This window comes from Paracoccus yibinensis, assembly GCF_030846195.1.
Lineage (GTDB): Bacteria > Pseudomonadota > Alphaproteobacteria > Rhodobacterales > Rhodobacteraceae > Paracoccus > Paracoccus yibinensis.
The window spans coordinates 503858-559777 of the sequence record NZ_JAVCWH010000002.1 but is presented as its reverse complement, the minus strand read 5'-3'; the positions used below and the strand labels follow the sequence as shown (position 1 = coordinate 559777).

Sequence of the window (55920 nt, the reverse complement as noted above, 5' to 3'; positions counted from 1 at the left end):
TCAGGCCCAGCATCGGCTTGGGCAGCGGAACGGGCGTGCCCTTGGCCTCAAGGTGGTGGCGAGGCGAATGGTGATGGCCGCAGGCGCAGGTCATGATGGTCCTTTCAGGGGATCAGAAGGGTCATTCCCACTCGATCGTGCCCGGCGGCTTCGAGGTGATGTCATAGGTGCAGCGGTTGATGCCCTTGACCTCGTTGATGATGCGGGTCGCCGTCTCGCCCAGGAAGTCGTGGGAGAAGGGGTAATAATCCGCCGTCATTCCATCGACCGAGGTGACCGCCCGCAGCGCGCAGGCATAGTCATAGGTCCGCCCGTCGCCCATCACGCCCACGGTGCGCACGGGCAGGATCGCCACGAAGGCCTGCCAGATCTCGTCGTAAAGGCCGTGGCGGCGGATCTGGTCGATGAAGACCGCATCCGCCTTGCGCAGGATGTCCAGCTTGTCGCGCGTGATCTCTCCGGGGCAGCGGATGGCGAGGCCGGGGCCGGGGAAGGGGTGGCGGCCGATGAACTTGTCGGGCAGGCCCAGTTCGCGGCCCAGGGCGCGGACCTCGTCCTTGAACAACTCGCGCAGCGGTTCGACCAGCTTGAGGCCCATCTTTTCCGGCAACCCGCCGACATTGTGGTGCGACTTGATCGTGACCGAAGGCCCGCCGCTGAAGCTGACGCTTTCGATCACGTCGGGGTAAAGCGTGCCCTGGGCCAGGAACTCGGCCCCCTCGATGCCCGATGCGTAGCGCTGGAACACGTCGATGAACAGCCGCCCGATGGTCTTGCGCTTGACCTCGGGGTCGCTGACCCCTTCCAGGGCGCCCAGGAACAGCTCGGATTCGTCGGCATGGATCAGCGGGATGTTGTAGTTGTCGCGGAACATCGTCACGACTTCCTCGGCCTCGTTCAGCCGCAGCAGGCCGTGGTCCACGAAGACGCAGGTCAGCTGGTCGCCGATCGCCTCGTGGATCAGGACGGCGGCGACGGAACTGTCGACGCCGCCGGACAAACCGCAGATGACCTTCCTGTCGCCAATCTGTTCGCGGATCTTGCGGATCGCCTCGTCCCGGTAACCGGCCATGGTCCAGTCGCCGGTGAAGCCCGCCATGCGGACGAAGTTTTCCAGCATGGTGCGGCCGCGCGGCGTGTGATGCACCTCGGGGTGGAACTGCACGCCATAGAAGCGGCGGCTTTCGTCCGCGATCATGGCGAAGGGCGCATTGGGCGAGACGCCGATGACCTCGAAGCCCGGCGCAAGCGCGGTCACGCGGTCGCCATGGCTCATCCAGACTTCCTCGCGTCCGGCATCGAAGAGGCCCGCGAAGATGCCGTCGCCCTTGTGGCCTTCCGCCGGGGCGATGAAGGCGCGCCCGTATTCGGCATGGTGCCCGCCTTCGACCGCGCCGCCCAGCTGCTCCATCATCACCTGCTGGCCATAGCAGATGCCGAAGATCGGTACGCCCATGTCGAACAGCGCCTGCGGGGCGCGGGGGCTGCCCGCACGGGTCACGCTGTCCGGCCCGCCGGACAGGATCACGGCCTGCGGGTTCAATCCGCGCAGGATGTCGTCGGTCAGCAGGTTATAGGGGTGGATTTCGCAAAAGACGTTCAGTTCCCGCAAACGCCGCGCAATCAGTTGCGTGACCTGGGATCCGAAGTCGATGATCAGAAGGCGTTGGTGCTGGGTCATGGATGCGCTTTAAGCGCGGCCTTGACGCCGTGCAAGGGATTTGCAGCCCGGAACTGCCGCCAGCAGGCCCGCGTTCCGCCAGACCGTTGAGAGAGGTTTTTCATGTCCGCCTTCCGCGCCCTTGCCGCACCGCTTGCTTTGTCGCTGCTGTCTGCCTGCGGGCAGGGGCCGGGCGTGGCGCTGCCCTGGCGCCAGGCGGAACCTCCGGCCGAGGAAGCCCTGGCCGCGTCCTGCACGGGCGATGCGGCGACCGCCGCCGCCCTGGACGGCGCCGTCAACGGCGCGCGTCAGGCCGAAGGCAAGACCTTGCTGGACAGCGCGCCTTTGCTGGCGCAGATCGCGCAAAGCCACGCCTGCGACATGGCCGCGCTTGGCCGCGTCGATGTGGAAGGCTCGAACGGGTCCAGTGTCGTGGACCGGGCGCGGGCGGTGGGATACCCGGTTTGCGGAGTGGTGCAACTTGTCAGCCGGGGCGGCAGTCCCGGGGATGCCCTTGACGCCTGGCTGTCCCAGGATGCGCAACGGACCGAGCTTCTGGGCCAGACCAGCCGGCAACTGGGCAGCGGTCATGCCGTCGGGGCGGATGGGCGGACCTATTACAGCGTGGTCCTGGGCGACAACTGCGGCTGAGATTGCTGCCGTGGCCGGGGGGCCGACTGCCCCCCATCGCCGTTCCGGCGATTCCCCCCGTGGATATTTGGACCAAGGCAAAGGGGCGCGTCCTGCGCCCCTCCCGGTGTCATCTTTCGGGCACAAGTCCCCTTGGCGCGAAGCGCAGCACCAGAAGCAGCACCAGGCCCATGGCGATGAAGCGCATGTGCGCGGCGCTGTTCAGCAGATGGGATTTGACGTCGCCATCGGGCAGGGGGCCGACCAGGGCGCCGATCAGGTTGGGACCCCAGACCTCGGCCTTGATCCACAGGAACCAGATCAGCACCGCGCCCAACACCGCCCCCCAGTTGTTGCCCGATCCGCCGACCACGACCATCACCCAGATCAGGAAGGTATAGCGCAGCGGGTTATAGCTGTTGGGCGCCATCAGCCCGTCCAGCGTGATCATCATCGCCCCTGCGACGCCGATCACCGCCGAACCCAGGATGAAGATCTGCAGGTGGCGCGCGGTGACGTCCTTGCCCATCGCCTCGGCCGCGGTCTCGTTGTCGCGGATGGCGCGCATCATCCGGCCCCAGGGCGATTTCAGCGCGAGTTCGGCCAGAAGGATGATCGCCAGCAGCACCACCAGGAACAGCGACATGTAGCACAGCTTGACCCAGATGCCCGAAGCCTCGGCCGCGTCGAAGCCCCAGCTTGCGGCGAAATCGACAAAGGCCGGGTTCTGTTGCAGGTCGATCTCGTACGGGACGGGCCGGGGGATCGAGGTAACGTTCATGACCCCGCGCGCCAGCCAGTTTTCGTTGCGCAGGACCGCCACGATGATCTCTCCGATGCCCAGCGTGGCAATGGCGAGATAGTCCGAGCGCAGACCGAGCGCGACCTTGCCCACGGCCCAGGCGGCGGCGGCGGCAAAGGCGCCGCCCACGATCCAGGACAGCAGGATCGGCAGGCCAAGGCCGCCGATATTGCCGGCACGGGCGCTGTTGTTGGCCTCGATGGCGGTCACGGCGGGGTCGAACAGCCAGCGATAGGCGACAAAGCCCGCCAGCAGCACAAGGGCGACGGTCCAGGCGCGGCCGGTGCGGGTATAGGCGATCTTCGCCAGGGCCAGCGTGCCCAGGCCCACCAGCAGCGCCAGGATCAGGCGCGGCCCCCCCGCGGCCCAGGCCCCCTCGACCGGGGGCAGCGAGACCAGCACCGGGGCCAGGCCGCCAAGCGCCAGGAAACCCACGACGCCTGCGTTGAACAGTCCGGCATAGCCCCATTGCATGTTCACGCCGAGCGCGGTGATCGCCGAGATCAGGCCCATGTTCAGGATCGCCAGCGACGTGTTCCACGACCCCGAGAACATGCCGTTCCTGACGGTGCCTTCCAGCACGAACAGAAGCGCGAGGACCGCGAAAAGGATGGGCGCGCGCCAGGGGCTGGCGGCTGCGGCTTGACGGTTGGATGACATGACGGACCCCCCTTACACCGACTTGCCGCGGAACAGCCCTGTCGGGCGGAACAGCAGGACCACGATCAGGATGACGAAGCTGACGGCGAACTTGTATTCGGTCCCCAGCAGTTGCAGCAGCCCATCCGGCTGCCAGCCGGGGGCCAGGTAGCCCGCGACCTTGACCCAAGGGTAGGTCACGGCAACCTCGGAAAAGGCGACCAGAAAGCCGCCCGCGATGGCGCCAAGGGGGCTGCCCAGCCCGCCCACGATGGCCGCGGCGAAGATCGGCAGCAGAAGCTGGAAATAGTTGAAGGGCCGGAAGGACTTGTCCAACCCATACAGCACCCCGGCAATGGTGATCAGCGCGGCGGCGATGATCCAGGTCATGCGCACAACGCGTTCCGGGTCGATGCCCGACAGCAGCGCCAGATCCTCATTGTCGGAATAGGCGCGCATGGCCTTGCCCTTCTTGGTGCGGTTCAGGAACCAGAACAGCGCCCCGCAGACGATCGCCGTCACCACCAGCGTCAGCACCTGCGTGGACCGCAGGGCCAGGCCTTCGGCCAATCCGGTCCATTCGCGGAAGTCGCGGACATTGATGATGAAGCGCGCTCCGTCGTCGAAACGCTGGTCGTCCACGCCGATGATCAGCCGCGTCAGCCCGTTCATGATGAACATCACGCCCACCGACGCCATGACGAAGATGATCGGCGCCGCCTTCTGCGCGCGATAGAAGCGATAGACCACGCGGTCCGTGCCCAGCACCAGAAGCGCGGTGGCCGCGATCCCCACGGGCAAGGCCAGCAGCGCGGTCGGCAGCACGCCCAGCGAGATGCCAAGCGACTGGAGGCCCCAAGTCGTCAGGATCGTGATGGCCGTTCCGAAGGCCATGGTGTCGCCATGGGCGAAGTTCGAGAACCGCAGGATGCCATAGATCAGCGTCACCCCAAGCGCGCCAAGCGCAAGCTGCGCGCCATAGGCGGCGGCGGGAATGAAGACGAAGTTCAGAAAGGCCACAAGGGCGTTGAGGATGTCCAAGGCTCAGCCCCCCAGGAAGGTGCGGCGCACCTCGTCGTTCTGCATCAGTTCATGGCCCGTGCCGGTATGGGCATTCGCGCCCTGGACGAGCACATAGGCCTTGTCGGCGATCATCATCGCCTGCTTGGCGTTCTGTTCGACCATCAGCACCGGAAGGCCGCCGCGCGCGATGGCGATGATGCGGTCGAACAATTCGTCCATGACGATGGGGCTGACGCCCGCGGTGGGTTCGTCCAGCATCAGGACGGACGGCTGCGTCATCAGCGCGCGGCCCACGGCCACCTGCTGGCGCTGCCCGCCCGACAGTTCGCCCGCGGCCTGGCGGCGCTTGGCGGCGACCGCGGGGAACAGGTCATAGACCTGTTCCATCGTGCGGCGGATGTCGTCGCTGCGGATGAAGGCCCCCATCTCCAGGTTCTCCTCGACCGTCATGGACGGGAAGATGTTGTTGACCTGCGGCACGAAGCCCATGCCCGCCTTGACGCGGTCCTGCGGGTTCAGCGCGGTGATGTCGCGCCCGTTCAGCCGGACGCTGCCCTTGCGCAGGTTCAGCATCCCGAAGATCGCCTTCATGGCGGTGGACTTGCCCGCGCCGTTGGGGCCGACGATGACGGCGATCTGGCCCCGTTCGACCGCGATGGTGCAGTCGTGCAGGATGTCGGCCCCCTTGCCATAGCCGCCGGTCATCCCTTCGCCGATCAGGAAAGGATCGCCCGCGTGGCCCGGCCCTGTCGGACCCGAGGGCCGCGTGCCGTCGATCACGCCCCTGCCGTGCATGTTCACAAGCGAGGCGTCGCGGTTGCCGCGATGGCCGAAGGCTGCGTCCAGATCGCTCATGCGCCCACCATGTCCTTGTTCTTCAGGCCCGTGCCCAGATAGGCCTCGATCACGGCCTCGTTCTGCATGATGTCCTGGGCGCTGCCACGGGCCAGCACCTTGCCCTCGGCCATGACGATCACCGGGTCGCACAGCTTGCCGATGAAATCCATGTCGTGCTCGATCACGCAGAAGGTATAGCCGCGTTCCTTGTTCAGCCGGATGATCGCGTCGGCGATGGTCATCAGAAGCGTGCGGTTCACGCCCGCGCCGACCTCGTCCAGGAAGACGACCTTGGCGTCCACCATCATGGTGCGGCCCAGTTCCAGAAGCTTCTTCTGCCCGCCCGACAGGTTCCCGGCCTTTTCATGGGTCAGGTGGCGGATGGTCAGGAAGTCCAGGACCTCGTCCGCCTTTCTGCGCAATTCGGCTTCCTCGCGCTCGATCCGGCCGCGCTGGAACCAGGTCTTCCAGATCGTCTCGCCCGACTGGGCGCCCGGCACCATCATCAGGTTCTCTCGCACCGTCATCGAGCTGAACTCGTGCGCAAGCTGGAATGTCCGCAGCAGCCCCTTGTGGAACAGCGCGTGCGGCGGCAGGCCGGTGATGTCCTCGCCATCCATGAAGACGCGGCCCGATGTCGGCGGCAGCACGCCCGCGATGACGTTGAACAGCGTGGACTTGCCCGCGCCGTTCGGTCCGATCAGCCCGGTGATCGAGCCGGTCTCGATGGTCAGGCTGGCGCCATCGACGGCGCGGAAGCCCCCGAAATGCCGGTGAAGGTCTTCGACCCTGATCATTCGTTTACCCCGTCTTCACGCCATTGGTGAAGTGTGACCGCATTTTGCGGCTTTTGTCATGAAAAATGGCCCGGCAACCGCATGGCTGCCGGGCCTTGGCATGGATTTCGCCTCAGCGATAGCCGATGACGGCCAATTCGCCGTTCTCGATGGCGACCTCGCGATAGACGCCGGCGGTTTCGCCCGCGCCCACCATCTCGATGGACGAGGCGCCGACATAGTCGATGTCGCCGCCGCCGTTCAGGATTTCCAAGCCCTTGGCCAGTTCGCCCGGCAGGATCTTTTCGCCCGGCTCGTTGGCGACATCCATCACGCTGTTCTTCCAGACGTTGGGATCGCTGGATTTGGCGGCGGCCATGGACAGCAGCATCAGCGCGGCGGCGTCATAAGCCTCGGCCGAATAGGCGCTGGTGCCGTCGAAGCCTGCGGCCTTGGCCATCTCCAGGAACTTCTCGCGGCCCTCGCCCTCGGCTGCGGGGTTCTGGCCGAAGCTGCCGTCGATTTCCGACCCGAAATTGTCCACCAGGGCCTGGCCGACCATGCCGTCGGGGAACACGAAGGTGTCGAAGGCGCCGGTATCCAGCGCCGCGCGCACGACGCCCGAACCGCCCTGATCGACATAGCCCGCGACGACAAGTGCGTCGCCGCCCGCCGCGGCAAGCGCCGCGACCTCGGCCGAATAGTCGGCCTTGCCGTCGTCATGGGCGCTGTTCACCGTCACGGTGCCGCCCTTTTCCTGGAAAGCCGCCGCGAAGGCGTCCGCCAGGCCCTTGCCGTAGTCGTTGTTGGTATAGGTGACGGCGGCGTTCTTGATGCCCTTTTCGATCATGATGTCGGCCATCACCTCGCCCTGGCGGGCGTCCGACGGCGACGTGCGGAAGAACAGGCCGTTATCCTCGATCGTGGACAGCGCGGGCGAGGTCGCGGACGGCGAGATCATCACGACGCCGTTCGGCACGGCCACGTTCTGCAGCGATGCGATCGCCTCGCCCGAGCACATGCCGCCGACGATTCCCTTGACCCCTTCGGCGGTGATCAGGCGTTCCACGGTGGCGGTGGCGGCTGCGGCGTCGATGCAGGTCGAATCGCCCTGCACGGGCACCACGGTCGATCCGTCCAGCAACAGGCCGCTGTCGCTGACCTCTTTCATGGCCAGTTCGGCGCCCGACGCCATGCCCGGTGCCATGGATTCCAGCGGCCCGGTGAAGCCCAGCGACATGCCAAGCTTGATCTCCTCGGCGCTTGCGGCGCCGGCCAGAAGGGCACCGGCGGCGGTGGCCAGAAGAAGTTTTTTCATTGATTGTCTCCCAGTTGGAACAATGTCCTGCGCCGCACGTTAGAAGCGCCCTGTTCAAAAGAAAAGCAGGATATTATCAACAATCCTTGCCTTTTCAGGCTGGTGACGCATGGTCAACGCCAGCCGAGCCGTTCCTGGGGGCGCCGGAAGACCAGCCCGGCAAGGGCCGCAAGCAGCCAACCCAGGACCAGACCGATTCCCGCAGCCCAGAAGCCCGCAACCGTCACGGGAACGGCCGGGCGGAAATCGCCCCAGGTGGCTGCCAGCGTTTCTCCGTCGCGCATCCAGTGGGGCAGCAGCATCCGTTCCAGCGGCCCGGCAAGGCGCAGCAGTTGCAGATCCGCGCGCGCCCGGTCCAGGCGGGCAAAGACATCGCGCATGTTCGCCCCATGGGCGTCGCGGAAGGCGCTGCCCGACAGGTCCGCCAGCGCCTGTTCCCGCGTCAGGCCCGCGCCGTCGGCGCTTGCGTCGAAGTCGGCGGCGACACGGGACAGGGCGTCGACCCGTCCGCCAAGACGCTGGACATACTGGTCCGAAAAGGCCGGGAACTGCGACAGGGCGACGGCGACGCAGACTGCCACCGCCAGCCGCAGGATGCCGATCACTTGTCCTGCACCTTCAGGCCCAGCACGGGGGCATAGACCTGTTCCAGACGGGCGATCGCCTCCTTGGGGGACATCTCCTCGGTTGCGCCGGTGCGGCGGTTGGTCAGTTCCACCTTGTTCGCCGCCAGCCCGCGCGGCCCGACGGTGATCCGCCAAGGCAGACCGATCAGGTCCATGGTGGCGAATTTCGCCCCTGCCCGGTCGTCGCGGTCGTCATAAAGCGGATCCAACCCCCGCGCCTGCAATTCCGCATAGATCGCGTCGCAGGCGCTGTCGGTGGAATTGTCGCCCTGTTTCAGGTTGACGATGCCGACATGGAACGGCGTCACCCCCTCGGGCCAGATGATGCCCTTGTCGTCGTGGTTTGCCTCGATGATGGCGCCCAGCAGGCGGGAAACCCCGATGCCATGGCTGCCCATTTCAACGGGCACGCGGTTGCCGTCAGGACCGACGACGGTGGCACCCATGGCCTCGGAATACTTGGTGCCGAAATAGAAGATCTGGCCCACCTCGATCCCGCGCGCGGTGCGGCGGCGTTCTTCCGGCACCTGGGCGAAGATCGCCTCGTCATGCGTCTCGTCGGTGCGGGCGTAACGGCTGGTGAACTCCTCCAGCACGGCCTGGCACTGTTCGACGCTGTCATAGTCGATCTGCCGGTCCCCGAAGGTCAGATCGGTGATCTCGCTATCATAAAAGACCTCGGATTCGCCGGTCTCGGCCAGGACCAGGAACTCGTGCGTATAGTCGCCGCCGATCGGCCCGCCGTCCGCGCGCATCGGGATCGCCTGCAGGCCCATGCGTTCATAGGTCCGCAGATAGCTGACCAGGTGCCGGTTATAGGCGTGCAGCGCGGCGTCCTTCGTCAGGTCGAAGTTGTATCCGTCCTTCATCAGGAATTCGCGCCCGCGCATCACGCCGAAGCGGGGACGGATCTCGTCGCGGAACTTCCACTGGACGTGATACAGCGTCAGCGGCAGATCCTTGTAGCTGTTCACATGGCTGCGGAAGATGTCGGTGATCATCTCCTCGTTCGTGGGGCCATACAGCAGGTCGCGCTTGTGGCGGTCCTTGATGCGCAGCATCTCCTCGCCGTAATCGTCGTAACGCCCGCTTTCGCGCCACAGGTCGGCCGGTTGCAGCGTCGGCATCAGCAGCGGGATATGGCCCGCGCGCTGCTGTTCCTCATGCACGATCTGCTCGATGCGCTTCAGAACCTTGAAGCCCAGCGGCAGCCAGGAATAGATGCCTGCCGCCTGCTGCTTGATCATTCCGGCGCGCAGCATCAGCCGGTGGCTGACGATCTGCGCCTCTTTCGGGTCTTCCTTCAGCACCGGCAGGAAATAGCGCGACAGACGCATGGGCAGGATCCTTTGAGCGAACACGGCGCAAAGCCCTAGCGGATCGGCCCTGCCTTGCCAAGAACCGCCCGCTTGCAACTGCCGCGCGTCGCGGTCACATTCCAGACCGACATTCGCATCAGGAACCGGCCATGCGCATACCGATACACAAGCAGCTGATGTGGTGGGGGGTAGCTGCGGTGACGCTGCTTCTGGCGATGTGGCTGCTGGGGCAGGCGATCCTGCCCTTCATCCTGGGCGCGGGCGTGGCCTATCTGCTGGACCCGGTGGCCGACCGGCTGGAACGCGCGGGCCTGTCGCGGGTGATGTCGGTGGTGGTCATTACCGTCGGTGCCGTCCTGGCCTTCGCGGCGGTCGTTCTGCTGATCGTGCCGGTCATGCTGCGCCAGGCGACATCGCTGATCGAGACCGCGCCAGAAATGATCGAACAGGGCCGCCTGTTCCTGTCCGCCCGCTTTCCCGAACTTCTGCCCGCGGACGGCAGCATCGGCACCGCGCTGACCGACCTGGGCGCGGCCATGGGCGAACAGATGGGCTCGGTGGCGTCACGGCTGCTCAGTTCGGTCGGCGGCATCATCAGCGCCATCGCGATCCTGGTGATCGTGCCGGTCGTGGCCTTCTACCTGCTGCTGGACTGGGATCATCTGGTGGACCGCGTGGACACGCTGCTGCCCCGCGAACATGCGCCCACGCTGCGCCGCATCGCGCGGGAAATAGACGAGGCGCTGTCGGGCTTTGTCCGGGGGCAGGGGCTGGTGATGCTGATCCTGGGCACCTGGTACGCCTTCGGGCTGATGATCGTGGGCCTGCCCTTCGGCTTCTTCATCGGCATCATGGCGGCGCTTCTGTCCTTCATCCCCTATGTCGGCGTGCTGATCGGCGGGGCAACGGCCATCGGGGTCGCGCTGTTCAGCTTCTGGGGCGATCCCCTGTGGATCGGGCTTGTGATCGCGATCTTCGCCATCGGCCAGGTGGTCGAGGGCAACTATCTTCAACCCAAGATCGTCGGCCACCATGTCGGGCTGCACCCGGTCTGGCTGCTTCTGGCCCTGTCGGTCTTCGGCGCGCTGTTCGGATTCGTCGGCATGGTGATGGCGGTGCCGCTGGCCGCCGCCCTGGGGGTGGTGGGGCGGTTCCTGACGCAGCGGTATCAGGACAGCGCGCTGTTCACCGGCCAGGCGCTGCCCCCTGATCCGGGCCAGCCCATGCTGGTCGAGATCGTGCCCCAGGGCACCGTCGCCAATTCCATCCGCGAGGCGCGCATCCGGGCCGACCAGAACCGCGCCCAGGGCCAGATCGAGATGATGCGCGAGGAAATCGCCCGCAGGCATACAGAAGCGGAATGATGCCCGCGGCTTCCCGGCAACTGACGCTGGACCTGACGACGCCGCCCGCCCATTCGCGCGCGGATTTCCTGCCTGCGCCTGCAAACCGCGACGCGCTGGCCGTCCTTGACGCGCCGCAGGACTGGCCGCAGGGGCGGATGCTGCTGATCGGCCCGGAAGGCGCGGGCAAGTCGCATCTTGCGGCCTTCTGGGCGGCCGAGAACGGCGCGCGACGCATGAAGGCGGCGGCGCTGCGGCCCGATGCCGCCGACGGGCTTGCCGCCGAGGGGGGCGCCCTGGTGATCGAGGACGCCGACCGCGCAGGCCGGGCGGCGGGGGCGGAACAGGCGCTGTTCCACCTGTGGAACCTGTGCGCGCCCCGCGACTGCCTGCTGCTGCTGACGGCGCGGACGCCGCCGCGCGACTGGGGCCTTGTGCTGCCAGACCTGCGGTCGCGGATGGACGCGATGCCGCAGGTGCGCCTGATGCCCCCGGACGAATCCCTGCTGGCCGCCGTGCTGGTCAAGCTGTTCGCCGACCGCCAGCAGGCCGTGCCCGCCGACCTGATCGACTGGCTGGTCCTGCACATGCCGCGCGACCTGGGCCTTGCCCGCCGGCTTGTCGCCGCGATGGACCGTGCCGCCATGGCGGACAAGCGGCCGATCACGCGGCGCATTGCAGCCGAGTTGCTGAACGGTCTATCCGCAGAGGATATGTGACTCTCCGCCCCCAAGGTCAGGACCATGACACAAGCAGATTTCCTTCGGACGCCCTTTCCCGAACCCCAGGACCTGCCTGACGGGGTCCCCCAGGACGGCGCGCGCTTCTTCAACCGCGAAATCAGCTGGCTGTCCTTCAACTGGCGCGTCCTGGACGAGGCGCGAAACCCCCGGGTTCCGCTTCTGGAACGGCTGCGCTTCGTGTCGATCAGCGCGACCAACCTGGACGAATTCTATACCGTTCGGGTCGCGGGCCTGCGCGAATTGGTGCGCGAAGGGAACGCCACGCCCTCCGACGACGGGCTGACGCCCGCCGAACAGCTTGCCATGATCAACACCGACGCGCGCCGTCTGATGGGTGCGCAGCAAGGCGTCTGGAACCGCCTGCGCCGAGAGATGGAAGAGGCGGGCATCGTCATCCTGTCGCGGTCCCGCCTGACCCGCGCCGAGGAGGAGTTCCTGCACGATTATTTCGAGCGCAAGGTCTTTCCGGTCCTGTCGCCGCTGGCCATCGACCCGGCGCATCCGTTTCCCTTCATCCCCAACGCCGGCTTCTCGCTGGCGCTGGAACTGGCGCGCGAAACCGACGGGCGGCAGATGCAGGCGCTGCTGCCGATCCCCGCGCAGCTTGCACGGTTCATCCCCCTGCCCGGAGGAGAGCGGTTCTTCAGGCTGGAGGATCTGCTGCTGATGCACCTGTCGTCGCTGTTCCCCGGCTATCGCGACACGGGCCATTGCGCCTTCCGCGTCTTGCGCGACAGCGACCTCGAGGTCGAGGAGGAGGCTGAGGATCTGGTGCGCGAGTTCGAGACCGCGTTGAAGCGCCGCCGCCGGGGCAGCGTCATCCGGTTGAAGATCACGCGCGGCGCCCCCGACCGCCTGCGCCGCCTGATCATGGAGGAACTGGAGGTCGGCCCCGACGAGGTGATCGAGGTCGAGGGGCTGCTGGGCGTGGCGGATCTGTCCGAACTGGTGCTGGATTCCCGGCGAGACCTTCTGTGGCCTGCCTTCACGCCGCGCGTTCCCGAACGGGTGCAGGACCACGACGGCGACATGTTCGCCGCCATCAAGCAGAAGGACATGCTTCTGCACCATCCTTATGAGACCTTCGACATGGTGGTGCGCTTCCTGGCGCAGGCGGCCCGCGATCCGAACGTGCTGGCGATCAAGCAGACGCTGTATCGCACCAGCCGCGACAGCCCGATCGTCGATGCGCTGTGCGAGGCCGCGGAATCCGGCAAGTCGGTCACGGCCCTGGTGGAACTGAAGGCCCGTTTCGACGAGGCTGCCAACATCCGCCAGTCCCGGCGGTTGGAACGGGCGGGCGCGCATGTCGTCTATGGCTTCATCAACTACAAGACCCATGCCAAGATCAGCACGGTCGTGCGGCGCGAAGGCGACAATCTGGTCACCTATACCCATTACGGGACCGGCAACTATCACCCCATCACGGCGCGCATCTATACCGACCTATCGCTGTTCACCTGCGACGCAGCCCTTGGCCGGGACGCGACCAAGGTCTTCAACTATCTGTCCGGCTATGTGCAGCCGGCCGGGCTGGAAAACATCTCCATCTCGCCCATCGACCTCAAGGACAAGCTTCTGTCGCTGATCTCGCGCGAGGCCGAGTTGGCCCGGCAAGGCCGCCCGGCGGCGATCTGGGCCAAGATGAACTCTCTGATCGAAAGGGATGTGATCGACGCGCTTTATGCGGCAAGCGCGGCGGGGGTGAAGATCAGCCTGGTCGTGCGCGGCATCTGCGGGTTGCGCCCCGGCATCCGGGGCCTGTCGGACAACATCCGCGTCAAGTCCATCGTGGGGCGATACCTGGAACATTCGCGCATCGTCTGCTTCGGCAATGGCCATGGGCTGCCGTCCAAGCGGGCGCGGGTCTTCATCAGTTCGGCCGACTGGATGGACCGCAACCTGAACCGCCGGGTCGAAACGCTGGTGGAATGCGTCAACGACACCGTCAAGGCGCAGATCGTCAGCCAGATCATGGCTGCGAACATGGCGGACGAGGCGCAAAGCTGGCTTTTGCAACCCGATGGCCGGTTTGTGCGATATCTTCCCGAAGGCCGGGACGACCTGTTCAACTGTCACCGCTTCTTCATGGATCACCCGTCCCTGTCCGGGCGGGGCACGGCAGGTGCCGGCGACGTTCCGGCACTGACCCATTCGAATGATTGACGTGCCGGGAAGGGCAAGTCATTAACGGCACGATGCGGGCCAAGCAGGAGACGCGGATGAACGGCGTGCGGACGACGACCGGCAAGAAGGTCGAGCCTTTCGGCAAGATGTTCGCGACCCTGCCCAAGCGGGCCTTGTCGCGGGTAGGCGTGGTCGATGTGGGATCGAACTCGATCCGCATGGTGGTCTTCGACGGCGCGGCCCGTTCGCCCGCCTATTTCTATAACGAAAAGGTCATGGCCGGGCTTGGCGCCAGGATGGCCCAGACCGGCCGCTTGAACCCCGAAGGCGTCGAACGCGGCTTTGCCGCCATGCAGCGTTTTGCGGCCCTGGCCAAGGGCATGGACATCGACCCGCTGACCTGCGTGGCCACCGCCGCCGTGCGCGAGGCCGCCGACGGTCCCGAATTCCAGGCCCGCGTCGAACGCGAGACCGGCATCAAGATGTATGTCATCGACGGCGAGGAGGAAGCCCGTCTTTCGGCCCAGGGCGTGCTGCTTGGCTGGCCCGACGCGCGCGGGCTGGTCTGCGACATCGGCGGCAACTCGATGGAACTGGCCGAGGTGGCGGACGGCCAGGTGGGCAAGCGCGTGTCGTCCCAGCTTGGCCCCTTCCGCCTGCAACAGGTGCCTGGCGGCAAGGACGGTCTGCGCAAGCACATCAGGAAGGTGGTGGCCGATCTGGCCCGGACGATGGGTACCCATCACGAACGCATCTATCTGGTCGGCGGCAGTTGGCGGGCCATCGCCCGGCTGGACATGGAACGCGTGGGCTATCCCATGACCGTCCTGCACGAATACCGCATGACGCCTCAGGCCGTGGCCGATACCGTCGCCTGGATTGCAGATAACGACCTGGCTGACCTCAAGGCGCGGACCGGGCTGTCATCGTCACGGATCGAACTGGTGCCGCTGGCCTCGCAGGTGCTGGCGCAACTGACTGAAATCTTCGCGCCGGCAGAGCTGGCCATATCCAGCTATGGCATCCGCGAAGGGCTGCTTTACGAACAGATGCCGGAAAACCTGCGCAAGCGCGACCCCCTGATCGAGGCCGCGCGCTTTACCGAACGCCAGATGGCGCGGATGCCGGGGTCGGGCAAGAAGCTGTATCACTTCCTGCAACCGCTGTTCCGCGACATGTCCCCCGAACGCGACCGCCTGATCCGCGCGGCCTGCCTGCTGCATGACACAAGCTGGCGCGCCCATCCCGATTATCGGGCCGAGGCCTGCTTCGACAACGTAACCCGCGCCAACATGGCCGCGCTGAGCCACCCCGAACGCGTCTTCCTGGGCCTGGCGCTGCTGCACCGCTACAAGAACAGCCGTGCCGGATCGCCGATGGCGCCGCTGTTCAAGCTGCTGTCCGAGGCCGAGATCCGAGATGCCGAGATCCTGGGCAAGGCCATGCGCTTTGGGGCGATGCTGGCGCTTGACGATCCGGCGGATGCGGGCAAGTTGATCCTGACGGAACAGGAACTGCGCCTGCACCTGACGTCCACCGGCCGCAAGCTGATGGGCGAGGTGGCCGAGGCACGGTTCCGGTCCCTGTGCAATGCACTTGGCCTGCTGCCCGTGATCGGTTAACGTTCCTGCCCCTCCCCTTGCCCTATCGGGCACGGTCCCGCGTCAGGGATCTGAGGCCTGCATAAGCGGGCTGTCCGACGTGAACCACAAGGTATTTGGCCTTCTGCCGCAGCCATTGCCCAGGCGTCACCTTCAGCCTGGCATCATATGCCGCTTTCGGGCGCAGATGCGGCTGCAATGCCAGAATTGGCGGAAGCACGCTTTCCAGATGGTCCTGGAACGGCAGCTTCAAGGTCTTCGGCCAGTAGTGGAAGACAATGTCCCATGCGGAAAAGATCGTGGTTGTCCGTTCGGCAGCCATGCCAACCGCAAGCTGTTCGCAGGTATGGACCCGGGTTTGGGTCCAGAGATGGTCGCAAAGGCGAAGGCTTTCACGAAGGACGTCGATATCACTATGGTGAAAGCCAGTAATGCCCGAATTCCACATCTTGCTGTGATTGTGCAGAACCGCCTTTGTGCCGTCGCTCCATGTGAACGGATGGTTGTGAATGCCGTCCCGTATCTTCCGGGTGATCCGGTTCGAGGCCAGGCGAAGATTTTTCTCTGCAACATGCAGGCAGCTGCGCCCGGGGCCGATGCGATCGAACAGCAGCATGGGCGAACGCTGGAAGCAGGTATCCGTGTCGACGAATGCCAGCTTGCCCCTGTATCGTTCAAGCGCCTCGATGATGACCATCAGCTTGCGACGGTGTTTGTAACTGCTCCCCTCAAGCCAGGCATCCAACTTGACCTTGTCGATCCGCATTACGGTTACTCCCGCAAGGGCTGCGAAAGCTTCGGGGTGATCGGTATAGACCACATAGCGGACACGGCCGGTGCCGAAAGGTTCGAAATGGGCGGCCGTGAGCAGAGAAAAGACGGCTTCGTTGATATGCTGACCCTTGCCATAGGCCAGGTACAGCAGCGTTCCCGCATATCGAGAATCGGCTTCTTCAATGCTCAAGCCTGTCTCGACACTCAATTCCTGCAAAGCCATCTTTCAACAACTCCGAAACAATAACTTCAACTGGCGACATGGGATGTTGCGGCCTGAATTACGCCGCAAGTCGGTTGGATGCGAGGTTGCTCAATTAGGCACGACCGAAATCCAACCAGTCAAGTGAGGAATGCAGAAATTCGTGCAGAGATAATAAAAATATAATTAAAACAACGGACTGTTGAAAAATTATTTACAATCTTCCTTAATAAATTTCAACCGGAAGATTATCAGGGCTTTAGGAATGTTTCTCTAACTGAGAACAGTCCTTGTTCTGGTGCTGTGAACAACACCCTTAGGGCACATGGAGCAGCCATCGCCCAAGGCATCCTGCCTGCGCCGAACGTGCTGGTCATCGCCGATCCCCGCAATGCTGCACTTGACGCCGGACAGCCTTGCAGCGCCGGAGGTGGCAGCGTTCCGGGCGCAGATCCCCTTTCTTTCAGAATATGACTCAGTCGCGTAGAGCAGGCGTGGAATGGAAAAAGGGCACCCGAAGGCGCCCTTTCCATTTCTGCCGCAGGGCAAGGGATGATTACATCATCCCGCCCATGCCGCCCATGTCGGGCATGCCGCCGCCAGCCGCTTTCGGCTCGGGCTTCTCGGCGATCATGGCTTCGGTCGTGATCAGCAGACCGGCAACCGAGGCAGCGTCTTCCAGCGCGGTGCGAACCACCTTGGCCGGGTCGATGACGCCGAACTTGAACATGTCGCCATATTCTTCGGTCTGGGCGTTGAAGCCGAAGGACTTGTCGTTCGACTCGCGGACCTTGCCGGCAACCACGGCACCGTCAACGCCGGCGTTTTCGGCGATCTGGCGCATCGGGGCTTCCAGGGCGCGGCGCACGATGGCAATACCGGCTTCCTGGTCCGAGTTCTCGGCCGACAGGCCTTCCAGCGCCTTGCCGCCCTGAACCAGGGCCACGCCGCCGCCGACGACCACGCCTTCCTGCACGGCCGCACGGGTCGCGTTCAGCGCGTCGTCCACACGGTCCTTGCGCTCTTTCACTTCGACCTCGGTCATGCCGCCGACGCGGATGACGGCGACGCCGCCAGCCAGCTTGGCCACACGTTCCTGCAGCTTCTCGCGGTCATAGTCCGAGGTGGTTTCCTCGATCTGCTGACGGATTTGCGAAACGCGGGCTTCGATCTCGGCCTTCTCACCGGCGCCATCGACGATGGTGGTGTTGTCCTTGTTAATCGAGACCTTCTTGGCGCGGCCCAGCATGTCGATGCCGACGTTTTCCAGCTTCATGCCCAGGTCTTCGCTGATGACCTGGCCGCCGGTCAGGATGGCGATGTCCTGCAGCATGGCCTTGCGGCGATCGCCGAAGCCCGGAGCCTTCACGGCCGCAATCTTCAGACCGCCGCGCAGCTTGTTGACGACCAGCGTGGCCAGGGCCTCGCCCTCGACGTCCTCGGCAACGATCACCAGCGGCTTGCCCGACTGGATGACCGCTTCCAGCAGCGGAACCATCGGCTGCAGCGACGAGAGCTTCTTCTCGTGCAGCAGGATGTAGGCGTCTTCCAGTTCCGCAACCATCTTGTCGGGGTTGGTCACGAAATAGGGCGACAGGTAGCCGCGGTCGAACTGCATGCCTTCGACGACTTCGACCTCGGTCTCCATGCCCTTGTTTTCTTCGACGGTGATCACACCCTCGTTGCCGACCTTCTGCATCGCGTCGGCGATAAAGCGGCCGATCTGCGCCTCGCCGTTGGCCGAGATGGTGCCGACCTGGGCGACTTCGTCGCTGTCGTTGACCGGACGCGAGGCAGCCTTGATGGCCTCGACGACCTTCGAGGTCGCGAGGTCGATGCCGCGCTTCAGATCCATCGGGTTCATGCCGGCGGCAACGGCCTTCATGCCCTCTTTCACGATGGCCTGGGCCAGAACGGTCGCGGTGGTGGTGCCGTCACCGGCTTCGTCGTTGGTGCGCGAAGCGACTTCGCGGACCATCTGGGCGCCCATGTTCTCGAACTTGTCGGCCAGTTCGATTTCCTTGGCAACCGACACACCGTCCTTGGTGATGCGCGGGGCGCCGAAGGACTTGTCGATCACGACGTTGCGGCCTTTGGGGCCAAGCGTGACCTTCACGGCGTCGGCCAGGATGTTGACGCCTTTCAGCATGCGGTCGCGGGCGTCGGTATTGAACTTGACTTCTTTCGCAGCCATTTGATTCTCCTGATTTTATCGGTGAAGGTGGCGGATCAGGCGATGACGCCCAGGATGTCGCTTTCCTTCATGATCAGCAGCTCTTCGCCGTCGATCGTGACTTCGGTGCCCGACCATTTGCCGAACAGTACGCGGTCGCCCGCCTTGACCGAGGGCGCGATCAGTTCGCCCGAATCCTTGCGCGCGCCTTCGCCGGTCGAGATGACCTCGCCCTCGGCGGGCTTTTCCTTCGCGCTGTCAGGGATGATCAGGCCGCCCTTGGTCTTTTCGTCCGACTGGACGCGGCGGACCAGAACGCGGTCATGCAGCGGTGTGAATGCCATGGTTGAACACTCCGTGTTTCAGGTTGCAGTGTCGCATTGTTGGCACTCGTATCGTGTGAGTGCCAATGGACGGTGATGTAGGCCAAGGCTTCGGGCCTGTCAACGGCGGGTGGTCGCCAAAATGTGCGCCGGTCACGCTGGCCAAGGGGGGGGTGTCTGTGACAGTTTCCCGTCATCTGGCGATCAAGGAGAGAACCGTGCGCAGCCTTCTGGTGGGAGTCCTGGTGCTGTGGGCGGGGGCGGTGTCCGCGTCGGAATGCTTGGGCACGAACCTTTTCGATACCATGACCCCCGATCAGCGTGCCGAGATCGACGCCGCCGTGGCGGACGTGCCGTTCCACCAGGGCCTGCTGTGGCGGGCCAGCAAGGGCGACCAGAGGATGGTTCTGGTCGGCACCTATCACTTCGGCGATCCGCGCCACGACGCCATGATGGCCCGGCTGGAGCCGATGCTGGCGAACGCCGCCGCCGTGTTCGTCGAGACGGGACCGGCCGAGGAGCGGCGACTGACCGAGGCCCTGGCATCCGATCCCACCCTGATGGTCGATTCGACCGGGCCGACCCTGCCGGAACGTCTTGACGACCGCGAATGGGCGGCGCTTTCGGCCGCAATGGCGGATCGCGGCACACCCGCCATCATCACGTCTAAGCTGCGGCCCTGGTATGTGGCGATGATGCTGGGTGTCAGCCCCTGCATGATGCGGCAGGTGGCCGATGGGCATGGGCAGCGGGAAGGCCTGGATCGCCGCCTCATGGACCGGGCCGAGGCGCTGGATATCCCCGTACGGTCGCTGGAGCCCTGGGACACGGTCTTCACCCTGTTTCGCGACCTGACGCCGCAGCAGGAAATCGAGATGATCCGGGCGGCCCTGCCGGCCGCGTCCCATGCCGATGACTATGCCGTCACGCTGACGGATGCCTATTTCGCGGGGGATGTCTGGCGGATCTGGGAATTCGGCCGCTTCGACGCCTATCGCAATTCGGGGCTGACGCGGGACCAGATCGATGCGCAGATGGACCTGGTCAAGGAACAGCTGATGGATCGGCGCAACGCAGCCTGGATCGGTCCGCTGACCAAAGGGGCGCGAAAGGCCGCCGCCCAGGGCAAGGGCATCGTCGCGGGGTTCGGCGCGTTGCACCTGCCGGGCAGCGGGGGCGTGCTGCGCCTGCTGGAACAGGACGGCTGGACCATCACCCGGCTGGACGGCTGATCCTCAGCGCCCGCCCAGCACCGACAGCGCCTGCTGCTGGCCACCCTTCACGAAGGTGATGCGGCTGTCGCCGATATCGGTGATCGTGCCGCCGTTGATGCGGTCGCCCAGCCGCAGGGTCAGCACGCGGCCGTTCGACAGGCGCACAAGGGCGCGGCTGGCCTTGCCCGCGCCGATGGTGCCGATGATCTGGGTCCGGTTGATCTGGATGCCGTCCTTGACGGTGGCGGCGACGCCTGCCGTGGTCGGCGTGCGGCCGTCCGGGATACTGGCCGCGACCTCCGGCTCGTCCTCGGCCTCGGGCGGGGCATAGCGTTGCTGGCGGGCGGCGGCGGCGCGGGCTTCGGCCTCGGCCTGGGCGCGGGCGCGGGCTTCGGCTGCGGCGCGGGCCTGTGCCTCGGCCTGGGCGTCCTGGGCGGCGCGGGCGCGGGCGCGGGCCTCGGCTTGGGCTTGCAGTTCGGCATCCAGGCGGCGCTGTTCGGCCAGGGCCGCTTCCTCGGACTGGGCCTGGGCGGCGGCGCGCAGATCCTCGACGCTTGGTGCCAGGGGTGCTGCGGCAACGGCGGCGGCCACGGCTGCCGCCCCTCCGCCTGCTGCCGCTGCACCTGCCGCCGCTGCGCCCGCTGCGCGGCGTGGCGGGAGGGCAGATGAACGAAGCGCCGTCAAAGCGACGGCGCCTGGCAGGGGAGAGTTTTCGGATACGGCTTCGGCAACGGCCTGATCGATGGCCCTGCCGGACAGGCTGGCGCTGCCGGGACCGGGGTCGCCGCGGGCCACGGTTCTGGCCCCGCCGGGCCGGGCCAAGGGCCGGGCCGACCGCCCCAGGCCGGTGCCTGACGCTGACCGCGTGCGCGGCGCTTCCGCGACCGCTGCCGCGACGGCATCCTGCACCGCACGTTGCGACGGTCCGCCGACGGCGACCGGCTTGCGGGTCGGGCGGGCATCCGCCAGCCGGATCAGCGCCCCGCGTTCCGCAGTGCTGAGGCCTGTCGCGCCCGCCTGTGCCGTGCGCAGGTCGCGCAGCAGGTCGGTCAAGGCGCGTTCTTCAGCCTGGGTCAGGCGGGTCGGCTGCCCATCCTCGGCCCGGCTGCCTTCCTCGATCATGCTTTGACGTTCGGGCCGGGCAGGCGGTCGGTTCGAGGACGCGGCAGGCGGTGTCGCGCGGGCGGGTGCCGAAGCGGGCGTCACGGCGGGCTGGGTGGCGGGCCGTTCGGGCGGGCGCGACCCGGTCAGCCCGGCTGCGTCGGGACGCGCGCGTTCGGCGAAGGGCTGCGGATTGGCGGGGACCGTGGGGCGGGCATCGGTCCGTGCCGGGGGCGTCGCCCGCACCGGAGCCACGCGCGGCGGCCGGGCCGAGCTGGCCAGCCGCTGCGTCGGTGTTTCCACGCGGGCGGCAGGGGTTGCAGGCGCGGAGGGCACCGGAGAGGCCGCGGGCGGAGCGGCTGCGGGCGTCGAGCGCGCGGCCTGCGCCGACACGGGGGCAGGGGCGTCCTCCATGGTCAGGGCGCTGACCGGCGCCTGAGGCGCGGCTGCCTGGGGCGTGGTCATGGCCTGCGTCAATGCCTGGGTCAGCGCATCCTCGGGCTGCGGTGCGGGCGTAGCGGCCGGTTGCACGGGCGCCGGCTGGGGGCGCGTGGCCGTGACCGCAGGCGTGGCGGGGCCGGCCTGGACGGCGGCAGTTTCAGGTGCTGCATCCGTAGGCTCCGTGATCTCCGTCGCCTGGGTGGTCTCCGTGACCGCCGCCGGGGATGTCGGGGCGGCAGCCGGGGCCGCTGCGGTTTCGGCCGGCTGTGTTTCGGTTTGGACCTGTTCGGGTTCCGCAACGGGTGCGCTTACCACGGCTTCGGCTGCGGGTGCTTCGGCCACGGCTTCGGCCGTGGGCGCAACGGGCGCCGCTTCCTCTGCCGCCTCGGCGGTATCTGTCGGCGCAGGCTGCGTCACGGGATCTGCGGGCAGCGCAGGGGCCTCGGCAGTCGTCACAGGTGTCGGTGCCACACCATCGTCGGAAGGCGCACCGAAGAAGGCCAGCACCAGCACAAGTCCCACAACCAGGACCCCCATCAGCACCGGCAACCGGCCCGGATCCAGTCTGCGCAGGCGCGCCGCAAGCGACGGTGCTTGGGCCGCGTCCTGGGAGGCGGGCGCCGGGTGCGCGCGGGCTTCGCGGGCGCGGTCATGGACGGCCTGCGCGCGCGGCGGCAGGATGCGGGGCGCAGCGGGGGCCTTGACGTCCTTGTGGCGGATCACGGCGGCAGCCGGGGCGGCGGCAGGTTCGGGTGCGGGTTCGACCTGCGCCGGAGCGGCATCTGCGACCACATGCGGCACGATGCGGCTGATGACGAGCGGTGCATCGACCCTGTCGCTGGCAGGCTCCGGGACGGCCACGGCTGGGTCTGTCACGCGCGCCTGCGCCAGATCCGGCTGGCTGAAGGGCGGGCGGGTGAAGCCGTCGCCGGCCATCCGGCTGGGACCGAAATCGGGCTGGCCGTCGAAGCGGTCATCCTCGGGACGGGCGACGAAGCCGGCGGGGCGGAAACCTTGCGAGCGGGCGAAATCCTCGGCCTCCTCAAGGGTGCGGCGGGCGACGGCGGCGACACGCAGCGTCTCGATGTCGCCATGGACCGACGGGCACCAGTCGAAGGCCAGATCCGCGGCCTGATAGGGGGTCATCGCCTCGAGCGCGCGGGCGATGGCCTTGGGGGTGTCCGTGCCCACCGGAACCGTCAGCGTGGTATACAGGATCTGGTCGTCGGGAATGACCAGGATCGTGTCGGCCTGACCCGTCACGGCCCCCGCCTCGTTCCGCAGAGCGGCCAGCCGGGCGGTCATTTCGCGGCCCGCGAAGGGGGCCTGGCCCAGGGGTCGCCATCCAAGTCCGTCGCGATGTTCCAGCAGGACCGCCTCGGGCGTGAAGCTCATGGCGAAATCGGGCGGCGCAATATGTCTGTTCATGGTAATGACTGCTCGATGACGATCGCGTGTTATGAATGTCCGCGACTTGGTGGGATTACCGCAGATCTACCGGATTTCATGCCCTGAGGAAAGCCAAACTGGCGGATCCGTGAACGCATTTGCTTTGAACTTCCTGCCCCGATTGCTGTTAGCTGGGGCAAGGCAGTTTTCGCAGAGAGGACAGAGACATGACCATCTTTTCGCACCGGCTGGCACGGGCCGCCCTGGTGGCATCGACAGCCCTAGCGCTTGGCGCCCCGGCCATGGCCGCGCCGGGCAAGGGCGGGCATGGCATGTGCCACCCCGGCATGTCGCGCCTGACCGTGACCGGCGAGGGCGAGGCGCGGGCGGCCCCCGACCTTGCGACGATCCAGTTGGGCGTGACGACGCAAGCCGCCAGCGCGGCCGAAGCGATGCGCCAGAACTCCACCCGGCAGACCGCGGTGATCGAAGCCCTGGCGGGGGCGGGGATCGAGGGGGCCGATGTCCAGACCTCGGGCCTGAACCTCAACCCGCTGATGGATTATGCCGAAGGCCGCGCGCCCAGCGTCACGGGTTACCAGGCCACGAACATGGTGTCGGTGCGCGTCCGCGACGTGGCCCGCCTGGGCGAGGTTCTGGACGCCATCGTCGCGGCCGGCGCGAACGAGATCAACGGCATCAGCTTCATCCGCGACGACAGCAGCGCGGCCGAGGACGAGGCCCGCCGCGCCGCCGTCGAGGACGCGCGCCACAAGGCCGAGATCCTGGCCGAGGCCGCCGGGCTGACCCTTGGCCCGGTCCTTGTCCTGCGCGACACCCCCATGATGGAAGGACCGCGTCCCATGATGATGGAGGCCCGTGCCGCCGCTGACGCCGCCAAGGTTCCGATTGCCGCGGGCGAGGTCGCCCTGTCCGCCAATGTCGAGATGCAGTTCGCGCTGACCGGCCAGGATTGCGGTCCCATGATGGGCGGGAAGGCCGGTCATGGTCATGGTCATGGTCACGGGCATGGACATGGGGCCGGGCACGGCGAAGGCGCCGCGCCGGGCCAGGGGAGCCATGGCGCCGAACAGGGTGTCCTGCCCCCCGGCCATCCGCCCGTTCCCGGCATGGAAACCCCGGCCCCCGAAGGCGGTGCCGCAGCGCCCGTCCCCGGCAGCGACCCGGCCGCACCGGCACCGGGCGACCTGCCGCCGCCCCTGGGCACCGATACCGGCGCGCCGGAAGCGGACGAACCTGTGGTGCCGATGGGCGAAGCCCCGGCGGACACACCTGCGGATACTCCCGCCGAAGCCCCGGCGGACGCCCCTGCCGAGGGTCAGGCACCCGCAAACTGAACGTGAAAGGGGTCCACGCGGCCCCCTTTCCTTATCCGACCGCGACCGACAGCGCCTGGTCCAAGTCGGCGATCAGGTCGGCCGGATCCTCGATCCCGACCGACAGGCGCAGCAGGTCGGGCGCTGCGCCTGCGGCGCGCTGCTGATCCTCGGTCAATTGCCGGTGGGTGGTCGATGCCGAATGGATCACCAGCGACCGCGCATCGCCCAGGTTCGCCACATGGCTGAACAGCTTCAGCGCGCCCACCACCTTGACCGCCGTCTCATAACCGCCCTTGACCGAGAAGGTGAACAGCGCCCCGGCCCCCTTCGGATACAGCCGCTTCGCCGTCGCGTTCCAAGGCGAGGACGCCAGCCCCGCATAGGTCACGGCCGTCACGCGCGGATCGTTTTCCAGCCATTCCGCGACCTTCTGTGCGTTTTCGACATGACGCGCCATGCGCAGGCCCAGCGTCTCGATACCCATCAGCGTGTAATGGGCGCCCTGCGGGTTCATGGTCATGCCCAGGTCGCGCAGCCCGATGGCGATGGAATGGAAGGTGAAGGCCAGGTTGCCGAAGGTTTCGTGGAACTTCAGCCCGTGATAGGCGGGTTCGGGGGCCGAGAGGCTGGGGAATTTGCCCGATGCCGACCAGTCGAAGCTGCCGCTGTCCACGACCACGCCGCCCGTGACGGTGCCGTTGCCGGTCATGTACTTCGTCAGGCTGTGGACGACCAGCGTCGCGCCCATCTCGATGGGGCGGCACAGGTATGGCGTGGCCAGCGTGTTGTCCACGATCAGCGGGATGCCTGCGGCCCTGGCGATCTCGGCCACCGCCGGGATGTCGGTGACATAGCCGCCGGGGTTCGAGATCGATTCGCAGAACACCGCGCGGGTGTCGTCGTCGATGGCAGCGTGCAGGGCGTCCAGGTCGTCGAAGTCCACGAACCTGGCCGACCAGCCGAACCGCTTGATGGTCTGGCTGAACTGCGTGACCGTGCCGCCGTAAAGCCGGGTCGAGGCGACGATGTTGCGCCCCGGCGCCATCAGCGGGAACAGCGCCATGATCTGCGCCGCGTGGCCCGACGAACAGCAAACCGCCCCCGCGCCCCCCTCCAGCGCGGCAACCCGGTTCTGCAAGGCGCCGACGGTCGGGTTGGTCAGGCGGGAATAGATATAGCCGACCTCTTGCAGCCCGAACAGCCGGGCGGCGTGGTCGGCGTCCTTGAAGACATAGGACGTGGTTTGATAGATCGGCACCTGCCGCGCGCCGGTCGCGGGATCGGGTTCGGTCCCGGCATGGATCGCGGTGGTGTCAAAGCCCTGGGTCATGTCTCTCTCCTCTCGATGTCGGTTGCGGGCAGAAGGTCACGACGGCGCCGCGGTTTCAATCGGGATTGTGGGGTTGTCCCTGCCGGCCCTCGCCCCGATCATGCAGTCACCGCTTCAAAGGACATCCCATGCGCATGATCGACTTCAGCAACTGGAACAGCATCCTGTCCACCGTGATCGGGATCGCGCTGTTCGCGCTGATCGGCATCGGCATCCGGGTGCTGGTGATGTTCACCGTCCAGCAGCGGCGCGAGCGGATGAACCGCCAGATCAACGAACGCCTGCGGGTGCTGATCGCCGCCTACAAGATGCTGGGCGGATCCTTCACGGGCGATCTGGCCGTGGATCCCGCCCATCTGCGCGACCTGCGCCAGCGGGCGATGGACGAGGGGGCGGATCTTACCGAAGGCTCGGACCGCCGCCGCCGCATCCGGGATGCGGTCGAAGCCGCACTGTCCGACATCCTGCTGCTGGGCACGGAAACCCATGTCCGCCTGGCCGAACGTGCTGCCCGCGACCTGGTGGAGGGTCGGCCGGTCCAGACGGATGAACTGGTGCGATCCCTGCGCGACTTCATTCGCACGGCCCTGGATCTGGAGCCCGTGCCGGCAGGCCTTGCCATCCCGCCCCAGGGACCGACCCGCCCCGCACCGGGGGGCGGCAAGGGCAGGGACGAGGGGCGGTCGCGCGGCGGCGGAGGCGGCGGGGCCGGCGCCGGGGGTGGCGGCGGCATGGGCATGGGCATGGCTGCGGGCCGCCATGCCGACGACCCCGCGACCGGCGCCTGAGGCTTACCGCTGCCGCCGGGCCATGAAGGCCAGCTTCTCGAACAGGGCCACGTCCTGTTTGTTCTTCAGCAGCGCCCCATGCAGTTTCGGCAGCATCGTATGGGGATCGCGCCGCAGATCCTCGGGCGCCAGATCCTCGGCCAGGATCAGCTTCAGCCAGTCCAGCAATTCGCTGGTCGAAGGCTTCTTCTTCAGGCCTGGCGTGTCGCGCAATTCGAAGAACTGCGTCATCGCCTGATCCAGAAGCCCGCGCTTCAGGCCAGGGTAATGCACATCCACGATGGCGCGCAGCGTGTCGGCGTCGGGAAAGCGGATATAATGGAAGAAACAGCGCCGCAGAAAGGCGTCCGGCAGCTCCTTCTCGTTGTTCGAGGTGATGATGACCACCGGACGATGCGCGGCCCGGATCGTCTCGCCGGTCTCGTAAACGTGAAACTCCATCCGGTCGAGTTCCTGCAGAAGGTCATTGGGAAACTCGATATCCGCCTTGTCGATCTCGTCGATCAGCAGGACCACCTTGCCGGGCGCCGTGAAGGCCTGCCACAGCTTGCCCCGGCGGATATAGTTGGCGACATCATGGACCCGCGCATCGCCCAGCTGGCTGTCGCGCAGCCGCGAGACGGCGTCGTATTCATACAACCCCTGCTGGGCCTTCGTCGTTGATTTGACATGCCATTCGATGATCGGCAGGGACAGGCTTTCCGCCACCTGCCGGGCCAGTTCGGTCTTGCCCGTGCCCGGCTCGCCCTTGACCAGCAGCGGGCGTTCCAGCGTGACGGCGGCATTGACGGCGACCGCCAGGTCAGGCGGGGCGACATATCGGCCGGTGCCGGTGAACTGCATCAAACTCTCCTTTCAGGTGAAATACTTGGACACGAACAACGCATGGGTCCGCATGTCATTCAACCTTGAACGTTTCGCCTAGTGACAAGCAGCACGTCATACTTTAAGGGGGCGCGCAAGGTGCCGGTTCGCGTTCCACCCGGCCCTGCCGGAGAGCATTTATGAAAGCCCAGACCTTCCTGCCCCAGGACTATCGTCCCGCCGAGGATGAGCCGTTCATGAACGACCGGCAGTTGGAATATTTCCGGCGCAAGCTGGAAGCCTGGAAGCAGGAACTGCTGGACCAGTCCGCCGAAACGCTGGAAGGCCTGCAAGACAGCGCCCGCGCCGTGCCGGACCTGGCCGACCGCGCGTCCGAGGAAACCGACCGCGCCCTTGAACTGCGCACCCGCGACCGCCAGCGCAAGCTGGTCAGCAAGATTGACGCGGCGCTGCGCCGGATCGAGACCGGCGAATACGGCTATTGCGAGATGACGGGCGAGCCGATCAGCCTCAAGCGGCTGGACGCTCGCCCCATCGCCACGATGACGCTGGAAGCGCAGGAACGCCACGAACGGCGCGAGCGGGTCCACCGCGACGACTGATCCGATGTCTGGCGCGCTGCGATCACGGCCCGTCACGGTTGTCGGCGGCGGCGTCGCGGGACTGACGGCTGCCATAGCCCTGCGGCAGCGCGGGGCAGAGGTCACCATCCTGGAACGCGCGCCTGCCATCGCCGAGGTCGGCGCGGGCCTGCAACTGTCCCCCAATGCGATGCGCGTGCTTGACGCGCTTGGCCTGCTTCCGTCGCTTGACGCGGTATCGCTGCCCAGCCACGCGGTGCGGCTGCGCGATGCATCGGGTGCGGATGTGGTGCGGCTGGATCTGGCCCGCCACCGCCCCCAGGCCCGGTTCCGCCTGATCCACCGCGCCCGCCTGATCGAGGTGCTGGAACAGGCCGCGGCCCAGGCCGGCGTGCGGGTCGCCCTGAACCGTCCGGTCGAGACCCCACCCGACGCCCCCCTGCTGATCGGCGCCGACGGGTTGCACAGCCGCATCCGCGCCGCCCTGAACGGGCGCGAAGTGCCCTTCTTCACGGGCCAGACTGCATGGCGCGCCGTCATCGCGGATCAGGACGCGGCCCCCGAGGCGCAGGTGTTCATGGGGCCGAACCGCCACCTGGTCAGCTATCCCTTGGCAGGCGGGCTTCGCAACATCGTGGCGGTCCTGGAAACCCGCGACTGGCAGGACGAAGGCTGGTCCCATCCCGACGATCCCGTCAACCTGCGCGCGGCCTTCGCCCGCTTCGGCGGCCTGGTGCCGGGATGGCTGGCGCAGGTCGATCGGGTCCATGTCTGGGGGCTGTTCCGCCATCAGGTCGCCCCCCGCTGGCAAGACGGACGCATGGCGATCCTGGGCGACGCCGCCCATCCGACGCTGCCCTTCATGGCCCAGGGCGCCTGCATGGCGATCGAGGATGCCTGGACGCTGGCCGCCTGCCTGGACGCCGTGGCCGACCAGCAGGCCGCGCTGATGCGCTATGAAAGCCTGCGAAAGCCGCGCACGACCCGCATCGTCGAGGCGGCGAATGCCAATGCGCGCAACTATCACCTGACCGGGCCTAAACGGCTTGCCGCCCATGCCGCGCTGCGTCTTGGCGGCAAGGTGGCACCCGGCGCAATTCTGGGCCGCTTTGACTGGATCTATGACTTCGATCCGGTCGCGGAAGCGCCCTGAATCTTCTGTGCGAAAATATCCCACAGGGGGTCCGGGGGACGTGAAGTCCCCCGGCGTTCGCCGTTTCAGGCTGCCTTTTCCACCGCCGCGACGATCCCTTCGACTACCTCGCGTAGCACGGTCTCGTTCTCAGCCTCGGCCATGACGCGGATCAGGGGTTCGGTCCCGGACTTGCGGATCAGGACGCGGCCCGTGCCCGCCAGCCGTGCCTCGGCATCGGCGATCACGGCGCGGACCTCGGCCGCCGACAGGGGGTCGGCGCCTGCGGCGTAACGCACGTTCTTCAGCATCTGCGGCACCGGATCGAACTGCGCGGCAAGAACGCTGGCGCTGTCGCCCGTCTCGGCCATGGCGGCCAGGAACTGCATCGCCGCGATCAGCCCGTCGCCGGTCGTGGCATAGTCGGTCATCACGATATGGCCCGACTGTTCGCCCCCCAGGTTGAAGCCACCCTCGCGCATCCGTTCGACCACATAGCGGTCGCCGACCTTGGTGCGTTCCAGCCGCAGCCCGCGCCCGGTCAGGAAATGTTCCAGCCCCAGGTTCGACATCACGGTGGCGACCAGGGCATTGCCCCGCAGCCGGCCCTGTTCGGCCCAGCGGGCCGCCATCAGCGCCATGATCTGGTCGCCGTCGGCCAGGCGGCCTTTCTCGTCGATGATGACGACCCGGTCCGCATCGCCGTCCAGGCTGATGCCCAGATGCGCGCCATGTTCCAGGACCGCCGCCGCGCAGGCCTGGGGATGGGTCGAACCCACGCCGGCATTGATGTTGAACCCGTCCGGCTTGACCCCGATCGGAATCACATGGGCGCCCAGTTCCCACAGCACGTCGGGGGCGGCACGATAGGCGGCGCCGTTGGCGCAGTCGATCACCACGCGCAGCCCGTCCAGGCGCTGCCCTGCCGGGAAGGTGGTCTTGGCATATTCGACGTAACGCCCGCGCCCGTCGTCGATGCGCTTGGCGCGGCCGATATTGGCGGGCTGCGCCGGGGTGATGTCGCCCGCCACGATGCGCTCGATCTCGGCCTCGGCCTCGTCGGACAGCTTGAAGCCGTCGGGGCCGAAGAACTTGATGCCGTTGTCCTCGGCCGGGTTGTGGCTGGCGGAAATCATGATCCCCACATCCGCGCGCATCGACCGGGTCAGAAAGCCTACGGCGGGCGTTGGCACCGGACCCAGCAGCAGCACGTTCATGCCGGTGCTGGTCAGCCCGGCCGTCAGGGCGTTTTCCAGCATGTATCCCGACAGCCGTGTGTCCTTGCCGATGACCACGCGATGGGCGCTGTCGTCGCCCGAGCGGCGGAAATACCGCCCCGCCGCCGCGCCCAGGCGCAGGGCCATCTCGGCCGTCATGGGGTGGGTGTTGGCGCGCCCGCGCACGCCGTCTGTCCCGAACAAGCCTCTGCTCATGTTTCTGCCTTTTCGTTATCGTTGACGGCCTGCCACAGCCGCAGCCCCTGCACCAGTCCGCGCACATCGTGGACGCGGTGTATCTGAACTCCCTGCGCCACCGCCGCAAGCGTCACCGCCAGCGTTCCGGGCGATCTGTCGGCGGGATCCTGCGCCCCGCCGATCGTGCCGATGAACCGCTTGCGCGAGACGCCCAGAAGGATCGCGCAGCCAAGCCCATGATACAGCGAAATCCGCCGCAGGATGGCAAGATTATGCGCCTGCGTCTTGCCGAAGCCGATGCCGGGATCCACCACGATCCGGTCGCGCGGGATGCCCGCCGCCTCGGCCCGGCAGATCCGCGCATCAAGCGCGTCATAGACATCCAGCAGAACATCGTCATAGCGCGGATCGTCCTGCATCGTCTCGGGCAGGCCCTGCGCGTGCATCAGGCAGACCGGCACCCGCGCATCCGCCGCCAGGGCCGCAAGGGCGGGGTCGAAGTCGAAGCCCGACACGTCGTTGATCATCCCTGCGCCTGCATCCAAGGCCGCCCGTGCCACCGCCGCCTTGCGGGTATCGACGGAAACCGGAGCATCGGCCAGGGCGCGGATGACAGGGACGATCCGGCCGATTTCCTCGGGCACCGGAACCTCGACCGCGCCGGGGCGGGTCGATTCGCCGCCGATGTCCAGCAGGTCGGCCCCATCCTGGATCAGTTGCCGGCCCCATTGGATGGGATCATAGCTGCCGCCGTCCGAGAAGCTGTCCGGGGTGGCATTGACGATGCCCATCACGCGCGGGCTGTCCAGGGACAGGCCCAGCACGCCGGCACGAGGCGCGGTCAGCCGCGCCAGCACATCGGGCGGAATGTCCGTGCCAAGCCGGGGCAGGCGGCCGCGTTCCAGGACCTCGACCTGGGAAAAGCGGATCCAGCCCCCGGCAAGGCGGTGGCGGCCGTATGGGTCGGGAAGGGGACGGTGATAAAGGCTCATTCGGCCCCCGAAACTTGGCCCACGGCAATCCCCTCGGGCGGGGCGGGCAGGGGCGAAGCTGTCGCGAAATCGACGCGGTCGGCCGACAGGCGCGCGGCCAGCCAGAAGGCAAGGGCGGGGCCGGCAGGCCGGATGCCGGGGGCCTCGACCGCAAGCCGGGCGGGCGCCCAGACCACCGGCGTTTCGGCGCGAATGGCGGAGTCCAGTTCGGTCCGCGTCTCGGCCACCTCGATGCCCAGGGTTTCGGCCAGGATCCAGGCGGCCTGATCGAAGCCCAGCAGGGCGATGCGGCGGGCGTCGCCGCCCTGCGGCAGGGGCATGGCGGGCGCGTCGGGCATTACCACCACGGCCCCCGAAGGCAAGGCCGCAGGACGGCCCACAACGATCCGCACCGGCAGATGCTGCGATGTCACCGTCATGCGGGCCGCGTCGCGGCTGATGGTGATGCCCAGGGCGCCGGGGCCGCGATCCAGCTTTTCCACAGTGACCGTGATCCGCGCCGCGCGGGGATCGGCCAGAACCTGCGCCGCGATGCGTTCGGCCAGCGTCTCCACCAGATTGAACCGCTGATCCGCCAGGGCGGCATCGACCGCCTGGACCAGCACGTCATAGGACAGGATGCGGTCCACATGATCATCCCTGGCGTCCACGGGATCGCGCAGATCGACGACAAGGGAAAAACGCAGCCGCTGGGTGCGGCCGCGTTCTGATTGAAAGGCGCCGATCTCGGCTTCGACGACATGGTCGCGCAGATGGATGCGGTCAGGCTGGCTCATGCCTGCCATTCACAGCAATTCCCGCCCGCAGGCAAGTCCGGCCTTAATTCGAGGCGACGCGCTGACCCGCCGGACGATAGAAGATGTGCTGCCCGATCTGCACGGTGCGCTGAAAGCGGCGCGACCAGGACGGGCTGACGGCGGGCGTGTGGAAATAGGTGGCCCCACCCGTCAAGGCACGCGGCGCCCCGGCCAAGGCATTGCGGGCGATGTCGCGGGCGCGCAGATAGGCGGACTTGTTCCTGATGGGCTTGCGCCCGCCGATGGTATAGCTGAACTGGCTGGGCTGGTTCACAACCCCGCACACCGACGAGGGGAACTGACGGCTTTCGACGCGGTTCAGGATCACCTCGGCCACGGCGGCCTGGCCGCGGGTGCTTTCGCCGCGCGCCTCGTGATAGATCGCCTCGGCCAGGCAGTTCAGGTCGCGTTCGTCGAACCTGCCTCTTGCCGACCGCTCGGTGCTGGCCGGCAGCAACCTCGCACGCTGATTTTCACGCTGGACCGCAGATTCAGCCTTCACAGGTTCGTCACCCGTATGTAGAAGCGGCATCGGACGCGGTGACTGTGCCGCGGTACCGAACAGCCCGGCATCGGACGAAAACAGCGATCCGTTGCCCGCAGTTGCGTATGTCGCCGTGAAGGTAAGTGCGGCGGCGCACAGGCATGACGGCACCAACCGCTGAAGCAGCGTTTTCATATCTATCCCTATAACCGTGTCGGATGGACAGGTCGTTAAGATCACGGCTGCCCAGAGCAGATGGGCGTCACCGCGTTCAGCGGAATGATTACGGTTTTAGCGATCGGCATATCCACGGAACTTCCCCGTGAGGTTCCGTTCCGGGGTGAAAAGGGATGTTTCCGGCAGCATCTCGCCGACCCGGAAAGCGTCAACCGGCAGGTTTCAGCAGAATGACAACCTTTGCGCGTGCAGCAAGAGGCTGTTGCAATGCAAGAATTTGCGTGATCGACAGCCGAATCAGTCAGCCTTCCCCACGCAGAAGACGCGCGCGGAGGGCCGATTGCGCCGCCGCGAGTCGGGCCACGGGAACGCGGAACGGCGAGCAGGACACGTAATCGAAGCCCGCATCATGGCAGAACCCGATGGATTCGGGATTGCCGCCATGTTCCCCGCAGACCGATATGGTAATCTGCGGGTGCTGCTGTCGCGCCCGCTGCGCCCCGGTCAGCAGCAATTCCCCGACCCCGTCCTGGTCAAGGCAGTGGAACGGATCCTCGGCATAGACGCCCTGGCCGACATAAGTGCCCATGAAGCGGCCCGCGTCATCGCGCGACAGGCCATAGGTCATCTGCGTCAGGTCGTTCGTCCCGAAGGACAGGAAGGCCGAATGGGCGGCGATGTCGCCTGCCCGCAGGCAGGCGCGGGGCGTTTCCACCATGACCCCCAGACGATAGGTGAAATCAGTGCGGCGGTCGTTCCTGACGGCGGCGGCCACCGCGTCGATGCGGTTCTTGACCAGTTCGACCTCGCGCATGGCGCTGACCAGAGGGATCATGATCTCGGGCACCACGGGGTCGCCCTTTCGGCTGGCCTCGATGGTGGCCTCGAAGATGGCGCGGGCCTGCATGTCATAGATTTCGGGAACCGTAATGCCCAACCGGACCCCGCGCATTCCCAGCATCGGGTTGAATTCCGACAGCGCCTCGACCCGGCGGGTCACGTCGGACAAGGGCAGGTCCATGGAATCGGCCAGCTCGCGCAATCCCTCGCGGTCGTGGGGCAGGAATTCGTGAAGCGGCGGGTCGAACAGGCGGATGGTGACGGGCAGGCCGGCCATGATCTCGAACAGCGCGGTGAAATCCTGGCGCTGCATGGGCAGGATGCGGTCCAGGGCGAGGCGGCGATCCTGGGGGGTGTCGGCAAAGATCATCTCTCGCATCGCGGGCAGACGCTCGGCGTCGAAGAACATGTGTTCGGTCCGGCACAGCCCAATGCCCTGCGCGTTGAAGCGGCGGGCCGTGCGCGCGTCTTCCGGCGTGTCGGCATTGGCCCGCACCGCGATGCCCCCCGCCGCATCCGCCCAGACCAGCAACTGCGAGAAATTGTCGTCAAGCGCCGGTTCCAGCAGGGGAACCCGGCCCGCCAGAACCTCTCCGCTGGATCCGTTTATGGTGATCTCGTCCCCTTCCAGCAGCGTGACCGCCCCCGCGCGCAGGATCCGCTGGCGGGCGTCGATGCTGATGCCGGTGGCGCCGACGATGCAGGGCAGGCCCATGCCGCGCGCGATCACCGCCGCGTGGCTGGTGGTGCCGCCCCGTTCGGTCAGGACGCCGACGGATGCGTGCATCCCCCGCACATCTTCGGGGACCGTCTCGCGACGGACCAGGATGCAGGCCTCGTCCCGCGCGGCGGCGGCCTGGGCCGCGGCGGCGGTAAACACGATCCGGCCGGTGGCGGCGCCGGGGCTGGCGTTGATGCCGCGGGCGATCACCTCGCGCGGGGCGCGCGGATCGACCTGCTGGTGCAGCAGATCGGCAAGCGCGCGGGGTTCGACGCGCATCACCGCCTCGGATTCCGGGATGATGCCGTCGCGGGCCAGGGCCACGGCGATGCAGACCCCGGCACGGGATGTCCGCTGAACCCGCGTGGCGTCGATGATCGAGATCTGGCTGTCGGCCACCACGAACTCGATCTGCATTTCTTCTCGCAGGCGTTCGCGCGCGGCGACGCCGAAGCGGATCAGGTCGGCGAAAACCTCGGGCGCGGTTTCTTCCAACGACGGGCCGCGATCGTCGCGGGTCAGGAACTGGGTTTCGGCCCCCGCACCGTCGGCACCCCCATGGTGCTGGCGCTTGAAGCGACCGGTGACGCGAGGGGCGCCGGTCACGGAATCGACGAACTGGATGCTGCCCGATCCGCACAGCCCCGGTCCCAGGCCAAGCGCCATCTGCTGAACCACCAGACCCAGCGGCGCGTCCGGCGGCGCGCCCTTGGCCTGGCGCAACAGCCGCGCGGTCGGTCCGTCCCAGGCGCGGGCCATGGACCGCAGAACCTCGGCCAGCTGGGTGGCGGGATCCTGGGGGAAATCCTCGTCCGTCTCGTCGCGATAACTGCGAAGCGCCTCGGTCAATGCGCCGTCGCCGTCCTGGGCGAACATGTCGGGATCAAGGCGCGCGATGTGGATCGCATAGCTTTGGACGAACCGCCGATACAGGGTGTCGGCATTCGCGCGGCCGATGCGATGGGCAAGCCGCTTGTGCGTCCTGTCGTTGATGCCGACGTTCAGGATCGTCCCCGGCCCGCCCCATTCCGGCATCAGGGCCGAGGGGCGCACGCTGACCAACCCGTCGCCGTCGCTGAAAAGGCCCGCCAGATCGCCCAGGTCGATCCGCCTGCCCGTCGCGATGGACTGCACCGATTCTGCCGGAATCGCAAAGCTGCGCGGCACCGGCAGGCGCATCCTGATCAGCCGTTGCAGGCATTTCGCCCGCCATCCGTGGCACGCGCGTTCCACCCCGGCCGAGGGGGTGATTTCGGTCACGTCTGGAAGGTTGCGCGGCTCCATGTCGCGCGAAAGATAGGCGCGGGGCGGCCAATGCTGCAAGCGCGAAAAAAGGGGGCCACCGGCCCCCCCTGTCTTATTCGACGATCGTGACCTTCGCCATGTAGTCGGGTTCCTCGACCGCGCCGTTGGCGTTCGCGTCGCCTTTCTTGATGCCGGTCAGCACGTCCCAGCCGTCGATCAACTGGCCGACGACGGTGTATTGGCCGTCCAGGAAGGTCGCGGGCGCCAGGTCGATGAAGAACTGGCTGTTCGCGCTGTTCGGATCCTGCGCGCGCGCCATGCCCACGGTGCCTGCCTGGAACGAGACGTCGTTGAACTCGGCTTCCAGATCCGGCAGGTCCGATCCGCCCGTGCCGGCCATGGCAACGTTTGCGCCGTCCTGCTTGCCGTGTTCGACGTCGCCCGTCTGGGCCATGAAGCCGTCGATCACGCGGTGGAAGACCACCCCGTCATAGGCACCGGCCTTGGCCAGTTCCACAAGCCGGGCCACATGGTTCGGCGCCTTGTCGGCCAGCAGGTCCAGGGTAATGGTGCCCTTGGGCGTGCCGTCGGCGCTTGCGACCTCGATCACCATGTTCGGGCCGGGGCCGTCCTCGTGGGCGGGGGCCTGGGCATGTGCAGCCGTCGCGGCCAGGACGAAGGCGGGGATCAACAGATTACGCATCGGCAGCCACCTTGACCGAGATCATGCGGTCGGGATTCGCAGGCGGCTCGCCGCGCGCGATCTTGTCCACATGCTCCATCCCCGAGATCACCCGGCCATAGACGGTATACTGGCCGTTCAGGAAATGGTTGTCCTTGAAGTTGATGAAGAACTGGCTGTTGGCGCTGTTGGGGTTCTGCGACCGCGCGGCGCCCAGGGTGCCGCGGTCATGCGGCAGCTTCGAGAACTCGGCCGGCAGGTCGGGCAGGTCCGATCCGCCCGTGCCCGAACGGCCGGGGTTATAGTTGTTTTCCATGTTGGCGTGCTGGACGTCGCCGGTCTGGGCCATGAAGCCCTCGATCACGCGGTGGAAGGCCACGTTGTCGTATTTTCCGGCGCGGGCCAGTTCCTTCATGCGTTCGGCATGTTTCGGGGCGACATCGGTCAGCAGTTCGATGACGACGGGGCCATCCTTCAGCTGGATGATGATGGTGTTTTCGGGATCCTTGATCTCGGCCATGCGGCCCTCCTTTGCCACGTTCGGTCCTTGGTCTAGGGCTTTGCCGCCCTGATCGCAACGCGCAAACCCCCTCACGCGTTGATCATACTTACGCGAGAGTTGACGCGGGCAGCCCCATGCGGGACAAGCCCAGCAACCCCAATGCTGTGAGGATGGACGATGGCCGATTTCAAGACGATCGATGATCTGGACATGGACGGCAAGGTCGTCCTGACCCGCGTGGACGTGAACGTGCCGGTGGAAGACGGCCGCGTGACCGATGCCACCCGGATCGAGAAGATCGTGCCCACCGTCAAGGACATCCAGGCCAAGGGCGGCATTCCGGTGCTGCTGGCGCATTTCGACCGCCCCAAGGGCAAGCGCGTGGACGCCATGAGCCTGAAGCAGATCGTGCCCGCACTGGAAGCCGCGCTTGGGCAGACGGTCGTCTTCGCGGACGATTGCATCGGCGGGCCGGCCAAGCGGGTGGTGGCGGGGCTGAAGCCGGGCGATGTGGCGCTTCTGGAAAACACCCGCTTCCACGAGGGCGAGGAGGCGAACGACGCGACCTTCGCGGCATCCATCGCGGCGCTTGGCAAGGTCTATATCAACGACGCCTTCTCGGCGGCGCATCGGGCGCATGGTTCGACCGAGGGGCTGGCGCGGCTGCTGCCGTCAGGCGCGGGCCGGCTGATGGAGGCGGAACTGAAGGCGCTGGACGCGGCCCTTGGCAACCCGCAGCGGCCGGTGATGGCGGTGGTGGGCGGGGCCAAGGTCTCGACCAAGCTGGACCTGCTGATGAACCTGGTGGACAAGGTCGATCATCTGGTGATCGGCGGCGGCATGGCCAACACCTTCCTGGTCGCCAAGGGCGTCGAGGTCGGCAAGTCGCTGGCCGAACGCGACATGGCCGACACCGCGCGTCAGATTCTGGAAAAGGCCGACCAGGGCGGCTGCGTGATCCATCTGCCGCTGGACATCGTGGTGGCGCACGAATTCAAGGCAGGCGCGGAATCGCAGGTGCTGCCGGTCGATCAGTGCCCGGCGGATGCGATGATCCTGGACGCGGGTCCCGCGACGGTCGATGCGCTGCGCGAGGCGATGGGGCACTGCAAGACGCTGATCTGGAACGGCCCGCTGGGCGCCTTCGAGATCGAGCCCTTTGATCGCGCGACCAACGCCGCCGCCCAGGCTGCGGCGGATCTGACGCGGGACGGCAAGCTGATCTCGGTCGCGGGGGGCGGGGATACGGTCGCTGCACTGAACAAGGCGGGCGTCGCGGGCGATTTCACCTTCATCTCGACCGCCGGGGGCGCCTTCCTGGAATGGATGGAGGGCAAGGAACTGCCAGGCGTCGCGGCCCTGAAGGCGGCAAAGCATTGATCCGCTGAACTGCGCCCTTGCCGGACGCTGTCCGCCTTTACCCGATTTCCGCCTGCCGAGGATCCGCCGTCGCGTCATCCGCCGGCTTGCCGATTTCGGCAGGGACGGCCTCCGGGACGGCCCTGGCGGCGGGCAGTGCGGGTGTGGCCCGCTCTGCCTCGGCGACCGATGCCTGCTGCTGCTCGGCCGGTTCCGTGCCGCGCGCCGCCTCGGCATAGGTTTTCAACTTTTCCATCCAGTCCCGGAACTCCATCGGCGGTGTGATCTTTTCGATCACATCCTTGAACAGGGAAACGGGTGCCGCCTCGGGGATCGGAGCGACAGGGGCAGGAGAGGTCGGTGTAACTTGTGAAACGTGGATGACGGGTATGCTGGTCTGCATGACGCCCCCGGTGATGTGGAAACTGCCTTTCCACCCTTACAGGATCGGGATGAGTTGCGCCAAAGCCCAAGTCCTTAAGGTTTTAGAAACTTCTCCCCGCCGATGGCAAAGGGCGCCCAGGGGCGCCCTTCATGCCGCAAGGTCAAACGTCAGCCGCGCAGGCCCGTCTGCTTCAACAGGCCCTTGCGCTTGGCCTCGTAATAATAGCCGCGCGAATACCACATGACCGTCCGGTCGGGATCGCCATCGGCCACCATCCAGGCGCCGCGCAGGTATTTGACGCCATAGCGCAGGTTGGTATCGGCATCGAGCAGGCCGGCCGCAGGTCCGCGATGGCCCATGGTGCGGGCGGTCTGCGGGTTCAATTGCATCAGCCCGTAATAGGGGCCGTTGCGCAGTCCGGGATTGTGCCCCGACTCCCGCAGGATGATCCGCTGCACGATGGCGGGCGGCACATCGTAGTGGTCCGCCCAATAGTTGATGCGCGAACGCAGCTGCGGCGTCTCGTTCGGGTAAAGCCCGTTGCGGCTGAGGCCCGCCGGCATCTTCCGGTCGCCCCCGCCGCCGCAGGCGGCAAGGGCAAGCGTGGCAAGGATCAGGCCGCGACGACCAAGATCACACATGAATGGCGCCATCTCCGCAGGCGAGCGCGGCTTCCCGCACCGCTTCCGAAGTGGTCGGATGCGCGTGGCAGGTCAGCGCCAGATCCTGCGCGGCGGCGCCGAATTCCATGGCGACGCAGACCTCGTGGATCATCTCGCCCGCGTTGGGGCCGATGATGTGGCAGCCGAGGATCCGGTCGGTCTCCGCGTCCGCGATCAGCTTGACGAAGCCTTCCGCCTGCATCACGGCCTTGGCCCGCGCGTTGCCCATGAAGGGGAACTTGCCGACCCGGATCTTGCGGCCGGCGGCCTTGGCGGCTTCCTCGGTCAGGCCCACGGCGGCGACCTCGGGCATGGTATAGATCACGCCAGGGATCACGTCATAGTTGACATGGCCGTGCTTGCCCGCGATCACCTCGGCCACGGCCATGCCTTCATCCTCGGCCTTGTGGGCCAGCATCGGGCCGGGCGCCGCGTCGCCGATGGCATAGATGCCGGGGACCGAGGTGGCCCAGTGGGCGTCCACCTTGACATAGCCGCGATCGGTCATCTGCACGCCCAGGGCGTCCAGGCCCAGGCCGTCGGCATAGGGGCGGCGGCCGGTGGCGACCAGCACGACCTCGGCCTCCAGCGCCTGTTCGCTGTTGTCCTTGCGCAGGGTGTAGCTGACCTTGGCCCCGCCTTCGGAGGTTTCCACGCCAGACACGGCCGCACCCAGGACGAATTTCAGGCCCTGCTTGGTCAGGATCTTCTGGAACTGCTTCTGCACCTCGGCGTCCATGCCGGGGGTGATGGCGTCCAGGTATTCGATGACGGTCACCTGCGTGCCAAGGCGGGCATAGACCGAGCCGAGTTCAAGCCCAATGACGCCCGCGCCGATCACCACCATCGATGCAGGGATCTTCGGCAGGGCCAGCGCGCCGGTCGAATCCACCACGATGCCCGCGTCGTTGTCCACCGTCACGCCCTTCAGGGCAGATGGCACCGAACCCGTGGCGATCACGACGTTCTTCGTCTCATGCACGGTGTCGCCGACCCTGACCTTGCCCGGCGCCTCGATCACGGCCCAGCCTTTCAGCCAGTCGATCTTGTTCTTCTTGAACAGGAACTCGATGCCCTTGGTGTTGCCGCCGACGGTTTCGGCCTTGTAGCCCTGCATCTTCTGCCAGTCGACATCGACATGGCCCGCCATCAGGCCCATCTTGGCAAAGTTTTCATGCGTCTCGTGCAGCATGTGGCTGGCGTGCAGCAGGGCCTTGGACGGGATGCAGCCGACGTTCAGGCAGGTGCCGCCCAGGGTTTCTCGTCCCTCGACGCAGGCGACCTTGAGGCCCAGCTGGGCTGCGCGGATCGCGCAGACATAGCCGCCCGGCCCGGCGCCGATCACGATCAGATCATAGGTGGACATGGCTTGCTCCTTCTTGTCCCTCGCGCCCGTGCGGGGCATCGTTCCTGTGCCGCGCGGTCAGATCAGCGCGGCGATTATCATGACCATGGTCGCGGCGAAACCCACCGCCCAGATGACCGACCGCCATGGCACCCAGCCCAGAATATAGGCGGGAACATAGAGGATCCGGGCCAGCAGATAGATCCAGGCGCAAGCTGCCGTCACCCCGCTGGCCTGACCGCCAAGCGTGACGACGACAACGGCCAGCATGAACAGGATCAACCCTTCGAAATGGTTGTTCAGCGCGCGTTGCAGGCGCCCGGCGGTGCCGGCCAGCCTCGGAGCATCGTCGCGCGGACCCATCGCCACCCTGGGGCCGACCTGGAGGTTGGCCGCAATGGAAAACGTCGCGAACTGGACCGCCTGCAAAAGGCCCGCCAGCGCCAGGACCGTCAGTTCGGTGGTCATCATCGCTCAGGCAGTTTCGACGAAGTGATAGCTGGTGGCACTGACCCCGGCCTGGCTGTTGAAGACAGCCGCCGCGCCGTCCAGATAGGCCCGCGCGGCCTTGGCGTCGCTGACGCTGAACAGCGCCCAGGCCGATCCGTCGTTCTCTCGCCACAGTTGCAGCAGGGACAGGCCATTGTTCCCGCGATCCTCGGCATCCGCATCGAAGGCGGTGCGGAAGGATGCATAGTCGTTCACGCTGTAATGGGCGATCATTTGCATGGCTGTCTCCTGTTGCTGAAAGGATGGCGCCGCCGGCATGGCAGCGCACCTGGTCTTACAGATCCATCAGCAGGCGGCGCGGATCTTCAAGCGCTTCCTTGACGCGGACCAGGAAGGTCACGGCGCCCTTGCCGTCCACGATCCGGTGGTCATAGGACAGCGCCAGATACATCATCGGGCGGATGACGATCTGCCCGCCGACCACGACCGGGCGGTCCTGGATCTTGTGCATCCCCAGAATCCCCGACTGCGGGGGGTTCAGGATGGGCGAGGACATCAGCGAGCCATAAACCCCGCCGTTCGAGATGGTGAAGGTTCCGCCCTGCATTTCCTGCATGGTCAGCTTGCCGTCGCGGCCCTTGGCGCCCAGTTCGCCGATTTCCTTCTCGATCGCCGCAAAGCCCTTCTGGTCGGCATCGCGGACGACCGGAACGACCAGGCCCGAGGGGGTGCCCACCGCCACGCCCATGTTGACATAGTTCTTGTAGACCACGTCGGTGCCGTCGATTTCCGCGTTGACCTCGGGGACTTCCTTCAGGGCGTGGCAGCAGGCCTTCACGAAGAAGGACATGAAGCCCAGCTTGACCTTGTGCTTCTTCTCGAAGGCGTCCTTGTATTCGTTGCGAAGCTGCATGATGCCGGACATGTCGGCTTCGTTATAGGTCGTCAGCATCGCCGCGGTGTTCTGCGCGTCCTTCAGGCGCCGCGCGATGGTCTGGCGCAGGCGGGTCATCTTGACACGTTCTTCGCGCGCGGCATCCTGGGCCGGGCGGGGGGCTGCCGGGACTGCGGCGGGCTTTGGCGCGGCCGAGGCCCTGGCGACGTCTTCCTTCATCACGCGGCCGTCGCGGCCCGAGCCGGTCACCTGATCGCGGCTGACGCCCTTTTCGGCCATGGCCTTCTTGGCCGAGGGGGCGTCCTCGACGTCGGTGCGGGGCTGGGTCTGTTCCGGGCCTGCGCCGGGCGATCCGACCTGGCCCGCAGTCACGCCATCCTCGCCGCCCGAGGCCGAACCAACCGGGGCCTCGGCATTGCCGTAGGCGCCCTTGTTGTCGCCCTTGCTCTCGGCCGAGGGCTGGGGGGCCGAGGCGCCCGCGCTGCCGGTGGCGCCTTCGGTGATGATCGCCAGGCGCGCCTTGGCATCGACGGTCGCGCCTTCCTCGGCCAGGATCTCGGCCAGGACGCCAGCGGCAGGGCTGGGAACCTCGACCGAGACCTTGTCGGTTTCCAGTTCGCACAGCATCTCGTCCATGGCGACGGTGTCGCCCGCCTTCTTGAACCAGGTGGCCACGGTCGCCTCGGTCACGCTTTCGCCAAGCGCGGGCACCATCACGTCCACGGATTTGCCGCTCATCTCTTGTCCTTCCGGGGTCTTCTGGGCCGTCTCGGCCTGCTGTTGTGTGTTGGGGGTGTCGCTGCCGGCATCGGTGATCTGGGCCAGCAGCGCGTCGGGTCCGACGGTTTCGCCTTCCGCCACGACAATCTCGGCCAGGATGCCCGCTGCGGGGCTGGGAACCTCGACCGTCACCTTGTCGGTTTCCAGCTCGCACAGCATCTCGTCCACCGCCACCGCGTCACCCGGTTTCTTGAACCAGGTGGCGACGGTCGCCTCGGTGACGGACTCGCCCAGGGCGGGCACGCGGACTTCGGTAGGCATCGGCTTATCCTTCAAGCGACAGCGCCTCGTTCACCAAGGCTTCCTGTTCGGCCTTGTGGCGCGATCCAAGTCCCGTGGCGACCGATGCGGCGGCGTTGCGGCCGACATAGCGGGCGCGGTTATGCCGCGCCCCCAGCCGATCCAGCGACCATTCCAGGTAAGGCTCGACAAAGCTCCACCCGCCCTGGTTCTTGGGTTCCTCCTGGCACCAGACGATCTCGGCGTCCTTGAAGCGGGCCAGTTCCTTGACCATCGACTGCGCCGGGAAAGGATAGAACTGTTCCAGACGCAGCAGGTAGATGTCGTCGATCCCAGCCTCGTCCCGCGCCTTTAGCAGGTCATAGTAAACCTTGCCCGAACAGATCACGACGCGGCGGATGCGGTGATCGGGCACCAGCGTGATGTCGGAACTGCCCTGCTGGGCGTCGTCCCACAGCACGCGGTGGAAGGTCGATCCGGTCTGGAAATCGGCGGCCTTGCTGACGGCCTTGGGATGGCGCAGCAGCGACTTCGGCGTCATCAGCACCAGCGGCTTGCGGAACCGGCGGTGCATCTGGCGGCGCAGGATGTGGAAATAGTTGGCCGGCGTCGTGCAGTTGGCGACGATCCAGTTGTCCTCGGCGCACATCTGCAGGAAGCGTTCCAGGCGCGCGGAGGAATGCTCCGGTCCCTGGCCCTCGAAGCCGTGGGGCAGCAGCATCACCAGGCCCGACATGCGCAGCCATTTCTTCTCGCCCGAGGAGATGAACTGGTCGAACATGATCTGCGCGCCGTTGGCGAAGTCGCCGAACTGCGCTTCCCACATCACCAGGGCATTCGGTTCGGCCAGCGAATAGCCGTATTCGAAGCCCAGCACCGCGTATTCCGACAGCATCGAGTCGATGACCTCGTAATGCGCCTGGCCTTCCGCGATGTGGTTCAGCGGGTAATAGCGGTTCTCGGTCTTCTGGTCGATAAAGGCGGAATGACGCTGGCTGAAGGTGCCGCGCGTGCTGTCCTGGCCTGCCAGCCGCACCCCCTTGCCTTCCAAGAGCAGCGATCCGAAGGCCAGGGCCTCGCCCGTCGCCCAGTCGAAGCCTTCGCCGGTTTCGAACATCTGGCGCTTGGCTTCCAGCAGGCGGCCCACGGTCTTGTGCAGGTTGTGGCCTTCGGGAACGGTGGTCAGCGCGCGGCCGATCTGGGCCATGGTCGAGGGTTCGATCCCGGTCTCGCCCGAGACATATTCGGCGCCCTCGCGATCAAGGCCCGACCACTTGCCGTCCAGCCAGTCGGCCTTGTTCGGCTTGTAGTTCTTGCCGATCTCGAATTCCTCGTTCAGGTGGTTCTGGAACGCGGCCTTCATGTCCTCGATCTCGCCCTCGGGGATCAGGCCGTCGGCGACCAGGCGTTCGGTGTACAGCTGCAGCGTGGTCTTGTGGCCCTTGATGCGGTTGTACATCGCCGGGTTGGTGAACATCGGCTCGTCACCCTCGTTGTGACCGAAGCGGCGATAGCAGAAGATGTCCAGCACCACGTCCTTGTGGAACTTCTGGCGGAACTCGGTCGCGACCTTGGCGGCATGGACCACGGCCTCGGGATCGTCGCCGTTCACATGGAAGATCGGCGCCTCGACCATCAGCGCGATGTCGGTCGGATAGGGCGAGGTGCGGCTGAAATGCGGGGCGGTGGTGAAGCCGATCTGGTTGTTCACGACAATATGGATGCAGCCGCCGGTGCGATGGCCCTTGATGCCCGAAAGCTGCAGGCATTCGGCCACCACGCCCTGGCCCGCGAAGGCCGCATCGCCATGCAGCAGGATCGGCAGCACCGCCGTGCGGTCATGGGTGTCGGAAAGCTGGTCACCCTTGGCCCGCGCCTTGCCCAGCACGACGGGGTTCACGGCCTCCAGGTGGCTGGGGTTGGCGGTCAGCGACAGGTGGACGCTGTTGCCGTCGAATTCCCGGTCGCTTGAGGCGCCCAGGTGGTATTTCACGTCGCCCGAGCCGTCCACGTCCTCGGGCTTGAAGGAGCCGCCCTGGAATTCGTGGAAGATCGCGCGATAGGGCTTCGACATCACGTTGGCCAGCACCGACAGGCGGCCGCGATGCGGCATGCCCACGACGATTTCCTTCACGCCAAGCGCGCCGCCGCGCTTGATGATCTGTTCCATCGCCGGGATCAGCGCCTCGCCCCCGTCAAGGCCGAAACGCTTGGTGCCCATGTATTTGACATGCAGGAACTTCTCGAAGCCCTCGGCCTCGACCAGCTTGTTCAGGATGGCGCGGCGGCCTTCCTGGGTGAACTGGATTTCCTTGCCGTAACCCTCGATCCGTTCCTTCAGCCAGGCAGCTTCCTCGGGGTTCGAGATATGCATGAACTGGATCGCGAAGGTGCCGCAATAGGTCCGCTGCATCAGGTCGGTGATCTGGCGGATCGACGCGATTTCCAGGCCCAGGACGTTGTCGATGAAGATCGGCCGGTCCATGTCGCCGGGACCGAAGCCATAGGTTTCGGGGTTCAGCTCTCCATGGTCGGGCACGTCGCGCAGGCCCAGGGGGTCCAGGTTCGCGTGCAGGTGGCCCCGGATGCGGAAGGCGCGGATCAGCATCAGCGCGCGGATCGAATCCAGCACGGCCTGACGCATCTTGTCCTCGGTCAGGCTGACGCCCTTTTCCTCGGCCTTGGCGGCGATCTTCTTCATCGCGGCAGTGGCCTCGACCTTCGAGGCCATCGGCCATTCGCCGGTCAGCGCGGCCGTGGTCTCATCCGACGGCATCGGCGGCCAGTCGGCGCGCTTCCAGCTCGCGCCCTCGGCCTCGCGCGCGGCATCCTCTCCGGCATCGCCCAGGCTGCGGAAGAAGGCGTCCCAGGCGGCATCGAAGGCAGCGGGGTTCTGCGCCCACTGGCCATAAAGCTGCTCGATATAGGCCGCGTTGTGCCCTTGCAGGAAGGACGAGTCGTGGAAATCGGCGTTGTTGGGTTGGTCGGTCATGTGGCTTCGCGTCCTTGACGCATGGGTTGAAAGGGGGGCGGCGTCAGGCGGCGCTGCATGTGACGATCATCATCTGGACGCCGGGCATGGCGCTGCCTGCGCCCGGCTTGTTGGTGCGGCTGTCCTCCAGGCCCCGCCCGGCGCTGCGGCACAGTTGCACGGGCGCGGCCTCGATCTTGCCGGCGTCGGTCCGGGCGGGGCGGAACAGCACGGTGAAGCGGCTGTCGGCATCCCCGGTTACAGCGATCACCGCGGCCTGGTGCAGGCCGGTGCGGCTGTCCACGGGGCCGGTCGGCAGGGCAGGGGCAGGGGGTGCGACCACCTGCGGCGATTGCGGAACGGGCATTGTGGCCACGGGTGGGACGACGGGCGCAGGGGCGGGGGCCACGGGGGCAGGCTGCTGGCCCGCCGGCGTCATCTGCACGCAACCCGCCAGAAGCGCGGCCGGCAGAAGCACCGACAGGCGGGCAAGAACGGAGGGTTTGGCAGGAAAGCTGGATGTCATGACCGCCTCAGGCACAATAAACGTCGATGATGGCCGCGCCGGGATCGGCATAGGGATCGACACGGGGGATACGCTCGATCCGGGCGACCGCGCGGCGTTCCAGCCCGCACAGCGCACGGGCCGCGCCCTGGTCGGCCCCGGCGGGCGCGCGGGCAGGGTGATAGATCAGCCGCCAGCCGAAATCCCGCCGCGCGACGGTGCGCACGGATTCGGGGGGCAGGGTGCTGGCCTGATGCAGGTTCGTCATGGCAGGGATGCCGCCGCGCAGGATGTCATCGGTGGGCGCGCGGCCACAGGCGGTCAGCGCCAGCAGCGCGGCCAGCGACAAGGGCGCGATGCAGCCGCCGGTCCGGGGCATGGTCCCCTCCGAAATTCTGACTGCGTGCTGCGGCTGGTCGTCCACATCTTCCCCCTGGTTTCCGGTGCCCCCTACTTAAGCCAGGGGCACCGGCTTTTAAATCGCGTCACGCACAGGTGACGGTCATGCGCTGCACGCCGGTGGCGAATTGCGGCCCGGTCGTGTCGATCGGATCGGCGGTGAACACGGTCGAGGCGGTGTTGGCGCAGATCGTGGCGGGCGCGGCTTCCAGCTGTTCGGCCGTCACCGCGTCGTCGCGGTAGAAGACCACATACTGGTTGCCCGTCCGCGTCACGCCCACCACGGCATCGGCGGGCAGGCCGGTCGCCGCCCCCAGGGCCTCGGTATCGACCGGGCTGGTGGTCACGGTGGTCTCGACGCGGGTGATCGGCTCGGGCGCGCAGGCCCCCAGAACGACAGTCGAGGCGATGATTGTCGCGGAAAGCATCTTCATCTTTAATCTCCTGTGGTTACAGAGCGATTGCTCAGCCGGGGGAACGCGCGCGCCGCGCCAGGGGTTGCGTCAGCCCTTGATGGCCTTCAGCACCGACTCGCCCAGACCGGCCGGGCTGTCGGCCACGACGATGCCGGCGCGCTTCATCGCCTCGATCTTCGATTCCGCGTCGCCCTTGCCGCCCGAGACGATTGCACCGGCATGGCCCATGCGCCGGCCCGGAGGCGCGGTGCGGCCCGCGATGAAGCCGGCGGTGGGCTTCCACTTGCCCTTGGCCTTCTGCTCGGCCAGGAACTCGGCCGCTTCTTCCTCGGCCGAACCGCCGATCTCGCCGATCATGATGATCGACTCGGTTTCCGGGTCGTCCAGGAACATCTGCAGCACGTCGATATGCTCCATCCCCTTGATGGGGTCGCCGCCGATGCCCACTGCGCTGGACTGGCCCAGGCCCACGTCCGAGGTCTGCTTCACGGCCTCATAGGTCAGCGTGCCCGAACGCGACACGACGCCCACGCTGCCGCGACGGAAGATGCTGCCCGGCATGATGCCGATCTTGCATTCGTCCGGCGTCATGATGCCGGGGCAGTTCGGCCCGATCAGGCGCGACTGCGAGCCTTGCAGGGCGCGCTTGACCTTCATCATGTCCAGCACCGGGATGCCTTCGGTGATGCAGACGATCAGCGGGATCTGCGCGTCGATGGCCTCCAGGATCGAATCCGCCGCGAAGGGGGGCGGGACATAGATCGCGGTCGCGTTGGCGCCGGTTTTCGCCACGGCCTCGTGGACCGAGTTGAAGACCGGCAGGCCCAGGTGTTCGCTGCCGCCCTTGCCGGGGGTCACGCCGCCGACCATCTGCGTGCCATAGGCGATCGCCTGTTCGGTGTGGAAGGTGCCCTGGGATCCGGTGATCCCCTGGCAGATGACTTTGGTGTCTTTGTTAACGAGAACGGCCATATCAGCCTCTCCCCTTTCTTTCGAAAAAGTCGTTCATGTAGTGCCCAGGGCGCGAGAGATAACCATTTGCGAAAGCGAACAAATCGACATGTTCAACACGTCGTTGGTCCGTCTCAAAGCCAAATCCAATCAGGTGAAATGCGCCATTTGGCTGCCATGCTTGGTTTTCTGAGTCACGGAGGTGGTTGACCCAAATATCCTTCGCATGAATTATTCCATTTAGCGCCCAGATCACAGGGATAGCGACATAAGGATAGCGATGTCCTTCTGTCTTATATCGTGGATTGGTGGTTAAGAGTTTCTCCCGAATTTCCACGCACGGTTGCTCTAGATGTAAGATACGCCTTGCCGCCGGAGCAAATTCCGTAAGCTTGCGTATTACGATAGCGATTGTCGTAGAGAGAGTGCCGTCGAAAGCTGGAAACAGCGTAGAGCCATAACACATGAGGTCAAAAGACAACTCATGGCTTCGCCTCAAGTCTGCACGATACAGATATTCCGACGGCGAGTCGCTCATCAGCCCTTGACCGCCTTCACGATCTTCTCGGCCGCGTCCGACAGGTCGTCCGCCGGGATCACGTTCAGCCCCGAGTCGCGGATGATCTGCTTGCCCAGGTCCACGTTCGTGCCCTCAAGGCGCACGACCAGCGGAACCTGCAGGCCGACTTCCTTCACGGCGGCGATGATGCCTTCCGCGATGATGTCGCAGCGCATGATGCCGCCGAAGATGTTGACCAGGATGCCCTTCACGTTCGGGTCGCTGGTGATGATCTTGAAGGCTTCCGTCACCTTCTCCTTGGTCGCGCCGCCGCCCACGTCCAGGAAGTTGGCGGGTTCCGCGCCATACAGCTTGATGATGTCCATCGTGGCCATCGCCAGGCCCGCGCCGTTCACCATGCAGCCGATCTCGCCGTCAAGCGCGATGTAGTTCAGGTCGAACTTGGAGGCGGCCAGTTCCTTGGGATCTTCCTCGGTCTCGTCGCGCAGGGCCATGATGTCGGGCTGGCGGTAGAGCGCGTTGTTGTCGAAGCCCATCTTCGCGTCCAGGCACTTGATGTTGCCTTCGGGGGTGACGATCAGGGGGTTGATCTCCAGCATCTCCATGTCCTTCTCGATGAACATGCGATACAGGTTCTTGACCAGGGCCACGCATTGCTTGACCTGGTTGCCGGTCAGGCCCAGGGCGAAGGCGACGCGGCGGCCGTGGAAGTCCGACAGGCCCGAGGCCGGATCGACGCTGAAGCTGACGATCTTTTCCGGCGTGTGGGCGGCGACTTCCTCGATGTCCATGCCGCCTTCGGTCGAGGCGACGAAGCTGACGCGGGACGTGCCGCGATCGACCAGCAGGGCCAGATACAGCTCGCGCGCGATGTCGCTGCCGTCCTCGATATAGATGCGGTTCACCTGCTTGCCGGCGGGGCCGGTCTGGTGGGTCACAAGGGTGCGGCCCAGCATCTGGCGGGTCAGTTCCTCGGCTTCCTCGACCGACTTGGCCAGGCGGACGCCGCCCTTTTCACCGGCCTCGGCTTCCTTGAAGCTGCCCTTGCCGCGGCCGCCCGCGTGGATCTGGGCCTTCACGACCCACAGCGGGCCGTCCATCTCGCTGGCGCAGGTCTTGGCCTCGTCGGCCTTCATCACGATCCGGCCGTCGCTGACCGGCGCGCCGTATTGACGCAGCAGCGCCTTGGCCTGGTATTCGTGGATATTCATCCTGACCCCCTTTTTCGGTTCGGCAGATTTCGCGGCCTCTTGCCACATCCGGGGGGCGAACGAAAAACGATTTGATCGGGAACGCGCCGAAAAACGCGGGAACCAGCCGATTGTGATCACAGCCTGAAATGCCGTGATCACAAACGCCGAAATTGCAGGATTCGCTTAACCTTCAGCCAGCGACGCGGGCACAGTCGAAGCTGTCGCCGGTCGTTTCCGATGTAAACGTCATTTGATTGTCGTTTTGCCACTGCACCTGGATCACCGCGCCATCGGCCAGGGTCATCGTGGTGGCGCGGTTCTGGGTCGAAAAGCTGCGGATCGTGATCGGCGCGGCCTCGTTCGAGGGGATATAGGACGTCGGCGTGAATGTCATGGTGGTCGCGCCGCAATCCCATGTGCCCATGAACGGCAGCTGGTCGGTCGGGCGCGGGCTGGTGGGCGGCGCCTGGCAGGCGGTCAGGAAAATGACGGAAAACAGGGCAGCAGGCAGAACGGTCCGGTTCATGGTCGCCTCCGGTTGCAAGGAACGGGGCGATGATAAGGCGGAAGTCGAAAAACGCATAACATCAAATGCAAAGGCGCGCCCAAGGGGGCGCGCCTCGTCCGTGTCGGGCCGGTTCAGGCCAGCGAGCCGTCGATGCCCTTGCAGGCCGCGACCAGGCCGTTCACCGCATCGACCGACTTGGTGAACATCGCCTGTTCGTCATCGTTCAGCGTGATGTCGATGACCTTTTCCACGCCGCCCGCACCGATCACGGTGGGCACACCCACATACATGCCGTTCAGGCCATAGGCGCCGTCCACATAGGCCGCGCAGGGCAGAACGCGCTTCTGGTCCTTGAGGTATGCTTCCGCCATCTCGATGGCCGAGGTCGCGGGTGCATAGAAGGCGCTGCCGGTCTTCAGCAGCCCGACGATTTCCGCGCCGCCGTCACGCGTGCGCTGCACGATGCCGTCCAGTTTTTCCTGCGTGGTCCAGCCCATCTTGACCAGATCCGGCAGCGGGATGCCCGCGACCGTGGAATAGCGGACCAGCGGCACCATGGTGTCGCCATGTCCGCCCAGCACGAAGGCCGTCACGTCCTTCATCGACACGCCGAATTCCAGCGACAGGAAGTGGCGGAAGCGGGCCGAATCCAGCACGCCGGCCATACCGCAGACCTTTTCATGCGGCAGGCCGCTGAATGCGCGCAGCGCCCAGACCATCGCGTCCAGCGGGTTGGTGATGCAGATGACAAAGGCGTCCGGGGCGTGCTTGGCGATGCCTTCGCCCACCGACTTCATGACCTTGAGGTTGATGCCCAGAAGGTCGTCGCGGCTCATCCCCGGCTTGCGCGGAACGCCGGCCGTGACGATGCAGACATCCGCGCCCGCGATGTCGGCGTAATCGTTGGTGCCCTTCAGGGCCGCGTCGAAGCCCTCGGACGGGCCGGATTCGGCGATGTCCAGTGCCTTGCCCTGCGGCGTGCCCTCGGCGATGTCGAACAGGACGACGTCGCCCAGTTCCTTCATCGCGGCCAGATGCGCCAGCGTGCCGCCGATCTGCCCCGCACCGATCAGTGCGATTTTGGGTCGGGCCATGGATAACCTCCGATCAATGGGATGATTGTTGCGGGGTGGTTACGGGGTCGCGCAAGAAATCGCAAGCCACTGTTGGCGCTGACACTTGCCAAAGCGGGCGCGGGGCCGCATTCCTGCCGGCGGACAGGGGGATCGCCATGCTGGATTTGACCGTTTGGGGCTGGGTGCTGGCCGTGATCGCCGCAGCCGCAGTTGGGCTTGCCAAGGGCGGGCTGGCGATGGTCGGCTTGATATCGGTGCCGGTCTTGTCGCTGGTCATGTCGCCGGTGCAGGCGGCGGGGCTGATGCTGCCCATCTATGTGGTGTCCGACATGGGCGGGCTGATGGCGTTCAGGTGGAATTTCGACATGCGGGTGCTGGCCACCGCGCTGCCCGGCGCCCTTGCGGGGATCGGCATCGGCTGGGCCGGGGCGCATGTGGTGCCGGTGGATGGCGTCACCTTCATCGTCGGCGCGGTCGGGCTGATCTTTGCGCTGAACGCGCTGATCCGGCCCCCGCTGAAGGGCGAGAGGCGTTCCCCGTCCTATGCGCGCGGCACGGGCTGGGGCCTGCTGTCGGGATATACCAGCTTTGTCAGCCATGCGGGCGCGCCGCCCTGGCAGGTCTATGTCCAACCGCTGCGGCTGTCCGCGCTGACCTATGCGGGGACGACCACCTGGTTCTTTGCGGTCTGCAACTTGGTCAAGCTGATCCCCTATGCCGCGCTTGGACAGTTGTCGCCCGGCAACCTTCGGGCCGCCGCCGTGCTGATGCCGGTCGCGCTGCTGTCGGTCTGGGCAGGCTTGCGGCTGGTCAGGATCATCCCCGAGGCGCTGTTCTACAGGCTGATCACCTGGGGTCTGCTGGCGGTGTCGCTGCGGCTGATCTGGCAGGCACTGGCCTGACGCCGCAGCGCAGCAATTTTGCGCTTGCCAAATCTGGCGCCGCAGGGCAGCGTCGCGCAAGATTATTGCGAGGAGGATCTGATGGCGCGTCCCTATCGTTCGGTTCTGTATATTCCCGCCGCCAATGCGCGGGCCATGGAAAAGGCGCAGACGCTGCCCGCCGACGCGATCATCTTCGATCTTGAGGATGCGGTCGCGCCCGGGGAAAAGCCCGCCGCGCGGGAGGCCCTGGCCGCGGCCCTGGCCAATGATTACGGCCCTCGCGCGCGGATCGTGCGGATCAACGGTCTGGCCACAGAATGGGGCGAAGACGACGCCCGCTTCTGTGCGGGGCTGCCGGTGGATGCCGTGCTGATCCCCAAGGTGGACGGCCCTGCCGATCTGGACCGGGTGGCCGCGATCATTCCCGACGCGCCCCTGTGGGCGATGATGGAAACGCCCCTGGGGATGCTGAACGCAGCCGCCATCGCCGCCCATCCCCGGCTGGAGGGGATGGTGATGGGCACCAACGACCTTGCCAAGGAACTGAACAGCCGCTTTCGCCCGGACCGGCTGCCGATGCAGGCGGGCCTTGGCCTGTGTCTGCTGGCGGCAAAGGCTTATGGCAAGGTGATCGTGGACGGCGTATTCAACGCCTTCAAGGACGAGGACGGCCTGCGCACTGAGTGCGAACAGGGCCGCGACATGGGCTTTGACGGCAAGACGCTGATCCACCCCGCCCAGCTTGCCATCGCCAACCAGGCCTTCGCCCCTACGGACGCGGAAATCGACCTGGCCCGCCGCCAGATCGACGCCTTCCAGACGGCAAGTGCCGAAGGCAAGGGCGTCGCCGTCGTGGACGGCAAGATCGTCGAGAACCTGCATGTCGAGACCGCTCGCAAGACGTTGGACCGCGCCAAGGCGATTGCGGCCATGGCCGGATAAGGGCAGGGTGCGGCACAAGACATCCAGCAAAGGAAAAGCCAGATGGTTCTGCTGATATCGGGACTGGTTCTGTGGTGGGCGGCCCATCTGTTCAAGCGGGTGGCACCGGAACGGCGTGCCGCCCTGGGCGACAAGGGCAAGGGGCTGGTTGCGATCCTGCTGATCCTGTCGGTCTTCCTGATGGCCCGCGGATATGGGCAGGTGGATGGCCCGGTCTGGTGGGGCCGTTCACCGGCGACGACGGGCATCAACAACCTGCTGATGTTGCTGGCCTTCTACCTTTATGCCGCCGACGGCATGGGCACGCGCGTCACCACCTGGATCCACCATCCGCAACTGACGGGCTTCTCGCTCTGGGCCGTGGCGCATCTGCTGGTGAACGGGGATCTGGCCTCGCTGATCTTGTTCGGCGGGCTGCTGGGCTGGGCGCTTGTGGAAATCGCCTTGCTGAACCGCGCGGGTGCCTGGAAGCGGCGCAGCGGGCCGTTCCCCGTCCGCAAGGAAATCATGGCGGCCGTCGGCGCGGTCGTCGTCATGCTGGTCGTGGGCCTGATCCATGGCTGGATCGGACCCTGGCCATTCGGAGGCTGACGTGACCACCCTTTACCGCTGCATCACCGAGGACGACACCTCGCAGTTCTGCCACCGCGTCAGCGAGGCGCTGTCCAAGGGCTGGTCCCTGCATGGCAGCCCGACCATGGCCTTTGATCCGGTCAAGGGCGTGATGCGGATGGGCCAGGCCGTCACCAAGCAGGTCGAGGCCGAATACCATGCCGACATGAAGCTGGGGCAACAATGACCAAGACCAATCCGGGCCGCTTCTTCGAGGACTATCAGGTGGGTCAGGTGATCCGCCATGCCGTTCCGCGCACCATCGCGGAAGGGGAACGGGCGCTTTACCACGCGCTCTATCCCGCCCGCCACGCGCTGTATTCCAGCGACGAGTTCGCGTCGAGCTGCGGGCTGGAAAGCAGTCCGATGGACGACCTGCTGGCTTTTCATGTTGTCTTCGGCAAGACCGTTCCCGATATCAGCCTGAACGCGGTGGCGAACCTGGGCTATGCGCAGGGCCGCTGGCTGGCGCCGGTCTGGCCGGGCGATACGCTGCGATCTGAATCGCAGGTGATCGGGCTGAAACAGAATTCGAACGGCAAGTCGGGCGTCGTCTGGGTGCGGACGCAGGGGTTGAACCAGATGGACGACCCCGTGCTGGACTATGTCCGCTGGGTCATGGTGCGCAAGCGCGACACCGATGCCCCCGCGCCCGAGGCGGTGGTTCCCGACCTGCCCGCCGTCGTGGACCCCGACGACCTGGTCGTGCCCGAGGGTCTGTATTTTTCCCAATACGATTTCGCACTTGCGGGCGAGCCGCATCGCTGGGGCGATTACCACGTCGGCGAGAAGATCGACCATGTGGACGGCGTCACCATCGAGGAGGCCGAACATATGCTGGCCACCCGGCTGTGGCAGAACACCGCCAAGGTCCATTTCGACGCCACGAACCGCGACGACGGGCGGCGGCTGATCTATGGCGGCCATGTCATCAGCATGGCCCGCGCGCTGTCCTTCAACGGGCTGGCGAACGCGCAGATGATCGTCGCGCTGAACGGTGGCACCCATGCCAACCCCTGCTTTGCGGGCGATACCGTGCGTGCCTGGTCCGAGGTTCTGGACAAGGCCGAAACCCATGCGCCCGGCGTCGGCGCGATCCGGCTGCGGCTGGTCGCGACCAAGGGAAACAGCGCCGCGTTCGATCTGAAGGATGCAGAAGGGCGCTATCATCCCGACGTCCTGCTGGATCTGGATTACTGGGCGCTGATGCCGGTCTGACAAAGCGACTCGGCCGTCTCGCATCCGCAGCATAAGTTGTGATCACAGCCTTGCGGGTCGTGATCACAAAGGCCGCTGGCCTGGTCAAATCCGCGAAAAGACTGTCATCACCGGGTGACAGATGAAACAAATGACGACAGTAACGCGTCAATTGCCAGCCCGCGAGGTCAGCCAAGTGCCTGCGACGGGTCAAGCCAGAACCGTTTGAAGGAGCGCCGCATCATGGCCGACGTGAACCGGGGCAACCGGCCGCTTTCCCCCCATCTTCAGGTTTATCGCCTGCCCATGGCCGCCGTGACATCGATCATGACGCGGATCACGGGGCACGCGCTTGTCGCGGGCATCCTGCTTCTGGTCTGGTGGCTGGTCGCCGCCGTCAGCGGGCCGCGCGCCTTTGCCGCCGCCGACTGGGTGGTGCGGTCCTGGATCGGCTTCATCGTGCTGACCGGATCGGCCTGGGCGCTGTGGTTCCACACGCTGGCCGGCATCCGGCACCTGTTCTACGATTCGGGCCAGCTTCTGCGGATCGAGGAGGCCGAGCGCGCAAGCTGGGCCATCATCATCGGCTCGGTGGTGCTGACGCTGCTGTCCCTGATCCTGTTCTTCTTTGCATAAGGCCGAGGGTTCCATGCGCTATATCACCCCCCGCAAGGCAGCCATGGGCTTGGGTTCCGCCCACAGCGGCACGGCCGACCAC

General features: G+C 66.3%; 55 protein-coding genes (2 of these 55 only partly in view). 18 read left to right on the top strand and 37 right to left on the bottom strand.

The window, feature by feature from the left end; genetic code table 11:
• Positions 1-94: the start of a GNAT family N-acetyltransferase gene (locus tag RAH32_RS06360; protein WP_306606208.1), read on the bottom strand. Its footprint begins 713 nt before the window's first position; only the first 94 of its 807 coding nucleotides appear in the window; it begins with the start codon at positions 92-94; its stop codon lies off the left edge, out of view.
• Between the two features lie 27 nt (positions 95-121).
• Positions 122-1681, bottom strand: a complete 1560-nt coding sequence (gene guaA, locus RAH32_RS06355) for a glutamine-hydrolyzing GMP synthase (protein WP_306606207.1) — start codon at positions 1679-1681, stop codon at positions 122-124.
• 102 nt (positions 1682-1783) lie between these two features.
• Between guaA and RAH32_RS06350 the strand changes: the two genes are divergently transcribed.
• On the top strand, positions 1784-2311 hold the full coding sequence (locus tag RAH32_RS06350; protein ID WP_306606205.1) for a CAP domain-containing protein: 528 nt from the start codon (positions 1784-1786) through the stop codon (positions 2309-2311).
• A gap of 109 nt (positions 2312-2420) precedes the next feature.
• Here the strand turns inward: RAH32_RS06350 and RAH32_RS06345 are convergent, their stop codons facing one another.
• The 7 genes from RAH32_RS06345 to proS all read right to left on the bottom strand — a co-directional run bounded on the left by RAH32_RS06345 (position 2421) and on the right by proS (position 9648).
• Complete coding sequence (locus RAH32_RS06345) at positions 2421-3752, bottom strand: branched-chain amino acid ABC transporter permease (protein WP_306606203.1); 1332 nt, start codon at positions 3750-3752, stop codon at positions 2421-2423.
• Positions 3753-3764: 12 nt separating this feature from the next.
• Complete coding sequence (locus RAH32_RS06340) at positions 3765-4772, bottom strand: branched-chain amino acid ABC transporter permease (protein ID WP_306606197.1); 1008 nt, start codon at positions 4770-4772, stop codon at positions 3765-3767.
• A 3-nt stretch (positions 4773-4775) separates the two neighbouring features.
• Positions 4776-5609, bottom strand: coding sequence for an ABC transporter ATP-binding protein (locus RAH32_RS06335; RefSeq protein ID WP_306606195.1), 834 nt, complete (start codon positions 5607-5609; stop codon positions 4776-4778).
• A complete protein-coding gene (locus tag RAH32_RS06330) occupies positions 5606-6388 on the bottom strand; it encodes an ABC transporter ATP-binding protein (protein WP_306606193.1) in 783 nt (260 codons plus the stop codon). The genes RAH32_RS06335 and RAH32_RS06330 overlap by 4 nt, the downstream gene beginning before the upstream one ends.
• A 112-nt stretch (positions 6389-6500) precedes the next feature.
• Positions 6501-7685, bottom strand: a complete 1185-nt coding sequence (locus tag RAH32_RS06325) for an ABC transporter substrate-binding protein (protein WP_306606191.1) — start codon at positions 7683-7685, stop codon at positions 6501-6503.
• A gap of 113 nt (positions 7686-7798) precedes the next feature.
• Entirely contained in the window at positions 7799-8290 is a 492-nt protein-coding gene (locus tag RAH32_RS06320; RefSeq protein WP_306606187.1) for a DUF2937 family protein, read from the bottom strand.
• Positions 8287-9648, bottom strand: a complete 1362-nt coding sequence (gene proS / locus RAH32_RS06315) for a proline--tRNA ligase (protein WP_306606185.1) — start codon at positions 9646-9648, stop codon at positions 8287-8289. The genes RAH32_RS06320 and proS overlap by 4 nt, the downstream gene beginning before the upstream one ends.
• A gap of 131 nt (positions 9649-9779) precedes the next feature.
• On the opposite strand from proS, the gene RAH32_RS06310 reads away from it, so the two are divergent.
• From RAH32_RS06310 to RAH32_RS06295, 4 genes are read left to right on the top strand one after another with little or no spacing between them, the layout of a single operon-like run.
• Entirely contained in the window at positions 9780-10994 is a 1215-nt protein-coding gene (locus RAH32_RS06310; protein ID WP_306606183.1) for an AI-2E family transporter, read from the top strand.
• Entirely contained in the window at positions 10991-11692 is a 702-nt protein-coding gene (locus RAH32_RS06305; protein WP_306606181.1) for a P-loop NTPase family protein, read from the top strand. Before RAH32_RS06310 ends, RAH32_RS06305 begins: the two co-directional genes overlap by 4 nt.
• Positions 11693-11716: 24 nt before the next feature.
• Positions 11717-13882 carry an RNA degradosome polyphosphate kinase gene (locus RAH32_RS06300; RefSeq protein WP_306606179.1) on the top strand — a complete coding sequence of 722 codons (2166 nt, stop codon included), beginning with the start codon at positions 11717-11719 and terminating at the stop codon, positions 13880-13882.
• A gap of 56 nt (positions 13883-13938) precedes the next feature.
• Positions 13939-15465 carry a Ppx/GppA family phosphatase gene (locus tag RAH32_RS06295; RefSeq protein WP_373429673.1) on the top strand — a complete coding sequence of 509 codons (1527 nt, stop codon included), beginning with the start codon at positions 13939-13941 and terminating at the stop codon, positions 15463-15465.
• A gap of 22 nt (positions 15466-15487) precedes the next feature.
• On the opposite strand, the gene RAH32_RS06290 is transcribed toward RAH32_RS06295, so the two are convergent.
• The 3 genes from RAH32_RS06290 to RAH32_RS06280 form a co-directional block, all read right to left on the bottom strand.
• On the bottom strand, positions 15488-16441 hold the full coding sequence (locus RAH32_RS06290; protein ID WP_306606177.1) for a hypothetical protein: 954 nt from the start codon (positions 16439-16441) through the stop codon (positions 15488-15490).
• A 535-nt stretch (positions 16442-16976) separates the two neighbouring features.
• Positions 16977-18614: a chaperonin GroEL gene (gene groL / locus RAH32_RS06285; protein ID WP_306606175.1), complete on the bottom strand. Its 1638-nt coding sequence runs from the start codon at positions 18612-18614 to the stop codon at positions 16977-16979.
• A gap of 35 nt (positions 18615-18649) precedes the next feature.
• Positions 18650-18937 carry a co-chaperone GroES gene (locus RAH32_RS06280; RefSeq protein WP_089386456.1) on the bottom strand — a complete coding sequence of 96 codons (288 nt, stop codon included), beginning with the start codon at positions 18935-18937 and terminating at the stop codon, positions 18650-18652.
• A gap of 197 nt (positions 18938-19134) precedes the next feature.
• Between RAH32_RS06280 and RAH32_RS06275 the strand changes: the two genes are divergently transcribed.
• Positions 19135-20148 (top strand): TraB/GumN family protein, encoded by a 1014-nt coding sequence (locus tag RAH32_RS06275; RefSeq protein ID WP_306606171.1) that lies wholly within the window; start codon positions 19135-19137, stop codon positions 20146-20148.
• A 3-nt stretch (positions 20149-20151) separates the two neighbouring features.
• On the opposite strand, the gene RAH32_RS06270 is transcribed toward RAH32_RS06275, so the two are convergent.
• Complete coding sequence (locus tag RAH32_RS06270; protein ID WP_306606169.1) at positions 20152-23100, bottom strand: hypothetical protein; 2949 nt, start codon at positions 23098-23100, stop codon at positions 20152-20154.
• A gap of 188 nt (positions 23101-23288) precedes the next feature.
• Here RAH32_RS06270 and RAH32_RS06265 point away from each other — a divergent pair, with 188 nt between their 5' ends.
• Positions 23289-24419 carry an SIMPL domain-containing protein gene (locus RAH32_RS06265; RefSeq protein ID WP_306606167.1) on the top strand — a complete coding sequence of 377 codons (1131 nt, stop codon included), beginning with the start codon at positions 23289-23291 and terminating at the stop codon, positions 24417-24419.
• Positions 24420-24450: 31 nt separating this feature from the next.
• Here RAH32_RS06265 and RAH32_RS06260 read toward each other — a convergent pair whose 3' ends face one another.
• Positions 24451-25731, bottom strand: coding sequence for an O-acetylhomoserine aminocarboxypropyltransferase/cysteine synthase family protein (locus tag RAH32_RS06260; protein WP_306606165.1), 1281 nt, complete (start codon positions 25729-25731; stop codon positions 24451-24453).
• Positions 25732-25859: 128 nt separating this feature from the next.
• Here RAH32_RS06260 and RAH32_RS06255 point away from each other — a divergent pair, with 128 nt between their 5' ends.
• The gene (locus tag RAH32_RS06255; protein WP_306606163.1) at positions 25860-26519 is read left to right on the top strand and encodes a hypothetical protein; all 660 of its coding nucleotides are present in this window, start codon (positions 25860-25862) and stop codon (positions 26517-26519) included.
• Positions 26520-26522: 3 nt separating this feature from the next.
• On the opposite strand, the gene RAH32_RS06250 is transcribed toward RAH32_RS06255, so the two are convergent.
• Entirely contained in the window at positions 26523-27362 is an 840-nt protein-coding gene (locus RAH32_RS06250; protein ID WP_306606161.1) for an AAA family ATPase, read from the bottom strand.
• Between the two features lie 161 nt (positions 27363-27523).
• Between RAH32_RS06250 and dksA the strand changes: the two genes are divergently transcribed.
• Together dksA and RAH32_RS06240 are read left to right on the top strand one after the other, a co-directional pair.
• Positions 27524-27946 (top strand): RNA polymerase-binding protein DksA, encoded by a 423-nt coding sequence (gene dksA, locus RAH32_RS06245; protein WP_103171341.1) that lies wholly within the window; start codon positions 27524-27526, stop codon positions 27944-27946.
• 4 nt (positions 27947-27950) lie between these two features.
• Positions 27951-29078 (top strand): FAD-dependent oxidoreductase, encoded by a 1128-nt coding sequence (locus tag RAH32_RS06240; RefSeq protein WP_306606158.1) that lies wholly within the window; start codon positions 27951-27953, stop codon positions 29076-29078.
• A 65-nt stretch (positions 29079-29143) separates the two neighbouring features.
• On the opposite strand, the gene glmM is transcribed toward RAH32_RS06240, so the two are convergent.
• The 7 genes from glmM to RAH32_RS06205 form a co-directional block, all read right to left on the bottom strand.
• Positions 29144-30490, bottom strand: a complete 1347-nt coding sequence (gene glmM, locus RAH32_RS06235) for a phosphoglucosamine mutase (RefSeq protein WP_306606156.1) — start codon at positions 30488-30490, stop codon at positions 29144-29146.
• Positions 30487-31464: a dihydropteroate synthase gene (folP, locus tag RAH32_RS06230; protein WP_306606154.1), complete on the bottom strand. Its 978-nt coding sequence runs from the start codon at positions 31462-31464 to the stop codon at positions 30487-30489. The genes glmM and folP overlap by 4 nt, the downstream gene beginning before the upstream one ends.
• On the bottom strand, positions 31461-32240 hold the full coding sequence (locus tag RAH32_RS06225) for a dihydroneopterin aldolase (RefSeq protein WP_306606152.1): 780 nt from the start codon (positions 32238-32240) through the stop codon (positions 31461-31463). The genes folP and RAH32_RS06225 overlap by 4 nt, the downstream gene beginning before the upstream one ends.
• A 43-nt stretch (positions 32241-32283) precedes the next feature.
• Complete coding sequence (locus RAH32_RS06220; protein WP_306606150.1) at positions 32284-32940, bottom strand: cell wall hydrolase; 657 nt, start codon at positions 32938-32940, stop codon at positions 32284-32286.
• 283 nt (positions 32941-33223) lie between these two features.
• A complete protein-coding gene (locus tag RAH32_RS06215) occupies positions 33224-35767 on the bottom strand; it encodes a putative PEP-binding protein (RefSeq protein ID WP_306606570.1) in 2544 nt (847 codons plus the stop codon).
• Between the two features lie 73 nt (positions 35768-35840).
• A complete protein-coding gene (locus tag RAH32_RS06210) occupies positions 35841-36431 on the bottom strand; it encodes a peptidylprolyl isomerase (RefSeq protein WP_306606148.1) in 591 nt (196 codons plus the stop codon).
• Complete coding sequence (locus tag RAH32_RS06205) at positions 36424-36930, bottom strand: peptidylprolyl isomerase (RefSeq protein WP_306606146.1); 507 nt, start codon at positions 36928-36930, stop codon at positions 36424-36426. Before RAH32_RS06205 ends, RAH32_RS06210 begins: the two co-directional genes overlap by 8 nt.
• A 159-nt stretch (positions 36931-37089) precedes the next feature.
• Here RAH32_RS06205 and RAH32_RS06200 point away from each other — a divergent pair, with 159 nt between their 5' ends.
• A complete protein-coding gene (locus RAH32_RS06200; protein ID WP_306606144.1) occupies positions 37090-38292 on the top strand; it encodes a phosphoglycerate kinase in 1203 nt (400 codons plus the stop codon).
• 37 nt (positions 38293-38329) lie between these two features.
• Here the strand turns inward: RAH32_RS06200 and RAH32_RS06195 are convergent, their stop codons facing one another.
• From RAH32_RS06195 to mdh, 15 genes are all read right to left on the bottom strand, one after another.
• Entirely contained in the window at positions 38330-38674 is a 345-nt protein-coding gene (locus RAH32_RS06195) for a hypothetical protein (RefSeq protein WP_306606142.1), read from the bottom strand.
• A gap of 149 nt (positions 38675-38823) precedes the next feature.
• A complete protein-coding gene (locus tag RAH32_RS06190) occupies positions 38824-39297 on the bottom strand; it encodes a lytic transglycosylase domain-containing protein (protein ID WP_306606140.1) in 474 nt (157 codons plus the stop codon).
• The gene (lpdA, locus tag RAH32_RS06185) at positions 39290-40684 is read right to left on the bottom strand and encodes a dihydrolipoyl dehydrogenase (RefSeq protein ID WP_306606138.1); all 1395 of its coding nucleotides are present in this window, start codon (positions 40682-40684) and stop codon (positions 39290-39292) included. The genes RAH32_RS06190 and lpdA overlap by 8 nt, the downstream gene beginning before the upstream one ends.
• Positions 40685-40741: 57 nt before the next feature.
• The gene (locus tag RAH32_RS06180) at positions 40742-41131 is read right to left on the bottom strand and encodes an MAPEG family protein (RefSeq protein WP_306606568.1); all 390 of its coding nucleotides are present in this window, start codon (positions 41129-41131) and stop codon (positions 40742-40744) included.
• Positions 41132-41137: 6 nt separating this feature from the next.
• Positions 41138-41392 carry a hypothetical protein gene (locus RAH32_RS06175; protein WP_306606136.1) on the bottom strand — a complete coding sequence of 85 codons (255 nt, stop codon included), beginning with the start codon at positions 41390-41392 and terminating at the stop codon, positions 41138-41140.
• A 55-nt stretch (positions 41393-41447) separates the two neighbouring features.
• Positions 41448-43049, bottom strand: coding sequence for a 2-oxoglutarate dehydrogenase complex dihydrolipoyllysine-residue succinyltransferase (gene odhB / locus RAH32_RS06170; protein WP_306606134.1), 1602 nt, complete (start codon positions 43047-43049; stop codon positions 41448-41450).
• Between the two features lie 4 nt (positions 43050-43053).
• A complete protein-coding gene (locus RAH32_RS06165; protein ID WP_306606132.1) occupies positions 43054-46020 on the bottom strand; it encodes a 2-oxoglutarate dehydrogenase E1 component in 2967 nt (988 codons plus the stop codon).
• Positions 46021-46063: 43 nt separating this feature from the next.
• Complete coding sequence (locus tag RAH32_RS06160; RefSeq protein WP_306606130.1) at positions 46064-46525, bottom strand: hypothetical protein; 462 nt, start codon at positions 46523-46525, stop codon at positions 46064-46066.
• Between the two features lie 7 nt (positions 46526-46532).
• Positions 46533-46883: a hypothetical protein gene (locus RAH32_RS06155; RefSeq protein WP_306606128.1), complete on the bottom strand. Its 351-nt coding sequence runs from the start codon at positions 46881-46883 to the stop codon at positions 46533-46535.
• A 106-nt stretch (positions 46884-46989) separates the two neighbouring features.
• Complete coding sequence (locus RAH32_RS06150; RefSeq protein WP_306606126.1) at positions 46990-47337, bottom strand: hypothetical protein; 348 nt, start codon at positions 47335-47337, stop codon at positions 46990-46992.
• 69 nt (positions 47338-47406) lie between these two features.
• The gene (sucD, locus tag RAH32_RS06145; RefSeq protein WP_306606124.1) at positions 47407-48291 is read right to left on the bottom strand and encodes a succinate--CoA ligase subunit alpha; all 885 of its coding nucleotides are present in this window, start codon (positions 48289-48291) and stop codon (positions 47407-47409) included.
• Between the two features lies 1 nt (position 48292).
• Entirely contained in the window at positions 48293-48808 is a 516-nt protein-coding gene (locus RAH32_RS06140) for a hypothetical protein (protein WP_306606122.1), read from the bottom strand.
• Positions 48808-50001 (bottom strand): ADP-forming succinate--CoA ligase subunit beta, encoded by a 1194-nt coding sequence (sucC, locus tag RAH32_RS06135; protein ID WP_306606120.1) that lies wholly within the window; start codon positions 49999-50001, stop codon positions 48808-48810. Before sucC ends, RAH32_RS06140 begins: the two co-directional genes overlap by 1 nt.
• Positions 50002-50173: 172 nt before the next feature.
• Complete coding sequence (locus tag RAH32_RS06130; RefSeq protein WP_306606118.1) at positions 50174-50509, bottom strand: hypothetical protein; 336 nt, start codon at positions 50507-50509, stop codon at positions 50174-50176.
• A 113-nt stretch (positions 50510-50622) separates the two neighbouring features.
• Entirely contained in the window at positions 50623-51585 is a 963-nt protein-coding gene (gene mdh / locus RAH32_RS06125; RefSeq protein ID WP_306606116.1) for a malate dehydrogenase, read from the bottom strand.
• Positions 51586-51722: 137 nt separating this feature from the next.
• On the opposite strand from mdh, the gene RAH32_RS06120 reads away from it, so the two are divergent.
• From RAH32_RS06120 to RAH32_RS06090, 7 genes are all read left to right on the top strand, one after another.
• Positions 51723-52469, top strand: coding sequence for a sulfite exporter TauE/SafE family protein (locus RAH32_RS06120; protein WP_373429672.1), 747 nt, complete (start codon positions 51723-51725; stop codon positions 52467-52469).
• An 81-nt stretch (positions 52470-52550) separates the two neighbouring features.
• Positions 52551-53393, top strand: coding sequence for an HpcH/HpaI aldolase/citrate lyase family protein (locus RAH32_RS06115; protein WP_306606114.1), 843 nt, complete (start codon positions 52551-52553; stop codon positions 53391-53393).
• A 42-nt stretch (positions 53394-53435) separates the two neighbouring features.
• Positions 53436-53984 (top strand): NnrU family protein, encoded by a 549-nt coding sequence (locus tag RAH32_RS06110; protein ID WP_306606112.1) that lies wholly within the window; start codon positions 53436-53438, stop codon positions 53982-53984.
• Position 53985: 1 nt separating this feature from the next.
• Complete coding sequence (locus RAH32_RS06105; RefSeq protein ID WP_306606110.1) at positions 53986-54192, top strand: DUF1737 domain-containing protein; 207 nt, start codon at positions 53986-53988, stop codon at positions 54190-54192.
• On the top strand, positions 54189-55223 hold the full coding sequence (locus tag RAH32_RS06100; protein ID WP_306606109.1) for a MaoC family dehydratase: 1035 nt from the start codon (positions 54189-54191) through the stop codon (positions 55221-55223). The genes RAH32_RS06105 and RAH32_RS06100 overlap by 4 nt, the downstream gene beginning before the upstream one ends.
• Before the next feature lie 222 nt (positions 55224-55445).
• Positions 55446-55838: a succinate dehydrogenase, cytochrome b556 subunit gene (gene sdhC / locus RAH32_RS06095; protein ID WP_207464705.1), complete on the top strand. Its 393-nt coding sequence runs from the start codon at positions 55446-55448 to the stop codon at positions 55836-55838.
• A 13-nt stretch (positions 55839-55851) separates the two neighbouring features.
• Positions 55852-55920: the 5' end (the start) of a succinate dehydrogenase, hydrophobic membrane anchor protein gene (locus tag RAH32_RS06090; protein WP_306606108.1), read on the top strand. Its footprint extends 318 nt past the window's final position; only the first 69 of its 387 coding nucleotides appear in the window; its start codon is at positions 55852-55854; its stop codon lies off the right edge, out of view.

Excerpts from the sequence above, each read along its gene's own strand:
- guaA (WP_306606207.1), bottom strand. The coding sequence starts at position 1,681 with ATGACCCAGCACCAACGCCTTCTGATCATCGACTTCGGATCCCAGGTC.
- RAH32_RS06350 (WP_306606205.1), top strand. The coding sequence starts at position 1,784 with ATGTCCGCCTTCCGCGCCCTTGCCGCACCGCTTGCTTTGTCGCTGCTG.
- RAH32_RS06345 (WP_306606203.1), bottom strand. The coding sequence starts at position 3,752 with ATGTCATCCAACCGTCAAGCCGCAGCCGCCAGCCCCTGGCGCGCGCCC.
- RAH32_RS06335 (WP_306606195.1), bottom strand. The coding sequence starts at position 5,609 with ATGAGCGATCTGGACGCAGCCTTCGGCCATCGCGGCAACCGCGACGCC.
- RAH32_RS06330 (WP_306606193.1), bottom strand. The coding sequence starts at position 6,388 with ATGATCAGGGTCGAAGACCTTCACCGGCATTTCGGGGGCTTCCGCGCC.
- RAH32_RS06325 (WP_306606191.1), bottom strand. The coding sequence starts at position 7,685 with ATGAAAAAACTTCTTCTGGCCACCGCCGCCGGTGCCCTTCTGGCCGGC.
- proS (WP_306606185.1), bottom strand. The coding sequence starts at position 9,648 with ATGCGTCTGTCGCGCTATTTCCTGCCGGTGCTGAAGGAAGACCCGAAA.
- RAH32_RS06310 (WP_306606183.1), top strand. The coding sequence starts at position 9,780 with ATGCGCATACCGATACACAAGCAGCTGATGTGGTGGGGGGTAGCTGCG.
- RAH32_RS06305 (WP_306606181.1), top strand. The coding sequence starts at position 10,991 with ATGATGCCCGCGGCTTCCCGGCAACTGACGCTGGACCTGACGACGCCG.
- RAH32_RS06300 (WP_306606179.1), top strand. The coding sequence starts at position 11,717 with ATGACACAAGCAGATTTCCTTCGGACGCCCTTTCCCGAACCCCAGGAC.
- RAH32_RS06295 (WP_373429673.1), top strand. The coding sequence starts at position 13,939 with ATGAACGGCGTGCGGACGACGACCGGCAAGAAGGTCGAGCCTTTCGGC.
- RAH32_RS06290 (WP_306606177.1), bottom strand. The coding sequence starts at position 16,441 with ATGGCTTTGCAGGAATTGAGTGTCGAGACAGGCTTGAGCATTGAAGAA.
- groL (WP_306606175.1), bottom strand. The coding sequence starts at position 18,614 with ATGGCTGCGAAAGAAGTCAAGTTCAATACCGACGCCCGCGACCGCATG.
- RAH32_RS06280 (WP_089386456.1), bottom strand. The coding sequence starts at position 18,937 with ATGGCATTCACACCGCTGCATGACCGCGTTCTGGTCCGCCGCGTCCAG.
- RAH32_RS06270 (WP_306606169.1), bottom strand. The coding sequence starts at position 23,100 with ATGAACAGACATATTGCGCCGCCCGATTTCGCCATGAGCTTCACGCCC.
- RAH32_RS06265 (WP_306606167.1), top strand. The coding sequence starts at position 23,289 with ATGACCATCTTTTCGCACCGGCTGGCACGGGCCGCCCTGGTGGCATCG.
- RAH32_RS06260 (WP_306606165.1), bottom strand. The coding sequence starts at position 25,731 with ATGACCCAGGGCTTTGACACCACCGCGATCCATGCCGGGACCGAACCC.
- RAH32_RS06255 (WP_306606163.1), top strand. The coding sequence starts at position 25,860 with ATGCGCATGATCGACTTCAGCAACTGGAACAGCATCCTGTCCACCGTG.
- RAH32_RS06250 (WP_306606161.1), bottom strand. The coding sequence starts at position 27,362 with ATGCAGTTCACCGGCACCGGCCGATATGTCGCCCCGCCTGACCTGGCG.
- dksA (WP_103171341.1), top strand. The coding sequence starts at position 27,524 with ATGAAAGCCCAGACCTTCCTGCCCCAGGACTATCGTCCCGCCGAGGAT.
- RAH32_RS06240 (WP_306606158.1), top strand. The coding sequence starts at position 27,951 with ATGTCTGGCGCGCTGCGATCACGGCCCGTCACGGTTGTCGGCGGCGGC.
- glmM (WP_306606156.1), bottom strand. The coding sequence starts at position 30,490 with ATGAGCAGAGGCTTGTTCGGGACAGACGGCGTGCGCGGGCGCGCCAAC.
- folP (WP_306606154.1), bottom strand. The coding sequence starts at position 31,464 with ATGAGCCTTTATCACCGTCCCCTTCCCGACCCATACGGCCGCCACCGC.
- RAH32_RS06225 (WP_306606152.1), bottom strand. The coding sequence starts at position 32,240 with ATGAGCCAGCCTGACCGCATCCATCTGCGCGACCATGTCGTCGAAGCC.
- RAH32_RS06220 (WP_306606150.1), bottom strand. The coding sequence starts at position 32,940 with ATGAAAACGCTGCTTCAGCGGTTGGTGCCGTCATGCCTGTGCGCCGCC.
- RAH32_RS06215 (WP_306606570.1), bottom strand. The coding sequence starts at position 35,767 with ATGGAGCCGCGCAACCTTCCAGACGTGACCGAAATCACCCCCTCGGCC.
- RAH32_RS06210 (WP_306606148.1), bottom strand. The coding sequence starts at position 36,431 with ATGCGTAATCTGTTGATCCCCGCCTTCGTCCTGGCCGCGACGGCTGCA.
- RAH32_RS06205 (WP_306606146.1), bottom strand. The coding sequence starts at position 36,930 with ATGGCCGAGATCAAGGATCCCGAAAACACCATCATCATCCAGCTGAAG.
- RAH32_RS06200 (WP_306606144.1), top strand. The coding sequence starts at position 37,090 with ATGGCCGATTTCAAGACGATCGATGATCTGGACATGGACGGCAAGGTC.
- RAH32_RS06195 (WP_306606142.1), bottom strand. The coding sequence starts at position 38,674 with ATGCAGACCAGCATACCCGTCATCCACGTTTCACAAGTTACACCGACC.
- RAH32_RS06190 (WP_306606140.1), bottom strand. The coding sequence starts at position 39,297 with ATGTGTGATCTTGGTCGTCGCGGCCTGATCCTTGCCACGCTTGCCCTT.
- lpdA (WP_306606138.1), bottom strand. The coding sequence starts at position 40,684 with ATGTCCACCTATGATCTGATCGTGATCGGCGCCGGGCCGGGCGGCTAT.
- RAH32_RS06180 (WP_306606568.1), bottom strand. The coding sequence starts at position 41,131 with ATGACCACCGAACTGACGGTCCTGGCGCTGGCGGGCCTTTTGCAGGCG.
- RAH32_RS06175 (WP_306606136.1), bottom strand. The coding sequence starts at position 41,392 with ATGCAAATGATCGCCCATTACAGCGTGAACGACTATGCATCCTTCCGC.
- odhB (WP_306606134.1), bottom strand. The coding sequence starts at position 43,049 with ATGCCTACCGAAGTCCGCGTGCCCGCCCTGGGCGAGTCCGTCACCGAG.
- RAH32_RS06165 (WP_306606132.1), bottom strand. The coding sequence starts at position 46,020 with ATGACCGACCAACCCAACAACGCCGATTTCCACGACTCGTCCTTCCTG.
- RAH32_RS06160 (WP_306606130.1), bottom strand. The coding sequence starts at position 46,525 with ATGACATCCAGCTTTCCTGCCAAACCCTCCGTTCTTGCCCGCCTGTCG.
- RAH32_RS06155 (WP_306606128.1), bottom strand. The coding sequence starts at position 46,883 with ATGCCCCGGACCGGCGGCTGCATCGCGCCCTTGTCGCTGGCCGCGCTG.
- RAH32_RS06150 (WP_306606126.1), bottom strand. The coding sequence starts at position 47,337 with ATGAAGATGCTTTCCGCGACAATCATCGCCTCGACTGTCGTTCTGGGG.
- sucD (WP_306606124.1), bottom strand. The coding sequence starts at position 48,291 with ATGGCCGTTCTCGTTAACAAAGACACCAAAGTCATCTGCCAGGGGATC.
- RAH32_RS06140 (WP_306606122.1), bottom strand. The coding sequence starts at position 48,808 with ATGAGCGACTCGCCGTCGGAATATCTGTATCGTGCAGACTTGAGGCGA.
- sucC (WP_306606120.1), bottom strand. The coding sequence starts at position 50,001 with ATGAATATCCACGAATACCAGGCCAAGGCGCTGCTGCGTCAATACGGC.
- RAH32_RS06130 (WP_306606118.1), bottom strand. The coding sequence starts at position 50,509 with ATGAACCGGACCGTTCTGCCTGCTGCCCTGTTTTCCGTCATTTTCCTG.
- mdh (WP_306606116.1), bottom strand. The coding sequence starts at position 51,585 with ATGGCCCGACCCAAAATCGCACTGATCGGTGCGGGGCAGATCGGCGGC.
- RAH32_RS06120 (WP_373429672.1), top strand. The coding sequence starts at position 51,723 with ATGCTGGATTTGACCGTTTGGGGCTGGGTGCTGGCCGTGATCGCCGCA.
- RAH32_RS06115 (WP_306606114.1), top strand. The coding sequence starts at position 52,551 with ATGGCGCGTCCCTATCGTTCGGTTCTGTATATTCCCGCCGCCAATGCG.
- RAH32_RS06110 (WP_306606112.1), top strand. The coding sequence starts at position 53,436 with ATGGTTCTGCTGATATCGGGACTGGTTCTGTGGTGGGCGGCCCATCTG.
- RAH32_RS06100 (WP_306606109.1), top strand. The coding sequence starts at position 54,189 with ATGACCAAGACCAATCCGGGCCGCTTCTTCGAGGACTATCAGGTGGGT.
- sdhC (WP_207464705.1), top strand. The coding sequence starts at position 55,446 with ATGGCCGACGTGAACCGGGGCAACCGGCCGCTTTCCCCCCATCTTCAG.